The organism is Streptomyces sp. SCSIO ZS0520, from assembly GCF_025643355.1.
Classification (GTDB): Bacteria; Actinomycetota; Actinomycetes; order Streptomycetales; family Streptomycetaceae; genus Streptomyces; species Streptomyces physcomitrii.
The window spans coordinates 7838655-7896325 of sequence record NZ_CP092644.1 but is presented as its reverse complement, the minus strand read 5'-3'; the positions used below and the strand labels follow the sequence as shown (position 1 = coordinate 7896325).

Annotated in this window: 16 protein-coding genes and 1 pseudogene (2 of these 17 cut by a window edge); 8 read left to right on the top strand and 9 right to left on the bottom strand. The window is 73.1% G+C overall.

What is annotated here, in order from left to right; translation table 11 throughout:
- From MID12_RS32105 to MID12_RS32065, 9 genes are all read right to left on the bottom strand, one after another.
- A protein-coding gene (locus MID12_RS32105; protein ID WP_263163940.1) for a thioesterase II family protein crosses the window boundary here: on the bottom strand, positions 1-284 show its 5' portion. 604 nt of this gene lie to the left of the window's left edge; only the first 284 of its 888 coding nucleotides appear in the window; it begins with the start codon at positions 282-284; its stop codon lies off the left edge, out of view.
- Between the two features lie 115 nt (positions 285-399).
- Entirely contained in the window at positions 400-1989 is a 1590-nt protein-coding gene (locus tag MID12_RS32100; protein ID WP_263163943.1) for an MFS transporter, read from the bottom strand.
- 44 nt (positions 1990-2033) lie between these two features.
- Entirely contained in the window at positions 2034-7769 is a 5736-nt protein-coding gene (locus MID12_RS32095; protein WP_263163946.1) for an SDR family oxidoreductase, read from the bottom strand.
- 26 nt (positions 7770-7795) lie between these two features.
- The gene (locus MID12_RS32090) at positions 7796-9316 is read right to left on the bottom strand and encodes an acyltransferase domain-containing protein (protein WP_263163948.1); all 1521 of its coding nucleotides are present in this window, start codon (positions 9314-9316) and stop codon (positions 7796-7798) included.
- A gap of 43 nt (positions 9317-9359) precedes the next feature.
- Positions 9360-12284: a thioester reductase domain-containing protein gene (locus MID12_RS32085; protein WP_263163951.1), complete on the bottom strand. Its 2925-nt coding sequence runs from the start codon at positions 12282-12284 to the stop codon at positions 9360-9362.
- The gene (locus MID12_RS32080; protein WP_263172753.1) at positions 12281-20866 is read right to left on the bottom strand and encodes a non-ribosomal peptide synthetase; all 8586 of its coding nucleotides are present in this window, start codon (positions 20864-20866) and stop codon (positions 12281-12283) included. The genes MID12_RS32085 and MID12_RS32080 overlap by 4 nt, the downstream gene beginning before the upstream one ends.
- A 1296-nt stretch (positions 20867-22162) precedes the next feature.
- On the bottom strand, positions 22163-23722 hold the full coding sequence (locus MID12_RS32075; RefSeq protein WP_263163956.1) for a helix-turn-helix domain-containing protein: 1560 nt from the start codon (positions 23720-23722) through the stop codon (positions 22163-22165).
- Positions 23719-24294, bottom strand: a complete 576-nt coding sequence (locus tag MID12_RS32070) for a transcriptional regulator (protein WP_263163958.1) — start codon at positions 24292-24294, stop codon at positions 23719-23721. Before MID12_RS32070 ends, MID12_RS32075 begins: the two co-directional genes overlap by 4 nt.
- The gene (locus MID12_RS32065) at positions 24287-24862 is read right to left on the bottom strand and encodes a PadR family transcriptional regulator (RefSeq protein ID WP_040245980.1); all 576 of its coding nucleotides are present in this window, start codon (positions 24860-24862) and stop codon (positions 24287-24289) included. The genes MID12_RS32070 and MID12_RS32065 overlap by 8 nt, the downstream gene beginning before the upstream one ends.
- Before the next feature lie 1704 nt (positions 24863-26566).
- Between MID12_RS32065 and MID12_RS32060 the strand changes: the two genes are divergently transcribed.
- The 8 genes and pseudogenes from MID12_RS32060 to MID12_RS32025 all read left to right on the top strand — a co-directional run.
- The gene (locus MID12_RS32060; protein ID WP_263172750.1) at positions 26567-30145 is read left to right on the top strand and encodes an AAA family ATPase; all 3579 of its coding nucleotides are present in this window, start codon (positions 26567-26569) and stop codon (positions 30143-30145) included.
- Between the two features lie 280 nt (positions 30146-30425).
- Positions 30426-30617, top strand: a pseudogene (locus MID12_RS32055) (response regulator transcription factor); the annotation flags it as partial.
- 128 nt (positions 30618-30745) lie between these two features.
- Positions 30746-31618, top strand: a complete 873-nt coding sequence (rfbA, locus tag MID12_RS32050; protein WP_263172747.1) for a glucose-1-phosphate thymidylyltransferase RfbA — start codon at positions 30746-30748, stop codon at positions 31616-31618.
- Between the two features lie 30 nt (positions 31619-31648).
- Entirely contained in the window at positions 31649-32623 is a 975-nt protein-coding gene (gene rfbB / locus MID12_RS32045; protein WP_040255774.1) for a dTDP-glucose 4,6-dehydratase, read from the top strand.
- 201 nt (positions 32624-32824) lie between these two features.
- Positions 32825-46009, top strand: coding sequence for a type I polyketide synthase (locus MID12_RS32040; protein ID WP_263172743.1), 13185 nt, complete (start codon positions 32825-32827; stop codon positions 46007-46009).
- Positions 46009-50877 (top strand): type I polyketide synthase, encoded by a 4869-nt coding sequence (locus MID12_RS32035; RefSeq protein WP_263172740.1) that lies wholly within the window; start codon positions 46009-46011, stop codon positions 50875-50877. Before MID12_RS32040 ends, MID12_RS32035 begins: the two co-directional genes overlap by 1 nt.
- A gap of 36 nt (positions 50878-50913) precedes the next feature.
- Positions 50914-55839: a type I polyketide synthase gene (locus tag MID12_RS32030; protein WP_411577030.1), complete on the top strand. Its 4926-nt coding sequence runs from the start codon at positions 50914-50916 to the stop codon at positions 55837-55839.
- Positions 55836-57671 carry the start of a type I polyketide synthase gene (locus MID12_RS32025; protein ID WP_411577087.1) on the top strand. The gene runs 8430 nt beyond the window's last position, so the window shows 1836 of its 10266 coding nt (coding positions 1-1836); its start codon is at positions 55836-55838; its stop codon lies beyond the right edge, outside the window. The genes MID12_RS32030 and MID12_RS32025 overlap by 4 nt, the downstream gene beginning before the upstream one ends.

Here is a 57671-nt window from a genome sequence, read left to right as displayed (position 1 = left end):
CTGTCCAGGGGCGGCTCGCCCAGGAGGCTGCCGCGGCCGGGGGCGTCCAGGAGGCACAGTTCCCAGTCGGCGGGGAAGTGCGCCTCCCAGCCCCGGTACAGCAGGTGGGAGCCGCCGGCGTGGTGGAAGCAGAAGAGGCGGACGGCGGCGCCGGGGTTGGGGCGCGGGAGGGTGAGGGCGCCGTGGGTCAGGGGCCGCCGGACCACCCCCACCCCCGCGCCCGCGCCCGAGCCCGCCCCGGGTGCGGCGGCGGGGGCGGGTGTGGGGTGGTGGGGTGCGGTCATCGGGTGCCCCCGTGCGGCGGGTGCCCGGCCGGGGGGCGGCCGGGTGTGCCGGGGGTGGCCGCGTGCACGGGGTGCTGCACGGTCGGGCTCCCTCCTTCTCGGCGCGTACGAGGGGTCAGTTGGCGGGGTCGGGGGCCTGGGCGCTTTCGTGGAGGTCGCGGCGGCGGATCCCGACGAAGGCGATGGCGGCGCCGACGGCGGCGAACAGGGCGCACAGCACCATGACGTCGGACAGGGAGTCGACGAAGGCGGTGCGGGCGGCCTCGGTGACCGCTTCCAGGCGCCCGGGGGCGACCGTGTCGCCGAGGGCGGAGGTGCCGCCGGTGGCGACGGACCGGCCGACCTCGTGGGCGCCGGCGCCCAGCGCCCCGCCCGCGTCGGTGGCGGTGAAGGCGTCGACGGCCTTGTGGTGGAAGAGGGCGCCGAAGGCGGCGACCCCGACGGCGACACCGACCTGCTGAAAGGTCTCCCCCATGCCCGAGGCCATACCGGCCTTCTCCGGGCGGACCACACCGATGGTGACCGCGGCGCGCGGCGGGTTGAACAGGCCCATGCCGACACCGGTGACGATCATGCTCGGGAGCATCGCGGTCCAGGAGCTGTCCGCGTCGACCAGGACCATCAGGCCCATGCCGAGGGCGATCAGGCCGATGGACAGGCCGATGAGCAGGCCCGGTGAGACCTTGGCGAGGAGGCCGCCGGTGATCGCGGAGACGACGAAGAGAGTGATCATCATCGGCATGAAGCGCAGTCCGGTGTCCCAGGGCGAGTAGCCCAGGACGTTTTGCACGTAGGAGATCTGCAGGAACACCGCGGCCAGGCTGGTCGCGTTCGACAGCAGGGTGGCGCAGCAGACGGCGGTGAAGGTGGGGTTGCGCAGCAGCGTCAGGTCGAACATGGCCCGCTCCCCCAGGCGCTTTTCGACCAGGACGAACGCGGCCAGCAGGATGAGGCCCGCGGCGAAGGCGGCCAGGATCGGGGCGCTGGTCCAGCCGTCGGCCTCACCGCGCAGAAAGCCCAGGACGATCAGGGCGAGACCGAGGCCGAAGGCGGTCATGCCCGCCCAGTCGACGCGGTGCGCGGAGGGCTCGCGGGACTCCCGCAGGCGCAGCAGCCCGGCGACCAGGGCGAGGACACCGATGGGCACGTTGACCAGGAAGATCCAGCGCCAGCTGAGGCTGTCGGTGAGCAGACCGCCGACCAGGGGGCCCAGCGCCAGGGCCAGACCCGCGATGGCGCCGAAGAGGCCGAAGGCCTTGCCGCGGTCGGCGCCGCGGAACTCGTGGCCGATCAGCGCCGGCCCCACGGAGAACAGCAGCGCCGCGCCGGCGCCCTGGACACCGCGGGCGATGTTGAGGGTCAGGACGTCCTGGGCCAGGCCCGCGGCCAGCGAGGAGAGCGTGAACAGGACGAGACCGGCCAGGAAGACGCGCTTGCGGCCCAGCCGGTCCGCCAGCGAACCGCCGGTCAAAAGGAAGGCGGCCAGGGTGAGGGTGTAGGAGTCGATGACCCACTGGAGACCGGCGAAGCCGGCGTCCAGGGAGGTGCGCAGGTCCTGCAGGGCGACGTTGACGACGGTGACGTCCAGCATGAGCATGAACATCGCCACGCAGGCCAGGGCCAGGGTCCAGGGGCGGGCGGTGCCTGCCGCCTTGTCGGGGGCCAGGTCCGTCGGGGTCGACGCGACGGTGGCTTCGGCCGGCATCTTGCTCTCCTTAGGGGGTGTGGGTCGGGTGGGGACGGGGCGGCTCACGAGGTGGGCTGCCAGGTGCGGGTACGGGGCCGGTAGCGGCCGCGGACGGCGCCGGTGATGCCGGTGACGCGCAGCAGGGCGCGCCCCTCGGGGTCCAGGAGGGCGCAGTTCTCCTCGCCGGTGCCCTCCTCGTACCAGTGGCGCAGCGCCAGTCCGCCGGGCCAGCGCCGGGCGAGTTCGAGGTCGTTGGCGGGGGTGTGCAGGTCGATGGCGGCCAGCGCGGTGGGGACGATGACGGGCAGGTCGCCGCCGGGGCGGCGGCCGTCGAGTACGCAGGTGCGCAGCAGGCAGTCCAGGGCGGTGCTGGGCAGGACGAACTCCTCGAAGGGGCGCTCGTGTTGCGTGAAGGCGGGCAGGAAGTGGGCCGATCCGCCGTCGCTCTGGAGCCGCGGCGCGCGCAGGGAGGCGAAGACGCCGCTCAACGCGACCGGGCTGCCGGGCAGTTCGTAGGTGTTGGGGGCCTCGGTGCCGGGTCCGGCCGGCGGGCACCAGGGGCCCGGGGTGAGGGTGCGGGCCAGGTGGATCGTCATCCGGGTGTGCTCACGCTCCGGGACCGGCCCGGCGGCGGGGGTGAGGACGCGTACGTGGACGGTGTCGCCGTCGCGGGTGGCCCGGGCGGTCAGGGTGCGCGGCCAGCGGTGGTGGGCGGCGCGGATGAAGTGGGACAGGACCACGTCGGTGATGCGGGCGGGGCGCAGGCCAGGGGCGAGGGCGAGGGCGGCCTCGGCGGCTATTTCGAGGATGAAGGTGCCGGGGATCGTGGGGCGGCCGTCGACGAGGTGGTCCCGGAGGTAGGGGTGCGCGTCGAGGCGGACCTCGAAGGTCCAACTGCCGGAAGCGGCATCGGGCCGGTGGGGCGGTCCGCTGAGGAAGGCACCCGAGGGGAGGGCCGGTCGGCGGCGCGGTTCGGGGGCGCGGGCGGCGAGGGTGCGGCACAGGGTACGGAAGTGGGGGGCGCCGCGTTCGAGGGTGTTCCAGTCGGCCTCGCCGAGCCAGGTGGTGGCCAGCCCGTGGCTGCCGCGGCCGCGTAGTTCGGTGCGGAAGAAGGCGCGGCCCTGGGCGTCGGTCAGCTGGCCGATCTCGCCCTGGCGGGCGAGGAAGGCGCCGCCGGGGGTGGTGGCCGCGGCCATCCCGGACTCGGTCCACAGGCCGGAGGCGAGGGCGACCTCGTCGTCGCGGCGCCTGTGGCGGGCGTGGGCGGCGGCCAGCAGGAGGAATTCGTTGGCGGCGCCGTAGTCGGCCTCGCCGCGCAGCCCGGTGAACGCGGACACGGAGCTGATGCTGCACCACAGGGCGGGGCGGTGGCCGTCGAGGGCGGCCTTGAGGTGGGCGTAGCCGCGGACCTTGATGTCGCGCACGGTGCGCAGGTCGGCGAGTTTCTTGCGGGCAAGGCTCGCCGAGCGTGCCAAGCCCGCGCCGTGCACGACGATGTCGATACGGCCCTCGGCCTGAAGGATCTGCCCGACCGTCGTGTGCACGGCCGCCTCGTCCAGGACATCGCACTGGCGGTAGTGGACCCGGCCCACTCCGCACAGGCGCTCCAGCTCGGCGAGGGTACGGGCGCGTTCACGGCGCTGTTCGAGCTGGTCGTAGCGCCGGCTGAGCAGGGCGGGACTCTCACCGGGGTGACGGGCCATCAGTTCCCGCAGGACCTGCGGGCGCGGCGGCAGTTCGCCCTCGGCGTCCTGCGGATCGGGGTGCGGGCCGGTGCCCAGCAGCCACACGGCGTGGGGGGCGCGGTGGGTGAGCAGCTCGTGGACGAGATGGGCGGTCAGCCCGCGCGCTCCGCCGGTGGCCAGCAGGACCGGATCGTCGGGCAGGTCGAGCGACTCGCCGGGGGCGGGCTCCTCGACGGGCAGCAGGACGTACTCCAGGCGCACTCCCCCGCTGTGGTGGGCGACGGGCAGCTGGCGGCGGGCGGCGGACTCCTCGGCGAGCAGGGCGAGAGCGGCCGAGGTGTCGGTGGTGTCGGTGAGCAGGGCGTAGACGAGGCAGCCGGGAAGTTCCTGGGCGAGGCTGCGGACCAGGCCGCTGAACAGGCCCGCCCGCGGCGCGGGCAGATGCCCCGTCAGGGCGCCCAGGGCGAGGACGGCGTAGCTGCCGCCGTCCTCCAGCCGCCCGGCGCGGGCCTGGGCGGCGGTGAAGGCGAGGTCGTGCAGGTCCAGTACGTGCGCGGGAACCTGCTCGGGTGCACCGGCCGGGGGTGCGAGGACGACACGGATGTCCGCGGGCCCGGATACGGGGCGGGCGGCCAGCAGGCCGGTCAGTTCCTCGGGGGCCAGGCGGGCGACGGGCAGCGGCAGAACACGGTCGCCGCCGGCGGGCGCGGGGGTCGAGCGGGGGGTGGCGATCAGCCCCTCGGCGGGCAGCTCGACACCTTCGAGGACGCGGGGGTCGTCGGTGAGCAGCACCACACCCGGGGGCAGCGCGGGACGGGGCGGGCGTACGGGGGTGGCCGGCAGGGGGCGCAGGGTGAGGGTGTGGCGGGCGAGGTGCCCGTGCAGCGGGTTGTCCTCGTCGGGGGCCGCAGTCGCGGCCGGGGTCGGGGTTGCTTCCGGGCCCGTGCCCGTGCGGGTGTCCGGGTGGGTTTCTGTGCCCGTGGTCGCGGGCGCGTCCGTAGCCGGGCCCGGGTGGGTGGTCGCGTCCGGGCCCGTGAACGTGTCCGTACTCGTGAACGGGTCCGGGTCCGTGCTCGTGTGGGTGTTGGTGGTGGTGCGGGGGTCCGGGGCGGTGGACGTGGGGGCGCCGGTGGGGGTGGGGGTGAGCAGGAGGGTGGGGGTGTGGGGGTCTTCCTGGGGGTGCAGGACGGTGGGGGCGGGGGTGTGCAGGGCGTGCAGGAGGGCGAGGGCGCTCTCGGCGCCGCGGTGGTCACGGGCCGGAGCGGGTGCAGCGGCGGGCCGGGGGGTCGTCTCGGCGGGGGCGAGGGCGAGTTCGGCGAGGATGTCCATGCCGTGGGCGCGGGCGAGGCTGCGCCGGGTGAGGGTGAAGCCGACGGCCGCCTCGGCGACGGGTGCGCCGCCGTCCCCCGGTGCGGGGTCGGTGGTGGCGTTGACGCCGAGGACCAGGGCGAGGTCGAGTTCGCCGTCGCGCAGGTAGCGAAGAGCGGTGGCCAGCGCGGAGGTGGTGGAGTCGCGCCCGGCGTCCAGGGTCATGTTGGGGCCGTGCAGGTCCAGGCGCTGGACCACGCGGGCGGCGATGATGTTGGGCATCAGGCCGGGATAGACGTCCTCGTTGATGGGCCGGCTGGTGGCCTCGACCGCGCCGGTGAGGACCTCGGCGGGGATCCCGGCCGGTCCGGTGACCTTGCGGGTGAGCTCGTGCAGGCTGTAGCGCAGGGCGTGGTCGCGGGCCGAGCGGGTGGGCCCGCTGTGGCCGACCAGGACACCGGTGCGGGCGGCCAGGGCGGGGTCCTTGGTCCAGGGCGAGGCCAGGCGGTCGGCGCAGCGCAGGGCCATGAGCTGGCTGCGGTCCATCGCGGCGATCGCGGACGGCGCGAGGCGGGCTTCGAGGGGTTCGGGCAGCGGGTAGTCCTCGCCGAAGGACAGCGGCCAGGCGGGAGTGGTGCCGGGCCGCCAGTCGCCCAGCAGGGCGGGGCCGGGGTCGCCGGGCAGATGGGTGGCCCAGGCGGTCACCACCACAGGATCGGCAGCATCGACGGCACCGGCGGCACCGGCGGGATCGGCGAGGTCGGTGGGATCGGTGGGCGCGATGGGGTCGGCGGGGTCGGTGGGCGCGGGCGGGTGGTCGCTGAGCAGGAGGTGGCCGTTGGTGCCGCCGAAGCCCATGGCGGAGACGCCGACGGTGCGGCGGCGCTCTCCGGCCGGCCAGGGCAGATCGGTGGTGGGGACCTCGACGGCGCCGCCGAGGTCCTCGGGCAGGCGGCTGAACTGCCGCTGGGCGGGGATCCTCTCGTGGCGCAGGGCGAGCAGGGCATGGATCGCCGAGACCGCTCCGGCCGCCCAACCGCAGTGGCCGACCAGTGACTTGTTGGACGTCATGGTCCAGGTCTTGCCGGACCCCGCGCTGCGGGTGAGCGCGGTCATCTCGGTACGGTCGCCCGCCGGGGTTCCGGTGGAGTGGGCGACGATCCAGTCCACGTCCTCGGCGCTCAGGCGGGCGGCGGCCCGGGCGCGGTGCAGGGCCAGTTGCTGCCCGGCGGCGTTGGGGGCGTAGATGGCCTTGCCGCGGCCGTCGGAGGAACCGCCGAAACCGGCGATGTAGCCGTGCACGGTGTCGCCGTCGGCGCGGGCACGGGCACGGGTCTTCAGGACGAGGGTGGCGGCGCTGTCGCTGAACAGGACACCGTCCGCGTCACGGTCCAGGGCGCGCACCCGTCCGGAGCGGGACAGTCCGCGCAGCTTGGAGAAGAGCACCAGATTCTGCGCGCTCAACGCGAAGGCGCCGCCGCACAGGGCGATGTCCGCCTCGCCCGCGCGCAGGGCCCGTACGCCGAGGTCGATGGTGTAGAGGGAGGAGGAGCAGGCGGTGTCGACGACGACGATCTCGGTGGTGGGCGGCAGATCGTGGGCGGCGGCGCGGGCGATGCGGTGGGGCAGGACGTCGGCGGCGGGGCCCCGGCCCAGGGGGTAGTGGGTGTCCAGGGTGTCGGGGACGGGGTGTCCGGCGCCGGTGAGGTGGGCGCGGACACTGGAGGTGATCAGGCTCTGTTCGAGGTGCTGGCTGCCGTCGGGGGTCAGGCCCAGGGCGAGCAGGTGGCGGTCGCCGGGGCGGGTGGTGACGTGTTCGGTGGCGGCGAGCAGCGAGTGGCGCAGCCACAGGGCGGTGTACTCCTCGCTGTCGAAGGCACCGGAGGCGATCTCGGCCCTCAGGCGGGGGTGGGGGGTGAAGCCGGTCATGAAGCCGGAGACGCGGGAGTAGGTCTTGTCCGGCGCGGCGGCATCGGGCGAGAACAGGGCGTCGATGTCCAGGCGCTCGCCCGGTTCGCCGAAGACGGGCTCCCCCTCGGTCAGCAGGGTCCAGAACTCTTCGGGGGTGCTGGCTCCGGGGACGGCGAGTCCCATACCGACGACGACGATCGCCTCGTCGTCCAGGGCGGCTTGGGAGCCCTCGGCGTTCTCGCGGACCCCGCGGACCCCGCGGACCTCGCGGTCCGGGTGGTCCTCGCGGTCCTGGGAGTGCTGGGGGTGCTGGGAGACGGGGGCGGGCGTACGGGCCGGGGCCGGGGCCATAGCGGGTTCGCGGGCGGAGGCGGAGGCGGGGGCGGGTGTGGCGAGGGTGAGGAGGTGGCCGTCGAGGGCGGCGGCGGTGTCGCCGAGGAGGAAGGCGGTGAGCTGGGCGAGGGCGCGGGGCGTTGCGGCGGCTTCGGGCCCCGAACCGCCGCCGGTGGTGTCGGGGGCGGCGCCGGTGGTGTCGGGGGTGAGGACGGCGTGCAGGCGGGTGCCGGTGGCCCGGGCGGTGGGGGCCAGGCGGTGCAGTTCTGCCTCGGCCGGTGCCCGGGTGGCGGGGCCGCACCACAGGACGAGGACGGCGCCCCGGGGTGCCGTGGCCAAGAACCGGTCGTGGACGCCGCGCAGTTCGCTCGCCGCGGTTTCGGCGGTGAGGGTGGTGATCAGGGCGTGCGGGGCGGCCTGGGCCAGCAACCGGCGTACGGCGTCGGGGTGTTGGGGGCCGCTGGTCAGCAGGCGGGTGCTGGCGGCGAGGTGGCTGCCCGCGGCGGCGGCCGGGGGGTGGGCGGTGCCGGTGAGCAGGGTGGTGCGGCCGGTGAGGGTCATGCTGGTGGTGGCTCCCGTGTGGTGGGTCAGCGCGCGGTCTGGGCCGCGGTGACGAGGGCGGCGAGGTCGGCGAGGGTGGACTGGGCCACGAACCGGCCATCGCGCGCCGACTCCCCCAGACCGAAATGCGCCGCCACCTTCCCCAGCATCTCCGCCCGCTTCAGCGAATCCACCCCCAGGTCGGCCTCCAGGTCCGCCTCACCGGTGACGACTTCGACGGGGTAGCCGAGGGCTCCGGCGTACAGCTCCCGCAGCTCTTCGAGGACCGAACCGGTCACCGGGGCGGCGGGAGCGAGGGAGGCGGGCGCCGTGGTGGTGGGGGTGGTTTCGATGAGGGCGGCGAGGTCGGCGAGGGTGGACTGGGCCACGAACCGGCCATCGCGCGCCGACTCCCCCAGACCGAAATGCGCCGCCACCTTCCCCAGCATCTCCGCCCGCTTCAGCGAATCCACCCCCAGGTCGGCCTCCAGGTCCGCCTCACCGGTGACCACCTCCACCGGGTAGCCCAGGGCCCCGGCGTACAGCTCCCGCAGCTCTTCGAGGACGGAGCCGGTCGCGGCTGTCGGGGTGGCAACGGGTGCCGGTGCGGGGGTGGTTGAGGGAGCGGGTACCGAGGCGGGGGTGGATGTGGGTGCGGGTGTGGGGTGGGGGCCGGGGGTGGTCTGGGGGATGGTGCGGCGTACGAGGCCGGTGAGGCCGGCCTTGCCGCATTCGGTGAAGTGTTCGGCGCCGTCGGCGTGCAGGGTGCGCAGGGTGTCGAGGAAGTGGACGGGGGCGGTCAGCTGCCGGGCGAGGAGGGCTTTGAGGTCGTCGGTGTCGTTGAGGTAGGTGCCGGCGACCGGGGAGTGGACGCGCAGGCGCAGGGGGTGTTGGGGCAGGTCGGTGAGGGCGGCGGTGAAGTGCTGGGCCGCGCTGTGGAGCAGGGGGTTGTGGAAGGGGTAGGGGGCGTTGAGGCGGGTGGTGCGGATGTCGAGGGCGGCGGCGGCGCGGGCGAGGGTGTCCAGGGCGGGGGCGGGGCCGGAGACGACGCTTTGGCGGGGGGCGTTGACGACGGCCAGGGCGAGGGTGTGTTCGGCCAGGGCGCCCAGCAGGTGGGTGGTGCGGGTGGTGTTGAGTTCGAGGGCGAGCAGGCCGCCGTCGGTGGGGCAGTGGGCGGCCAGGGCCTGGGCGCGCAGGGCGGTGAGGCGGGCGCCGTCGGCGAGGGTGAAGGCGCCGGCGACGGTGAGGGCGGCGATCTCGCCCATGCTGTGGCCGACCACGACGTCGGGGGTGCCGTGCTGTTCCTGGGCGAGGTGGTAGCCGCCGACTCCGGCGGCGAAGACGGCCAGTTGCAGGGCGAAGGGGTCCTGGCGGGTGAGGTCGGCCGCGGTGGGGGCGTCGGCGCGGGTGAGCAGGGTGCTGACGGGGTGCCGGCCGAAGGCGGCGGCGGTGCGGTCGACGGTGTCCAGGATCTCCTTGATCCGGGGGTGGCGCGGGAAGGTGTCGGCGAACAGTGCGGGGGTGTATCCCCCTTGTCCCGGCAGGAGGAAGACGGAGTTGACCGGCATAGGGGTGTCCTTGGTGTGAGTACGGGCTCGGCGGGCGCGCGGGTTACCAGGTGACGGGCAGTGCGCGTACTCCGTAGAGCACCATGTCGTGGCGGAAGGGCAGCTCTTCGAGGGGGGCGGCCGGCTGGAGGGTGGGGAACTTCTCGAAGAGTCCGGCGAAGACGGTGCTCAACTCGACGCGGGCCAGGGTCAGTCCGATGCATTTGTGGAAGCCGTGGCCGAAGGCGACGTGGGACTGCGGGTCCGGGCGGTGGATGTCGAAGGTGTCGGGCTCGGTGAAGACGGCGGCGTCGCGGTTGGCGGCGTTGATCATCACCAGGAGGCCGTCGCCCTTGCTGATCCGTGTGCCGGCCAGGGTGAGGTCCTCGGTGGCGGCCCGGGGCAGGCCCGCGTGGTTGATGGACAGGTAGCGCAGCAGTTCCTCGACGGCCTGCGGATACAGGGCCGGGTCGGCGCGCAGGGCGGCGAGCTGTTCGGGGTGTTCGAGGAGGGTGGCGGTGCCCAGGCCGATCATCTGGGCCATGGTGTCGTAGCCGGAGAGCATCAACAGGGCCGCCAGGCCCACGAATTCGTCGTGGGAGAGCTTGCCGGCCTCTTCCTGGGCGACGAGGCGGCCGAGCATGTCGTCGGTGGGCTGCTGTTCGCGGGCGGTGACGACCTTGTCGAAGTAGGCCATGAGTTCGCGGGCGGCGCCCTCGGCCTGGGCGGGGGTGCTGCTGCGGTCCAGGATGGTGTCGGTGAGGGTGACGAAGATGTGGTGGTCCTCGTAGGGGACGTCCAGGAGTTCGCACATGACGGTGGCGGCCATCGGGAAGGCGAGGTCGCGGACCAGGTCGGCGGTGGTGCCGCGGGCGGCCATGGCCGCAAGGAGGTCGTCGAGGATGGCCTTCATGCGGGGCCGTTTGGCTTCCATCTGGGTGATCAGGAATTCGCGGGTGACCAGGCGCCGCAGGCGGGTGTGGTCGGGGGCGTCCTGGTTGAGGAAGAAGCCGGGCGGGATGGGGGTGTCGCCGGAGATGTAGGAGGGGTATCCGGGGGTCTTGGGGTCGGAGCTGAAGCGCAGGTCGGTCAGGACGGTGCGGGCGTCCTCGTGGCGGGTGACGAGCCAGACGTGTTCGCCGCGCGGGGTGCGGACCTGGAACACCGGTTGTTCGGCGGCCAGTTCGCGGTAGGCGGGGGGCGGGTCGAGGGGGTGGGTGCGCGGCAGCGGGAAAACCGGGGCCGGGGTGGTGGTCATGGTGGGTGTCTCCACGGTGGTGGGCCGCAGGTGGCGGGCGGCGGCCTCGTCGGGTGAGGGCAGGAAGCCGGTGGCGACGAAGTGGTCGAGGTAGAGGTCGAACAGTTCACGGTCGACGGGGTGGGGGCGGATGCCGGTGCCCTCGAGGGCGGCGTCGAGGTGGGTGGTGGTGAAGGCGGGCCTGCTGCCCTGGTAGCCGACTTCCTCGGCGGGCTGGTCGGTGCCGAACAGGGGGAGGTAGCGGGCCAGTTCGTTGTCCTCGCCGCGTTCGACGGCGGCGGCCAGTTCCCGGTACCAGCTGCGGTAGTCCAGGCGGCGCAGCCGGTAGCCGTAGGCGGTGATGAGTTCGAAGATGTCGTTCATGGCGGTGGGGCGGGCGCTGGGCAGGTTGAAGACGGCGTGTTCGCTTCGGGCGCTCAGCGCGATGTGGGATACGGCGGCGGCGCAGTGGTCGACGGGGACCAGGTCGAGGAGCAGGTCGAGGTCGAGGTAGGCGCCGAGCTGGATGCAGCCCTTGATGAGGTGGTTGATGAAGGTGTCGGGTGAGCAGGCGCCGCTCTTCTGGGAGCCGGTGACGGCGCCGAGGCGGTGGACGTGGGTGGGGATGCCGCGCTCGCGGGCCTGGAGCATGAGGGTGTCGGCGACCCATTTGGACTGGCGGTAGCCGCCGACGACGTGCGCGCTCTCGGTGAGCGCCTCCTCGTGCCAGGTCCGCTCACCGGGGTGGCCGGGGTAGACGCCGATGGTGGACACGAAGTGGACGGCCTTGATACGGGTGCGGCAGGCCAGGCGCAGGACTTCCAGGGCGCCGAAGACGTTGACGGGTTTGAGCTGGGGGTAGGGCACGATCCAGCTGGAGACGGCCGCGTTGTGGATGACGAGTTCGGTGTCGGCGGCCAGGCGCAGGTAGGTGTCCTTGGTCAGGCCGAGGTAGGGGCGGCCGGTGTCGCCGGGGACGGCGGCGACGCGGTCCATGTCGGTGTCGGTGAGCAGCCCGTATTCGGCGAGGTTGGCGCGGACGCGGTCGGTGGCCTGGCGGGGGGTCTGGGCGCGGACCAGGACGTGGACGGTGGCGGTGGCGGGGGTGCGGTCCAGGAGTTCACGCAGCAGGAACGCGCCGGTGTAGCCGGTGCCGCCGGTCAGCAGGATGTGGTGGAAGGGGCCTTGGGTGGCGGGCAGGGCCTCTGGGTGGGGGGTGATGTCGGGGGGCAGGACGGCGTCGGCGCGCATGGCCTCGGCGTCGATGCCGCGGGGGTTGCCGGCGCCGGTGACGGCGGGGTCGGCCTGGGAGCCGATCATGCGGGCGAGCCGGGCGACGGTGGGGTCTTCGAACATGCGCCGCAGGTCGAGGCGGATGTCGTAGCTCTCGCGGATCTGGGCGGCCATCTGCAGCACGGTCAGGGAGTCGCCGCCGAGGTCGAAGAAGCTGGTCTCGACGCCGACTTGGGGCAGGCCGAGCAGGTCCTGCCAGATCCGGGCGAGGTGTTTTTCCACGGGGGTGCGGGGGGCGAGGTAGGCGCGTTCGGGGCTGGTGTCGGCGCTCAGTGCCGGCAGGGCCGCGCGGTCGACTTTGCCGTTGGGCAGGTGGGGCAGGTCGGGCAGGACCATGAAGTGGGCGGGGACCATCGCCTCGGGCAGGTGGGTGCGGGCGAAGGCGCGCAGGGAGGAGCGCAGGCCCGCCGCCCAGGCGGAGGTGAGCGGGTCGTTGGCCAGGGGGCGGTGGGTGCTCATGCCTGGTCCTTTTCGTCTGCGGGGCCACGGTGATCCGCCCGGTCTGCCGGGGCTGTCCGATCCGCCGGGGCTGCCGGGGCTGCCGGGGCGGACTGCTCTGCCGGGGCTGCCGGGTGGGCGGGGTCTGCGGGGCGGGTGGACTGGTCTGCCGGGGCTGCCGGGTCTGCCGGGTGGGCGGGGGTGGCGGGGGTGAAGTGGGCGTCGAAGGTGTCGAGGTGGCCGTGGTCGGGCACCAGGGTGCGCACCGTCATCGCGTACTGGGCGGCGAGGGTGTGCAGGTCCTCGGGGTTCAGGCCGGCCTCGTGTTCGCGTTCCCACAGCAGGCGGTCCAGGTCCCAGGCGGTGGCGGCCTCGTCGAGTTCGGCCAGGGCGCCGGCGGCCGCCGTCAGCGGGGCCAGGCGGCTGTTGGGGATGCCGCGCACGAGCAGGGGGCCGGAGGCCGCGGCCAGGCGGGTGCGCAGGACCTCGAGGTCGCGCTCGCAGTCCTGCCAGGTCGTCTGCCGGGCCGGGGCGGCCGGGGGGCGGGGGCCGGTCAGGAGGGTGACGTCGTAGCGGAAGAGGGAGAGTTCGTTGTGGTAGGTGCCGCGTTTGAGTTCGATGCGGACCTCGGTGATCTCGCCGAGTTCTTCGGCGAGGTGGTGGAAGAAGGCCGGGGACAGGCACAGTTCCCGCTCCTCCCCCAGGTGCCAGGCGATCTGGGCGCGTAGTTCCCCGGCGCTCTGCAGCGGGGTGGCGCGGTGGAGCTGGACGGCGGTGTGGAAGGCGGGAAGCATCTCCACGGAGCGGACATCGCCGAGGAAGACGGCGCCGCCGGGGGCCAGGGCCCGCAGGGCGTCGGTGAGGACGGTGCGCAGGTAGTCGGTGGAGGGGAAGTACTGGGCGACCGAGTTGATGACGACGGTGTCCAGGCTGTGCGGGGCGAGCGTGGCCAGGTATTCGGGGCCCGAGCGGTGCAGGGTGACGTGCTCGGGCAGGGGGTGGCCCAGGCTCGCGGCGGCGGCGGTGAGCGCGGTGGGTGACAGGTCGACGCCGTGGTAGGCCGCGACCTCGCCGGCCAGGGAGCGCAGGACCAGTCCCTGGCCGACGCCGATGTCGGCCAGCGCGGTGGGCTTCAGGGCGCGGATCGCCTCGACGGTGTGGGCGAGCCACTGGCGCATCTCGGGCAGCGGGATGGCCTCGCCGGTGTAGCTGGAGAGCCAGCCCGCGAACGCCGCCCCCTCACCCCCCTCACCGTCGCCGCCGCCGTCGCTGTCGTTGTCGCTGTCGCTGTCGCTGTCGCCGTTGTGGTGGGGGGTGGTGTAGGCGCTTTCCCACACCTCGCCCCAGTGCTGGACGTGGGCGTCCTGGACGGCGGTGTCGGTGCGGGAGCCGGCGGGTGAGACGTAGGCGACGAGTTCGGTGCCGTGGGCGGCTTCGACGGCGGTGACGGCGACGGCGTCCAGGCCGGGGTGGCGGGACAGGACGCTTTCGACCTCGTCGGGCTCCACCCGGTGGCCGAGGATCTTGACCTGGCGGTCGACGCGGCCGAGGAATTCCAGGCTGCCGTCCGGGCGGCGGCTGACGCGGTCGCCGGTGCGGTAGAAGCGACGCCGTGTGCCGGGGGCGGTGACGAAGCGTTCGGCGGTCAGTTCGGGGCGGTGCAGGTAGCCGGCGGCCACGCCGTCGCCGCCGATCCACAGCTCGCCGCTGACGCCGACGGGCAGTTGGCGGCCGCGTTCGTCGACGACGCGGGCCTCGGTGTTGGCGAGGGGCCGGCCGATGGGGACGGTGGCGGTGTCACGGGCGGCGTCCAGGGCGTGGACGGTGGACCAGATGGTGGTCTCGGTGGGCCCGTACATGTTGAACAGGCGGGTGGCGGGCAGCGCGTCGGTCAGGCGCCGGGCCAGGCCGGGCGGGAAGGCTTCGCCGCCGACGAGGAGGGCGCGCAGGCCGGCCAGCGCGCTCAAGGCGGCGGGTTCGGCGGCGATGGCGGCCAGCAGGGAGGGGGTGCCCTGCAGGAGGGTGATGTCGTGGCGGGCGCACAGTTCGGTGAGGCTGTGGGCGCTGTCGGCGCTCTCCTCGGCGTGCTGGTCGCGCAGCACGTCGACCCAGGTGAGGCTCTCCAGGACGGCGTCGGTCTCCAGGCCGAAGTCGACGAGGCAGGCGATCTCGTCGACGCCCGCGGCGGACAGGTCGCGTACGAGGTCGGCGCAGGTGTCCGGGGAGCCGAAGAGGCCGGAGGTCTCGAAGTAGCGGTCGATGGCCAGGTCGATGACGGCGTCGATCTGCTCCTCGGCGCCCATCTCGGGCAGGTCCTTGCCGGTGGCGGTGAACAGGGTGCGCCACAGTTCGGTGGAGCTGCGCAGGTAGGCGCGGAAGGGGTCGCGGGCTCGGCGGCGGGCGTCTTCGGTGTCGTCGGACAGGAAGGTGTGGACCATGACGGTGACCTGGCCGGGCCCCTGGTGGCCGGCTTCGGCGCGGGCCGTGCGGTAGGTGTCGATCTTCTCGGCGAGTTCGGCGGTGGACTGCCCGAACAGGTGGGTGAGCAGGTTGGCCCCGGAGGCGCCGGCCTTGCGGAAGGTGGCCAGGGTGCCCACCGAGGTGAGCCAGATCGGCGGCTCGGCCTGGACGGGGGCGGGGAAGAGGGTGACCTCGACGTCCTGGCCGCTGCCGCCGGTGCGGGTGATGCTCTGGCCGCGCCACAGGCGGCGGAACTCCTCCAGCTGGGCGCTCATGATGTCTTTGCGGTCGGCGAAGTTGGCGGGGCGCAGGACGAAGTCGTTGGAGTTCCAGCCCGCGGCGAAGGCCAGTCCGGTGCGGCCGCCGGAGAGGTTGTCGACCAGGGACCATTCCTCGGCGATGCGGAGGGTGTCGTGCAGGGGGGCCACCACGCTGCCGCAGCGCAGGGCGATGCGTTCGGTGGCGGTGGCCAGGGCGGCGGAGAGCACCGAGGGGTTGGGGTAGAGGCCGCCGAAGGCGTGGAAGTGGCGTTCGGGCGTCCACACGGCCTCGAAGCCGTGCCGGTCGGCGAAGCGTGCCGCCTCCAGCACCAGCCGGTAGCCGTCCTGGGTGGAGGCGCCGGCGGAGGCGGCGAAGAAGAACAGGCTGAAGGCGGTCGGCCGCTGGGGGGTGTCGCTGCGGGGGGTGAGGTTGGCGGTGAGGCGTTCACCGGCGATGACGACTTTGGCGCCGTGGGTGAGCGGCCACAGCAGTTCGGTCACGGAGATGTCGAAGGAGACGCTGGTGACCGCGAGGACGGTGTCGTGCGGGGTGCAGCCGATGCGCTGGTCCATGCCGGCGAAGAAGTTGAGGGCGTTGCGGTGGCGCAGGGCGGTGCCCTTGGGGGTGCCGGTGGAGCCGGAGGTGTAGATGACGTAGGCGGTGTCCTCGCCGGTGACCGGGGTGTCGGGTGCGGTGGCGGGATGGGTGTGCAGGAGGTCGGCGTCGCGGGTGAGGTCGATGACGTGCGCGGCGGTGAGGGTGTCGGGGGTGCCGGGGCCTTTGAGGAGGCAGGCGATACGGGCGTCGGTGGCGATGTGCTCCAGGCGGCCGGTGGGGAAGGAGGGGTCCAGGGGGACGTAGGCGGCGCCGGTCTTGAGGACCGCGAGCAGGGCGGTGACCAGATCGGGGCCGCGGCGCAGGCTGACGCCGACCAGGTCGCCGGGGCCGATGCGGTGGGCGCGCAGGTGGTGGGCGAGGCGGTTGGCGCGCGCGTCGAGTTCGCCGTAGGTGAGCTGGGTGTGGCGGTGGACCAGCGCGATCGCCTCGGGGCGGGTGCGGGCCTGGTGGGCGAACTGCTCGTGGACGGTGGTGCGGTGGTCGTAGGCGAGGGCGGTGTCGTTGAAGCGGGCCAGCCGGGCGTGTTCGGCCTCGTCCATCAGGTCGGCTTCCACGAGCGGGAGTTCGCTGTGTTCGGCGACGGCGGTAAGGGCGCGCTGGTAGTAGCCGGGCAGGCGGGTGCACAGGTCTTCGGGCAGGGCGGCGAGGTCGCAGTCGAGCCAGAGGGTCAGGGTGCTGTCGTCGGGGTCGATGAGGAAGTTCGCGGCCAGGGGGTAGTTCGTCTCGGCGATCCCGGCCGTGACCGTCATGGGAACCCGCTCACCACGGTCGCCCGCGGCGTGGAAGTCCATGAAGTTGACGTAGCTGTCCAGGCGGAGGCTTTCGCCGGTGTCCTGCTGCATCTGGGCGAAGGGGTAGCGGCGGTGGGGGGCCGAGGCGCGTTCGTGGGCGAAGACCAGGCGGGCGGTCTCGGCGAGCGTGGCCCGGGAGAGGTCCAGGCGCAGCGGCAGGGTGTTGAGGAAGACACCGATGGTCTCGTCGCCGCCGGCCTCCTCCAGGCGGGCGTTGGCGACGACACCGGTCAGGACCTCGTCGTCGCCGCTCGCCAGACGCAGGACGGCCAGATGGGCGGCGGTCAGGAGGGCCTTGAGGGGCAGGCCCTCCCGGCGCGCCAGAACGGTCAGGGCGCGGGCGGTGTGCGGGGCCACGGGGATGTCGTAGCGGCGGTGGAGGGCCGACCCCGAACCGGCACCGGTGCCGGAACCGGTGCTGGTATCGGTGCTGGTATCGGTGCCGGTGCCGGTGCCGGTGCCGGTCTCGGTATCGGTGCCGGTGCTGGTGCTGGTGCCGGTATCGGTATCGGTATCGGTGCTGGTGCCGGTGGTGCTGGTGCCGGTTTCGGTGCCGGTGGCGGGGGTGGGGAGGTGGGTGGGTTCGGCGCCGTGCAGAAGGTCGGCCCAGTAGGCGCGGGAGGTGTCGTCGGCCAGGGCGCGGCGTTCGGCGGCGACGAAGTCCCGGTAGGTGGAGGGCACTTCGGGCAGGGCGAGAGGGGTGCCGGTCAGGCGGGCGGCGTAGTGGGCGGTGATCTCCTCGAGCATGCGCATGTCGCTCCAGCCGTCGAGGACGACGTGGTGCTCGATCACGGACAGCTCGAAGGAGGTGGGGGTGCAGGGGTGGGCGGTGAACTTCAGCAGGGGGGCGTGCGCGGTGTCGAAGCGGGTGAACTTGGCGCGTTCGACCCAGGCGCGCAGGGCGCCGCGGCGGTCGCTCTCGCTCAGGTCGGTGAGGTCTTCGCCCCGTTCGACGGGGACGCGGACCTGGTGGTGGACCAGCTGCAAGGGCTCGCTGTAGCGGGCGAGGTCGAAGGAGCAGCGCAGTGAGGGGTGGCGGCGCACGGTGTCGGCGACGGCGGCGGTCAGGGCGTCGAGGTCCAGGGGGCGGCTGATACGGACGCTGGTGACCACGCGGTAGACGGAGGAGTCCTCGGCCAGGGCGGCGTGGTAGAGCATGCCGGTCTGCATGGCGCTGAGGGGGTAGGCGTCGTCGAGGCCGTCGGGCAGCAGGGCCCGGTCGGCGTCGGTGAGCAGCGCGAACGGCGCACCGGGACCCGCGGTGGCGGGGGGTTCCAGGGGGCGCAGGTGTGTGGCGAGTTCGCGGATGGAGGGGCCCTGCAGGAGGTCGGCGACGGTGAAGGTGTGGCCGCCTCGTTCGGTTTCGGCGCGGACGCGGATGGCGTGCATGGAGTCGCCGCCGAGGGCGAAGAAGGAGGCGTCGACGTCGGCCTGTGCGATGCCCAGGACGGTGCACCAGGCCCGGTGCAGGAGGTGTTCGGCCTCGGTGGCGGGCGCCGTCACCACGCCGGAGTCGGTGGCGGTGGCGGCGGTGGTGGGGGTGGGGAGGGCGGCGCGGTCGAGTTTGCCGTTGGGCAGCAGCGGCAGGGCGTCCAGGGTGACGAAGTGCGCCGGTGTCATGTGGGCGGGCAGGGTGCGCCGCAGCAGGGCCAGGAGTTCGCCGGTATCGGGGGCGGGCCCGTCGGGGACCAGGTGGGCGATCAACTGGCGCCGGCCGTCTGCTTCTTGGGGTGCGCTGACCACGGCCTGGGTGATGCGGGGGTGCTCGAGGAGGGCGGATTCGATCTCGCCGGGTTCGATGCGCAGGCCGTTGACCTTGACCTGGTCGTCCAGGCGGCCGCGGTAGAGGAGGACGCCGTCCGTGCGGCGCAGAACCGCATCGCCGGTCTTGTAGAGGGTGCCGGGGCCGAACGGGTCGGGCAGGAAACTCGCCGCGGTCAGGTCGGGGCGGTGCAGGTAGCCGGAGGCGACCTGGACGCCGCCGATGTGGAGTTCGCCGACCGTGCCGGGGGGCAGGGGCCGCCCCTCGGGGTCCAGGACGTACAGGCTGGTGTTGGCCACCGGGCGGCCGATGGGCACCGGGCCCGCGGCGTCGGCGGGGCTCACGTGCCAGTGGGTGACGTCGATGGACGCCTCGGTGGGCCCGTAGAGGTTGTACAGGTCGGGGCCGCGGGTGCCGGGGCTGTGGTGGCGTTCGAAGAAGCGGTGGACGGTCTCGGGGCGCAGCGCCTCGCCGCTGCACACCACGCGGCGCAGGGTGGGCAGGGGGGCGGCGGCGGGTTCGGTGAGGAAGAGGTCGAGCATGGACGGCACGAAGTGGACGGTGGTGACGCCGTGGTCGTCGATGGTGCGGGCCAGGGCGCGCGGGTCGCGGTGGGCGCCGGGCGCGGCCAGGTGCAGGACGGCGCCGTTCAGCAGCGGCCAGAAGAACTCCCATACCGACACATCGAAGGTGAAGGGGGTTTTCTGCAGGACCTTGTCGTCGGGGGTGAGCCGGTAGGCGTCCTGCATCCACAGCAGCCGGTTGACGACGCCGCGGTGCGGGACGGCGACGGCCTTGGGGCGGCCGGTGGAGCCGGAGGTGTACAGGACGTAGGCGGTGTCCTCTGGTCCCACCACAGCGGCTGCGGCTGCGGTGGTGTCGGGGGTGGTGGTGTCGGGTGCGGGGCCGGTGGGTGGGAGGTCGGTGGGTGGGGGGTCGGTGGGTGGGGTGAGGGTGGGCGGCAGGGTGTCCACGTTCAGGGTGGGGAGGGTGGTGGCAGGGAGGCGGTCGGTGAGGGTGGTGCGGGTCACAAGGTGCCGGGCGCCGGAGTCGGTGAGCTGGAACTCCAGGCGGGCGCGGGGCAGTTCGGGATCCAGCGGCAGGTAGGCGGCACCGGTTTCGAGGACCGCGAGGAGGCTGACGACCAGTTCCGGGGAGCGTTCGTCGCAGACGGCGACGATGTCGCCCCGCCGCACGCCGCGGGCGCGCAGTTCGGCGGCGAGTGCCTGGGTGCGTTGGGTCAGTTCGCGGTAGGTCAGGCGGGTGCCGGCGCTCTCGACGGCGAGGGCGTCGGGGGTGCGGGCGGCCTGGGCGCGGACCAGGTCGTGCACAGGCCGCTCGAGGTCCCAGTCGCGCCGGTGGGCGCGGGCCTCGGCGGCGAGGGCGGTGCGTTCGGCTCCGGTCAGGAGGTCGAGGTCGCCGAGGGGGCACTGGAGGTCGGTGTCGGTGTCGGCGAGGCGGTCGAGGAAGGCGGTCAGGCGTGCCCGGTGGGCGTCCAGGACGCCCGCGTCGTGCAGGGCCGGGTGGGCGTCGAGGGTGAGGCGCAGGTGGGAGCCGTCGCTGCCGCCGAAGAAGGTGAGGGCCAGATCGCGTACCGGGCCGACGGACAGCTGGTGGACGGTGCCGGTGAGGGTGTCGAAGGTGAGGGCGTTGTCGAAGCCGATGACGTTGACGACGACGCCGGGGGCGGACTCCACCGCGTGGGTGCGGCGCAGTTCGCGGGCCAGTTCCTCACCGCGCAGACGCTGATGGGCCAGAAGTTCACCGACGCGTTCGGCGACCTGCTCCACGAGGGAGGCGAAGCTCTGCCCGGTGCTCACGCTCAGCCGCAGCGGCAGCACGTTGGCGAGCATGGCGGGGGTGGTCAGGGCGGCGCGGGTGGTGCGCGCCCGTACCGGCATACCCAGGACGAGGTCGTCGTGGGGGCTGAGGCGGCGCAGGTAGGCGGCAGTCGCGGCGAGGGCGATGACGGACCAGTGGGTGCCGAAGGCGGCGGCCCGGTCGCCGAGGCCCCGCAGCGCGGCCGGTGCGCCGTAGCGGGCGGCGGGGCCGGTGGTGCCGGCGTGGGGATCGCCCAGGCTCAGGCGGTCGGGCCAGTCCTTGCTCTGCCGGCGCCAGTAGGCCAGGTCGCTGTCGTAGGCGTCGGAGCGGCGGTAGGTGTCCTCCTCGTCGAGGAGGTCGGCCAGACTCGCGGCGATCGCCTCGGTGGCCTCGGTGCCCTGGCAGCGTGCGGTGTACAGGTGGGCGATACGGCGCCAGTACAGCATCTGGCCGTAGCCGTCGAGGACGATGTGGTGGTAGCGCAGGTGGAACAGGGCGTGGTCGGGGGCGAGCCGCAGCAGGGTGTGGGTGAGCAGCGGGCCCTTCAGCAGGTCGACGGGGGTGGCCAGGTCGGCGCGGACCCAGTCCTCGGCGGCGGCGCGCGGGTCGTCCTCACCGCTGAAGTCCCGTGTCTCCAGGGGGGCTTGGGCGTCGTCGGCGACCTGCTGCCAGGGGGTGTCCTCGGCGTCGGTGGAAAACCGTACGCGCAACGCCTGGCTCTCGGTGTGGGCCTGGCGGACGGCCGCGGCGAGGTGGTGCTCGTCGAGCGGGCCGCGCAGTTCGATGTAGCCGCCGCAGTTGTGCTGGTTCTGCTCGGGGTCGAGGTGGTGCGCGATCCATACGTCTTTCTGCGCCGCCGACAGTGGGAAAAGCCCGACAGGGTGGTCCACGAGATTTCTCCGTCTCATGCATGGCAGGAAGCGCACACCGGATTACGGCAGCGGAATATGCGGCACGTCAAAGGACGGGACGGCACGGGCGGTCGAACCCGTGCACACCCGGCTGAATCAAAAGGAAACCGGCGGCCGCGACATACGCGTTCCCTGCCGGAAAAGGTCTCTCCCCCGCTCCCCCGTCTTCGTGCAGACAGTGCACCACTACCGCCGCCCCGTCCCGAGGCGGACACCGGCAGGGCATTACCCGGCCGAGGCAATTACCCTGCCCTGTCTCCTACTTCACCGCGTCTGTCACTTCACGGCATCTCTTACTTCACCGCGTCTGTCACTTCGCGGTGTCTCTTACTTCAGCAACCCGCGCCGGTGACGTCAAACCCCATCGGGAGAACCGTGCGGGCGGGTGCGGGATTTCCCTGCCGCGGGAAGGCCCCGCGGGAAGGTGTTGCGGGAATCCCCGCGGGAATCCCGCCGCCCGGTCAGGGGTGGGACACCGCGGCCCGAGGGATGGTGTCCGTGCACGTCAGCGCCGTGCGGCGGCCTCCGGGCGGCTTCCGGGCGGCTTCCGGGTGACTGTGGCGGCTCCTGCTGCGGGTGGGCGGTCGCACGGTGTGCGGAACACCGTAGAGGAATTGCCCATTCCGAAAGTGTGGTTGATGAGTGGCATGCTGGGCCGCTCACCGAAACCGTTGCCCGCCAGGCGGATTTGTCCGGTCCGCGCCGAAGCCGCGGCCACTACCGGCTACCCGTGCGCAAGCGGCCCGGTATCGAGAGGGAGTTCCCCGTGATGACGGTGCGTGTACCGCTCTCGTGCGGGATCCACGCGCCTGCGGTGCGGCTTCGTGCCGCACAGGCCGAGATCGATGTGCATAGCGCCCCCGTTTCGCATCTGCATCAAGGCGGTCAGCTTATGACCACCGGCCTTTCTCCGGCAACCAGTTCGCGTACGGGCTTTCCCTATTCGGGCCGCGAGGGTACGGGGATCGCACCGAGCCGACAGGAAGTGACTTTGGGTAATCGAATGGGAGGGGGTGGGGTGGGGAGTTGAGCGGGAATGCCGGGGCGCGCCGGGGAGGTGACCGGAGAGCGCCGGGGAGGTGACCGGGGCGCTGGGTAGTTGTCCGGGGGCGCCGGGGTGTTGCCGGGCCGGGGTGGCGGGAGTCGACCGGGGCCCGGGTGCCCGGAGGCCCGGGGGTGTCCCGGGGTGTGCTGGGGGCCCGGGGGTGCCGGGGGCCCGGGAGGCTGGAGCCCGGACGTGCCGGGGATGGCCCCGAGGGGTGCTGGGGGTCTGGCTTATGGGTCGGTTGTGGGGGTGGGGGGGTGGTCGTCGCCGAGGGGGTAGGTGTCTTTGACCTTCACCTCGCTCAGGGCGCGGCCCTCGGTGAAGACGCGGCGCCAGTCGCCGGCGACGTGGAGTTCGTCGGTGCCCATCGCGCGGATCACGAGCAGTCCCGACTCGTGGGCTCTGAAGGCCTTGAGCCACAGGTTGGCGAAGGCCTGGGAGCGGATCAGGTGCATCCAGTCCGGCCGGTACAGCTCGCGGTTGTAGTGCGAGGTGCCCATGGTGGCGACGAACTTGGCGTACATGGCCTTGACGTATTCCAGGGTCACCGTGTCGTCGGCGGCCAGGGCGCGGTCGCGGGCGTCTTTGAGGGTGAGGCGGAACTTCTCCAGGAGGCCCTCGCTGGCGCCGGAGGTGAAGGACTCGTGGATCACGGGTGCCTCGCACAGTGAGTGGCGGGGGCCGGACAGGCGCAGCAGCAGGCGCAGGGTGGGTTCGGTGACCCACAGGGGGCCGGGTTCGTCGCGTTGTCCCAGGGGGTGGGGCAGGACGTCGTCGTGGTGCCAGTCGGGCGGGGTGATCAGGTGGACGCCGGCGCGGCGCCGGTCGTGGGCGGGGCCGGTGTGGTGTTCGAGGCGGCCGAGGGGGAGGTGGGTCTTCAGGGCGGACAGGTAGGCGCCGTTGAGGTCGAGGGCGGACACCTCGTGGCGGCCCGGCGGGAGCCAGGGGCGGGTCCATTTGGGGCGGGCCTCCCAGATCAGGTCGGCGCCGCGGGCCTTTTGCGGGCGCAGGATCTCGGGCAGCGGGGGGTGGGCGATCACGTCGTAGCGGCCGCCGATACGGCAGTGGTCGAGCAGGGCCATCGCGTCCGGGATCGCCTTCTTGACCAGAGCCGCGGTGGCGGCCTCCGGATCACCGCCGTGCTGCAGCAGCGCCGTACGGACCGCGTCGGCGACCAGATCCGGCACCTGCCCCGGCCCCTCGGCACGCCGCCCACGCGCCACCAGCGGCTGCGCACCACGAACGGGACGCGGCGAACGACCGGGGGCGGGGGCGGGCGCGGGCGATTCGGGCGCGGGTGGTGCGGGGGTGGCGGAGGGTGCGGGGGTGGTGCATTCCTCGGGGGTGAGGTGCTGGGGGAAGCCCTCGACCTGGTGGCGGGCCGGTCCCCCGCACAGCACGCAGGGCCGCGCCGTACCCAACTCGCCCTCGCCACCGCCGGGTTGGGCGGGGCCGGGGTGGGCGAGTTCGGATTCGGGTTGGGCGGGGTCGGGTTGGGTGGGGGTGTCGTGGAGGGGGGTGGTGGGGGTGAGTGCGGCGAGTCTGTCGCGGGCGGCGTCGAGGAAGTAGGCGTACTTCTCGCGGGTGCTGCCTTCGGGGTCGCGGCCCTGTTCCCAGGCGCGGACGGTGGCCGCGCTCACGCCCAGGGTGCGGGCGAGTTCGGTCTTGGACAGGTTCAGGGCCTCGCGCAGGGCCGCGCGCCTAGCGGGGGGCGGCAGCGGCGCCTTGGGTCCGGAGCGGGCCAGGAGCGCGTCGATCGCGCCGAACTCGCCGTCGGGGCGGGCGTTCACGCGGCGAAGCCGATGTTCGTCACGTACTCGTAGCTGCCCCACTGGGAGCCGAGGTCGCTGAGGTACTCGCCGACCCAGTGCTCGTCGAGGGCGGCCGTGTCGCCGTCCGCCCAGGCGCCGACGAGGTTCTCCCAGCGGCGCACGTTCATCGTCCGGTATTCGAGGACGCGCTGGTGGGGGCGTACGACCTGGGACTGGTCGAGGGGGTGGATCTCCACCCGGGTGCCGCGCCCGCCCCGGTTGAGGCGGGCCAGCAGATGCCGGGCCACGTTGCGGCGGCGGACCTGCCGGTAGGCGTCCTCGACACGCCGCAGGTTCCGCGGGGAGGGGCTGCGTGTGCCGTCCTGCCAGGCCTTGAGGGTGCGGTCGGTGACGGTGAGCCCGGCCGCGCGGGCCGCGCGGCGGGCACGGGGGCTCCTGGTGAGGTAGTTCAGGCGGGCGAGCAGACCGCGGCGGGTGGTCACCGGGGAGGTGATCCCCCCGGCGAGCCGGTCGAGCTGGCGGGCGATCGCCTCGCCGCCCTTGATACCGCGGGCACCGAACTTCCCGAACTCCAGGCTGCGTTCAGGCATCGGCCGCCCCCCGGACACGGTGCCGGTCGGCGAGCGCGCGCAGAGCGAACCCGTACCAGCGGATGTTCTCCCGCTCGAAGGCCAGCCCCCGCGCCAGCGTCAGATACGGGCCGAGCCGGCGTTCACCCGCGAGGTACTCCTCCTCCGTACGCCCGTCCAGGAGACGGGCACGCGAGCGCTCGTAGTCCTGCAGCTTGCCCCTCGCCGCCGCGAGCCTGGCCTGGAGATGGCTGCGGACACCCGCCGTGTCACCGAGGTCCACCGCCTCGACCTGGACCAGCAGCTCATCACGGATCGCAGTGGGCCTGGGCGCGCGGGCGGTGAACTCCCGCAGCGCCGCGCGACCGGCGTCGGTGAGGGAGAACAGGCGCTTGTTGGGACGCCGCTGCTGCTCGACGAGACGGGCCCGGACCAGCCCCTGGGCATCCAGCCGCTCGAGTTCACGGTAGAGCTGCTGAGGCGTGGCACTCCAGAAGTTCGCCACCGCGGCGTCAAAGGACTTGGCCAGGTCGTAACCGGAGAACTCGCCGTCGGCGAGCGCGGCGAGGATCGCGTTGCGCAGGGCCATACACCCGACCCTACCCCCGCACCCCACACCCCCCGGCGCCCCACCACAACCACACCCCCGGACAGGACGACCACACCCCCGAGCAGGGACGACCCCACCCCCGGGCAGAGCCCCGACCACACCCCGGATGGGGCGCTCACACGCCCGGGGCGGACGGCCACCTCCCCAGGCGGGGGACGAGCGCACCGCCGGGCAGGACGGCCTCCGGCAGGGCGGCCGCGCACCCGGCGGGGCCGACTGCGCCGCCGGGCAAGGCGGCCTCCGGGGGGCGGCCGCACACCCGGGCGGGGCAACCGCGTCCTCCGGCGGGGCCAACCGCCCCGGGGCGGGATGACCGCGTGCCCCGGCAGGGCCGACCGCACCTCCGGGCAGGACGACCGCACCCCCGGGCAGGACGACCGCGTCCTCGGGCGGACAGCCCCGGCAGGGACGACCGCGCACCCCGAGGCACGCCGACCTCCGGCAGGACGACCACACCTCCAGGCAGGCCAACCGCACACCCGGTGAGGCAACCGAGCCGTTGGGCAGGGCGATCACCCCCTCGGGCAGCCCCCCCCCGGCAGAACAACCGCACTGCCGAGCAGACGGCCACGCCAATTGCACCGTCAGGCAGGGCTCCCGGCAGGACGACCGCGCCTCGGTGGGGCAACCGCCCCCTCGGCGGGGCAACTGCGTCCCGAGCGGGACGACCGCACCCCGGGCAGGACACCCTCCGGCAGGACAGCCGCATACCAGGGCAGGGCAGCCACACCTCCGGGCAGGGCACCCCCGGGCGGGGCGACCGCACCCCGGGCAGGACGACCGCACTTCCCGACAGGCCAACCACACCCCGGGCGGGCCAACCGCACCGCCGACCGCACCGCCGGGCAGAACGCCCCCCGGTGGGACGACCGCACCCCCGGGCGGGCCAACCGCACCGCCGACCGCACCGCCGACCGCACCGCCGGGCAGAACGCCCCCCGGTGGGACGACCGCACCCCCGGGCGGGCCAACCGCACCGCCGACCGCACCGCCGACCGCACCGCCGGGCAGAACGCCCCCCGGTGGGACGACCGCACCCCCGGGCGGGCCAACCGCACCGCCAACCGGACCGCCGACCGCACCGCCGGGCAGGACGACCCCGGTGGGACGACCGCACCCTCGGGCGGGCCTCGCGTCCCCCGGCGGGGCGACCGCTCCTCCGGTCCGGGCCGGACGACCCCCCGCCGGCGGGGGGGAATCGCATTGCCGGGGTGGGGCAACCAGGCCGGGGGTGCGTGCGTCTTGGAAAGGGAAGGGGCACCGGCATCGGGGCCCGCGAGGCGACGTGCCCGAAAGGTGAGCGGCGCTCAATTCCGGCCACCACCCCGGTCAACGCCTCCCACATACACCGACAGTGTTATGCCGAGGAATTCCCGGCAAATCTCCGCTGTTATCGCCGATAACGCATGCAAGAAACGCATCGATAAACAAAACGGGCAAACAAGTGCCCGGAATGCGGGAGTCCGGAAATCTCTGGCGATAGTCGTGCGGCATCGGCCCCGCGCGAGAACGCGCATTGCACACGGTTTCCCTCTTGGGGGTTTCGTGTATGCTGGCCCTCATTGGCGAGAGGCCTGGTGAGCGGGGGTGACGTGGCCTCGGCAGCACTTTTGTGACTTTCGATACGGGTGCACAGGCGCAGCCCGGCCGCAACTCCTCCGGGGCGACGGCCGGGCGCTTTTTATGCAAAATTATCGGCCAGTTAATTATGTTTTTACCGGCGGCTCTGGTGGCACCGGCCGGGGGGCGTATAGCTTACCCGGGAAGCATGAGCCTTCGCGGACATTTTCCCGCGTCGTATTTCGGGGGGTGCGGACAGCAGTGTTTTCATTTGCCGGGGCCAAACAATTCGATGCGCACTTCGAAAAACTGAGGAGGGTGTTCTCCCGCACGCTGCAGGGCGAGGTGGGCGTCGTCCTCGTCGAAGGGGCCGTCGGCTGCGGCAAGACCCACGCCCTGGACGCCGTCACCGCGCACACCGCCAAAGCGGGCGCGCTGGTCCTCAAGGCCTACGGCTCCTGCGCCGACCGCACCGCACTGGGCACACTGCGCCAGCTGATCGACTCACCCCGCCTGCCCAAAGCCAGCGCCGAACGACTGCGCCGCGCCCTGGGCCCCGACCCCGCCGACACCCTGCCTCCCGCACCGGGACACGGCGAGAACAACCCCCCGGCCGCCTGCGCCCACCTGCCCGGCGCCCGCGAGTTCCGCGCGGCACTGATCGAACTCGCCGCCCGCGAACCAGTCGTCATCTGCATCGACGAACTCCACTCCGTGGACGCGGTCTCCCTGCAATACCTGCTCTACCTCGCCGGCAGCGCCCCCACCGCCAAACTCCTGCTGGTCTTCGCCCAGGCCACCGACACCGACCACAAAGACGCCGTCTTCACCACCGAACTCCTACGCCGGCCCAACTTCCAACGCCTGCGCGTCGAACGCCTGACAGCCGAGGAAACCGCCCGCGGCCTGACCACCCGCCTCGGCCTGCCCTCCCCCTTACACCTGTCATGCACCTGGCACGACATCAGCGGCGGCAACCCCCTCCTGCTCCGCGCACTCATCGACGACTACCGCACCACCCCCACCCCAAGCACCGCCACAAGCCGTGCCACAGACACCACCACCAGCACCACCACGGACACCACCACCAGCAGCACTGCGGGAAGCACTGCGGGCAGCACCACCACCGGCGGCACCGCGGGCAGTGGTGCGGGCGGCGCTGCGGGCAGTGGTGCTCGCGGCCGGAGCAGCGCCGCGGCAGGCAGAAGCGGCGCCGCGGGAAGCCGGGGCAGCGGCGCGGGAGGCCGGGTCGAGCCGGTGGTCGGCGACATGTTCCTGCAAGCCGTCCTCACCTGCATCTACCGCAGCGGCCGCACCGTCTCCCAGATCGCCGCCGGCATCTCCGTCCTGGGCACCGGCACCTCCCCCGAACTCCTGGCCCGCCTCCTCAAAACCGGACCCGCCGCCACCACCCGCGCCCTCACCGCACTCGAAACCGCCGGACTCCTGAAAAACCTCGCCTTCCGCCACCCCGCCGTCCAAGCAACCGTCCTGGAGAACATGGACGACGACCAACGCCTGGACCTCAACCGACGCGCCGCCACCCTGCTCCACCAAAACGGCGCCTCCACCCTCAGCGTCGCCCGCCACCTCCTGGCCGCCCAAGACGCCGAACAACCCTGGGCCATCCCCCTCCTACGAGACGCCGCCCAACAAGCCCTCGCCGAAGACGAAGCCAAACTCGCCGTCGCCTGCCTCGAACTCGCCTGCACCGCCAGCAACGACCCCGAAGAACAAGCCGGACTACGCCTGGGCATCGCCGGAATCATGTGGCGCCTCAACCCCTCCGCCTCCGAACGCCTCCTCGAAGAACCCCTCGCCGCCCTCCGCTCCGGAACCCTCCCCCCCACCCACATCGCCAGACTCGGCGAACTCCTCCTCGCCCACGGCCGCATCGAAGAAGCCCGCAGCGCACTGGGCCACATCCACCCCACCACCCCCCACACCAACACCTCAGTCCTCTCCCAATTCCGCATGACCACCCGCTGGGCCCAACACACACCCCACCCACAACCACCCACACCCCACACCACCCCACCCAGCACCCACAGCAGCACACCCGATGCGCACGAAGCCTGGCCGGAGGCAAACACCTCACCCGGCATGCACGAGACCTCACCGGGCACCCCCACCGCCGCACCGGGCATGAGCAGCACCCCACCGGGCATGCACGAAACCTGGCCGGACACGAACACCTCGCCGGGTGTGCACGGAGCCCCGCCGGGCAACTCCACTCCCCCACCCGGCACGAACAGCAGCACACCAGGAACGCACGACGCCCCGCAGAACACGAACAGCGGCACACCGGGTACACACGAGACCCCTCACGGCGAGCGCACCACCTCGCACGGCGGGCGCACGACCTCGCCGGGCATGCACGGGACCTCGCACGGCGGGCACGGGAACTCGCCGGACACGAACACCTCACCGAACGGGCGCAAAGCCCCATCGCCAGGCACGCACGGAACCCCGCAGAGCGGGCACGGGACCGCGCGGAGCACGAACACCTCGCCCGGCACGAGCAGCACACCGGGCCGACACGGGACCCCGCGGGGCACAAACACCCCTCAGGGCATGCACGGGACCCCACCCGGCACGAGCAGCACACCGGGCATGCACGGGACCTCACCCGGCACGAGCGGCACACCGGGCGGGCGCGGGACCTCGCCGGGCGCGAACACCTCACCGGGCGGGCGCGGAGCCCCGTCGCCGGGTGGGCGGACGCGGGCAAAGAAGGGCTCCCTGTCCTCGATCACCGCGGTCTTCAGCGGCTTCTTCGGCACCGGACAACAAGAGGAATCCCCCCTCGCCGCCGCGGAGAAAGTCCTCGAGGTCTCCCCCCTGACCGACGCGACCTTCGAACCCCTCGTCACAGCCGTCAACACCCTCCTGTTCGCCGGCCGCCCCGACAAAGCCGCCCCCTGGTGCGACGCCCTCATCGACGAATCCCGCCGCCGCCGCGCCCCCGGCTGGCGCGCCGTCTTCGCCTCCCTCCGCGCGGAGACCGCCCTGCGCCTGGGCAACCTCACCGAATCCGCCTCCTACGCCCGCACCGCACTGGAAGCCGTACCCGGCCGCGACGGCAGCGTCTTCATCGGCGGCCCCCTCGCCCACCAGATCCTCGCCTACACCGCCATGGGCAAATACGACACCGCCGCCCGCCACCTCAGCCACCCCGTCCCCGACGCCCTCTTCCGCAGCGTCTACGCCCTCGCCTACACCCGCGCCCGCGGCCGCTACTACCTCGCCACCGGCCGCACCAACGCCGCCCTCGGCGAACTCCTCATGACCGGCAAACTCGCCCAACGCTGGGACATGGACGAACCCGCCCTCCTCCCCTGGCGCACCGACGCCGCCGAAGCCTGGCTCCACCTCGGCGAACACGACAAAGCCACCACCCTCCTCACCGAACAACTCACCAAAAACAACACCGACGCCCGCGTCAAAGGCACCACCCTCCGCCTCCTCGCCCACACCAACACCCCCGACAAAAAAACCCGCCTCCTCACCCAAGCCATCGAAGAACTCCAACGCTCAGGCGACCGCCTCGAACTCGCCCGCGCCCTCAACGACCTCGCCCACACCCCCCACACCGACCCCACCCGCGCCACCACCCTCACCCTCCGCGCCTGGCCACATCGCCAAGAATGCGGCGGCCGAAGAACTTCGCCACCAACATCCACGCACCCCCACACCAGCTAAATATCCAGTGTTCAGCAAACAACAAGTCAACCACGATGCGAGTCAGAAGAAATGGAACAGAAACAAATGGGACCGAAAACCACCGAACCATTTCTGCAAAAACCAATGAACCGCCCACCACCCACCACCCGGCGGACCCACCACACCGCGTCACCCACCCAACCAGGACTACAAAACCCACCCCACCCCCCCACCGGCATGCCCTGCTGCGGCACCCGACCCACCATCACCCCCCCCAACACCCCACCCACCCCACCAACCCCCCACCCCCACCACCAAACTCAGCGAATCCGAAACCCGCGTCGCCACCCTCGCCACCCACGGCCACACCAACCGCGAAATAGCCGCCACCCTCTACATCACCATCAGCACCGTCGAACAACACCTCACCCGCATCTACCGCAAACTCCACATCCAAAACCGCCACCAACTCCCCACCGCACTCCACCCCCACACCAACAAAACCGCATAAACGGCACAAACAAACATCACAGGGGTAAGCAATAGGGGCCACCCCTGCACCGCAAACCCCCTGCGATCCCCCCTATCGCGGTGGCGGATCCGGGATTCGGGCCGGATACGTTGCTAGCTTCTCGCCGCATGAAGGGCATAGTCCTCGCGGGAGGCAGTGGCACACGCCTGCATCCTTTGACGCATGCGGTCTCCAAGCAGATACTCCCCGTCTACAACAAACCCATGATCTACTATCCGCTGTCGGCGCTCATGCTCGGCGGCATCCGGGAAATCCTGATCATCTCCTCCCCGGACCATGTGGGACTCTTCCGTTCCCTCCTCGGTGACGGCAGCCATCTCGGCCTGTCGATCGAGTACGCCGAGCAGGCGGAGGCGAACGGTATCGCCGAGGCATTCCTCATCGGCGCCGAATTCACCGGGAACGACCCGGTGGCGCTCGTGCTGGGCGACAACATCTTCCACGGTCCCGGCTTCTCCAAGATGCTGCACGACGAGGCGAGCCGGGTCGACGGCTGCGTGCTCTTCGGCTATCCGGTCAAGGATCCCGAGCGGTACGGCGTCGGCGAGATGGACGCCGACGGCAGACTCGTCTCCCTGGAGGAGAAACCGAGCGCCCCCAAATCTAATCTGGCGATCACCGGCCTCTACCTGTACGACAACGAGGTCATCGACATCGCCAAGAACGTGCGGCCCTCGGCCCGCGGTGAACTGGAGATCACCGACGTCAACCGGGTCTATCTGGAACGCAAGAAGGCCAAACTCATCAGCCTCGGCCGGGGTTTCGCCTGGCTCGACACCGGCACCCACGATTCCCTGCTCCAGGCGGGCCAGTACGTACAGGTCCTCGAACAGCGCCAGGGAGTGCGGATCGCCTGCCTGGAGGAGATCGCCTTCCGTATGGGCTATATCGACGCGGAAGCCTGCCTCCGACTCGGCGAGCAACTCGGCAAGACCGACTACGGGCAGTACCTGATGGACATCGCGATCAAGAGCCACTAGCAGGCACGAATTCACCAGAAGGATGGTCCAGTGCGCATAGTTGTGACCGGCGGCGCGGGCTTCATCGGCTCCCACTTCGTCCGGCAGACACTGACAGGTGCCTACCCGGCCTGGGCGGATGCCGAGGTCATCGTGGTCGACAAGCTCACCTACGCGGGCCACTTGGACAATCTCGCCGAGGTCGCCGACAGCGGGCGGCTGACGTTCGTGCACGGCGACATCTGCGACCGCCCCCTGATGGAAGACCTGCTGCGTGGCACCGCGCTCGTGGTCCATTTCGCCGCGGAATCACATGTGGACCGGTCCATCTCGGGGTCCGAGGAATTCGTCACGACCAATGTGCTCGGCACCCACACCCTCCTGAGCGCGGCCACGGGCGCCGGGGTGGAAAAATTCGTGCATGTCTCCACGGACGAGGTCTACGGATCCATCGACAGCGGATCGTGGACCGAGGACTGCCCGCTGGAGCCCAACTCCCCCTATTCCGCGTCCAAAGCCTCCTCCGACCTGCTCGCCCGCGCCTTCCACCGCACCCACGGCCTGCCGGTCTGCATCACCCGCTGCTCCAACAACTACGGGCCCTACCAGCACCCCGAGAAAGTCATTCCGCTTTTCCTCACGCATCTCATGGACGGCCGCCGCGTCCCCCTCTACGGAGACGGCGGGAACATGCGCGACTGGCTGCATGTGGACGACCACTGCCGCGGTATCGCGCTGGTCGCCGAGAAAGGCATGCCCGGCGAGGTGTACAACATCGGCGGCGGCACCGAGCTGACCAACCGGGAACTCACCCGGCAGCTGCTCGGCATCTCCGGAGCGGACTGGTCGATGGTCGAGCAGGTCACCGACCGGAAAGGGCACGACCGCCGCTACTCGGTGGACATCACGAAAATCTCCGGCGAACTCGGCTACCGGCCCGCCGTCCCCTTCGCCCAAGGCCTGGCCGAGACCGCGAAGTGGTATCGCGAGCACCGCGGTTGGTGGGAGCCGCTCAAGAAGGGCTGACGCTCTTCCCTACCCTGCCTGAACACCCCCGGACACCACCCCTAACCAGCGGATAGGGGTGCCTCCGGTTAGGGGTGGTTCACGCCGCCGGGCGCTGGTTACCGTCGGCCTCTCAATCATCAATCATGGTCAGCCCCTTTCGCTTCGTTCTCGCCACCTTTTCGAGAAGAGTCTGAGGTCGTGATGTCGGATAAATCCGTGATGCGTGATGAGCACATCGCCGTCATCGGGATGGCTTGCCGCGTCCCGGGCGCGTCGACTCCGGACGAGTTCTGGCAGTTGTTGCGCGAAGGCGTCAGCGCTATTACGGAGATACCCGCCGACCGGCACGCGGCAGAACTCGAAGACGCCGGTATTCGATTCGGCGGATTCCTCGACGCGGTCGACGAGTTCGACCCCGAGTTCTTCGGGATTTCCCCGCGCGAGGCGCTCGCCATGGACCCCCAGCAGCGCCTGGCCCTGGAACTGTGCTGGGAGGCGCTGGAGAGCACGGGCACCGACCCCGCCGCCCTGCGCGAGAGCCGCACCGGTGTGTTCATCGGCGCGATCGCGGACGACTACGCGGCACTCGCCCGCCGGGAGCGCACCAGCGTCACCCAGCACACCCTGACCGGCCTCAACCGCGGCATCATCGCCAACCGCCTCTCCTACGCGCTCGGTCTGCGCGGCCCCAGCGTCGCGGTGGACACCGGGCAGTCCTCCTCCCTCACCGCGGTCCACCTGGCCTGCGAGAGCCTGCGGCGCGGCGAGAGCGAGACCGCGGTGGCCGGCGGCGTCCAGCTCAACCTGGCCCCCGACAGCTTCCTGGCCGCCTCCGCCTTCGGCGCCCTGTCCCCCGACGGCCGCTGCTTCACCTTCGACGCCCGCGCCAACGGCTACGTCCGCGGCGAGGGCGGCGGCCTCGTCGTCCTCAAGCGCCTGGCGGACGCCGAACGCGACGGGGACCCGGTGCTGTGCGTCATCCGCGGCTCGCAGACCAACAACGACGGAGGCGGCGACAGCCTCACCACCCCCGCCCGCCAGGGCCAGGAGTCCATGCTCCGCGCCGCCTGCGCCCAGGCCGGCATCGCCCCCGGCGCCGTCCAGTACGTGGAACTGCACGGCACCGGCACCCGGGCCGGCGACCCCGTGGAGGCCCGCGCGCTCGGCGAGGTCCTGGGCGCGGGCCGCCCGGCCGAGACCCCGCTGCGGGTGGGCTCGGTCAAGACCAACGTGGGCCATCTGGAAGGCGCCGCCGGAATCACCGGCCTCATCAAGACGGTGCTCAGCCTGGTGCACCGCGCGCTGCCCCCGAGCCTCAACCACGAGAGCCCGCACCCCGCCATCCCGCTCGACGAGCTCGGTCTGCGCGTCCAGACCGCCCACGAGGACTGGACCCCGCCCACCGGACTGCCGCGCCTCGCGGGCGTCAGCTCCTTCGGCATGGGCGGCACCAATGTGCACGTCGTCCTGGAGGAAGCCCCCCGCGGCGAAACCGCCGAGGCCGCCCCCGAGCGCCCCGTACCGCCCCGGCAGGTGGCCTGGCCGCTGGCCGGCCGCAGCGAAGCTGCCCTGCGCGCCCAGGCCGCCCGGTTGCACACCCACCTCCTGAGCCGCCCAGAGCTGCACCCCCTGGACGTCGGCTACTCGCTGGCCACCAGCCGTACCGCCTTCGCCCACCGCGCCGTCCTCACCGGCAGCGACCGGGACACCCTCCTCGCGGACCTGCACCACCTCGCCTCCGGCACCGCACCAGGCGCCACCGCCCTGGACGGCCGCACCGCCTTCCTCTTCACCGGGCAGGGCGCCCAACGCCTGGGCATGGGACGGGAGTTGTACGAGACGTTCCCGGCGTTCGCCGCGGCGTTCGACGCGGTGTGCGCGGAACTCGACCAGCACCTGGACATCCCCGTACGCGACGTCGTCTTCGGACAGGACGCCGACGCGCTCGACCGCACCGTGTCGACGCAGAGCGCGCTGTTCGCGCTCGAAGTGGCCCTCTTCCGGCTGATCGACTGCTTCGGTGTGGCACCGGACTTCGTCATGGGCCACTCCATCGGGGAGATCTCCGCCGCGCACATCGCCGGAGTGCTCTCCCTCGAAGACGCCGCCGCCCTGACCGCCGCTCGCGGTCGCCTGATGCAGGCACTGCCCGAGGGCGGCGCCATGGTGTCCCTGCAACTGCCCGAGGCCGACCTCCTACCCCATCTGGACGGCTACGAAGACCGCGTGAGCATCGCCGCGATCAACGGCCCCATGGCGACGGTGATTTCGGGCGACGAGGCGAGCGTCCTCGAGATCGCCGAGGCAACCGGCGCCAAGACCAAGCGACTTCGCGTCTCCCACGCCTTCCACTCACCCCTCATGGAGCCCATGCTCGCCGAATTCGGCGCCGTGGCCTCCTCGCTCACCTACCGCACACCCCGTATCCCGGTCGTCTCCAACGTCACCGGGGGCCTCGCCGACGACGAGATCGCCACCCCCGACTACTGGGTACGCCACGTCCGCCAGGCCGTCCGATTCGCCGACGGCGTCGCGGAGTTGGCCGCCCGCGAGGTGACCCGCTTCGTGGAAGTGGGCCCCGGCGGCGTCCTGACCGCGATGGCCCGCGAAGGCCTCCCCCGCACCGCGACCGACACCGGCGCCGACACGGGTGCGGGTGCGGGTGCGGCGTTCGTACCGCTGCTGCGCAAGGACCGGCCGGAGGCCGAGGCCCTGTTCGCCGCGCTCGGGCAACTCCACGCCCACGGCGGCGACTTGGACTGGCACAAGCTCTACCAGGGGCGCGGTGCACAGCGCGTCGAGCTGCCCACGTACGCCTTCCAGCGCAAGCGGTACTGGCTGGACAGCCCGCTGCCCGGCGCGGCGGAGGAAGCGGCGCCGGTGTCCTGGCGGGACCGCTACCTCGCGCTGGGCGAGGAAGCGGAGCGGGAGCGGGCGGCGCTGGAGCTGGTGCGGGCGCAGACCGCGAGGGTGCTGGGCCACGGCGGACCGGAGGCGGTGCCCACCGAGCAGGTCTTCAAGGACCTCGGTTTCGACTCGCTGATGTCGGTGGAGCTGTGCGATCTGCTCAGCACCGCGACCGGCAGCAGGCTGGCCGGGGCGGTCCTCTTCGACCACCCCACGCCCGCCGCGCTGGCCCGGCATGTGCAGCAGGTCGTCACCGGCACCCGCGGCGCGAGGACCGCGCGCCCGGTGGTGCGGCGGTCCGCCTCCGCCAAGGAGCCGATCGCGATCGTCGCGATGAGCTGCCGCCTGCCCGGCGGGGTGCGCAGCCCGGAGGAGCTGTGGCGGCTGGTCAGCGAGGGCGAGGACGCCATCGCCGCCTTCCCCACCGGCCGCGGCTGGGACCTGGAGGGCCTCTACGACCCGGATCCGGGCCGCCACGGCACCAGTTACGTCCGCGAGGGCGGCTTCCTGTACGAGGCGGACCGCTTCGACGCGGCCTTCTTCGGGATCAGCCCCCGCGAGGCGCAGGCGATGGACCCGCAGCAGCGGCTGCTCCTGGAGACGGCGTGGGAGGCCTTCGAGCGGGCCGGGATCGACCCGGCGGTGCTCAAGGGCAGCGAGGCCGGGGTGTTCGTCGGCGCGATGCCGCAGGACTACGGCCCGCGGATGGACGAGGCGGCGGAGGGCCAGGAGGGCTATCTGCTCACCGGCGGGACGACGAGTGTCGCCTCGGGCCGTATCGCGTACACCTTCGGTCTTCAGGGTCCGGCCGTCACGGTGGACACGGCGTGCTCCTCCTCGCTGGTGGCCCTGCACCTGGCCTGCCAGTCGCTGCGGCAGGGCGAGTGCTCGATGGCGCTGGCCGGCGGTGCGACGGTGATGTCGTCCCCGGGCATCTTCGTGGAGCTGAGCCGGCAGAAGGCGCTCTCGCCCGACGGGCGGTGCAAGGCGTTCTCCTCCGACGCCGACGGCACCGGCTGGGGCGAGGGCGTGGGCATGGTGCTCCTGGAGCGGCTCTCGGACGCCCGGCGCAACGGGCACCAGGTCCTCGCGCTGGTACGGGGCAGCGCCACCAACCAGGACGGCGCGAGCAACGGCCTGACCGCGCCGAGCGGACCGGCCCAGCAGCGGGTCATCCGGCAGGCGCTCGCCGACGCGGGCCTGTCGGGCGAGGAGGTCGACGCCGTCGAGGCGCACGGCACCGGCACCTCGCTGGGCGACCCGATCGAGGCGGGGGCGCTGCTCGCCACCTACGGGCAGGACCACTCGCCGCAGCGTCCGCTGTGGCTGGGTTCGCTGAAGTCGAACGTCGGCCACCCGCAGGCGGCCGCGGGCGTGGCCGGGGTCATCAAGATGGTGATGGCGCTGCGGCACGGGGTGCTGCCGAGAACCCTGCACGTACGGGAGCCCTCGCCGCATGTGGACTGGTCCTCGGGCGCCGTGGCACTGCTGACCGAGGCCCAGGCGTGGCCGGAGGCGGGCAGGCCGCGGCGCGCGGGTGTCTCCTCCTTCGGCATCAGCGGCACCAACGCGCACGCCATCCTGGAGCAGGCGCCCCTGGAGCCGCAGGAGTCACCGGAGCCGAAGCCCGAACCGCAGGCACCGGAGCAGGAGCAGGCGGAGGCCGCGGAGGCGGGCGCGTTCGTGCTGCCGTGGGTGCTGTCCGGCCGTACCGAACAGGCGCTGCGCGAGCGTGCCGAGCAGCTTCTGACTCACCTCTCGGCCTCGCCCGGAACGGACCCGGCGGATTCGGACCCGGCCGACGCGGAGTCGGCCGACGCGGAGTCGGCCCACGCAGACCTGGCGGATGTGGCCTTCTCGCTGGCCACCGGGCGGGCGGCGTTCGACCACCGGGCCGCGCTCGTCGGCCGGGACCGCGAGGAGATGCTGGCCGGTCTTGCGGCGCTGGCGCAGGGCGGCAGTGCGCCGCAGCTGGCCCAGGGCGCGGGCGGCGGCGGCCGGGGAGCGGTGTTCGTCTTCCCCGGTCAGGGCTCGCAGTGGATCGGCATGGCCTCGGCGCTGTGGGATTCCTCGCCGGTGTTCGCGGCGCAGCTGGAGGCGTGCCTGGAGGCCCTGGAGCCGTTCCTGGACTGGTCGTTGCGGGATGTGCTGCGCGGGGAGGAGGGCGCGCCCTCGCTGTCGCGGATCGATGTGGTGCAGCCCGCGCTGTTCACGGTGATGGTGTCGCTGGCGGCGCTGTGGCGGGCGCACGGCGTCGAACCGGTCGCGGTGGTGGGCCATTCGCAGGGCGAGATCGCCGCCGCGTACGTGGCCGGGGGTCTGTCACTTCAGGATGCCGCGCGGGTGGTGGCCCGGCGCAGCCAGGCCTGGTACGAGCTGAGCGGCAAGGGCGGCATGCTGTCGGTCCTCGACTCCGCGGAGGCGGTCGCCGAGCGGCTGGAGCCGTGGAGCGAGCGGCTGGGCATCGCGGCGGTGAACAGTCCCGGTGCCGTGACGGTGTCCGGGGACCCCGAGGCGCTGGACGCCTTCATGGCCGAACTGTCGGCCGACGGGGTCAAGTCGCGGCGGATCCCGGGGGTGGACACCGCCGGGCACTCCCCGCAGGTGGACGCGCTGCGGGAGCGGCTGCTGCGCGAGGTGGCGGGGGTGGCGCCGGTCGCCTCCCGGATCGCGTACTACTCGACGGTGACCGGCGGGGCGCTGGAGACGACGGCGCTGACGGCGGAGTACTGGTACCGCAATATGCGGGAGCCGGTGGACTTCGAGCGGACCTGCCGGGCTCTGCTGGCCGACGGGCACACCGCCTTCGTCGAGTGCAGTCCGCATCCGATGCTGGCGCTGCCGCTGCAGCAGACCATCGAGGCGGTGGGTGCGGACGCGGTGGTGGTGGGCACCCTGCGCCGCGAGGAGGGCGGCCGGGAGCGTTTCGCGGGTGCCTTCGCCGAGGCCTACGCGCAGGGTGTGCCGCCCGAGTGGGGTGCGGTGTTCGCCGGGCGCGGCGCGCGGCGGATCGCGCTGCCGACGTACCCCTTCCAGCGGCAGCGCTACTGGCTGGACAAGCCGGTGGCCGCGGGTGAGGTGGCGGCGGCCGGTCTCGACGCGGCGGGGCATCCGCTGCTCGGCGCGGTGGTGGCGCTGGCGGGCGGGCAGGAGTATCTGCTCACCGGGCGGCTGCTCGCGCAGGGGCAGCCCTGGCTGGCCGAGGGCGCCGAGTCCGGGACGGCCGTGGTGCCCGGCAGCGTGTTCGCCGAGCTGGCCGTGCAGGCGGGTGACCGCTGCGGCTGCCCGCGTATCGACGAACTCTCCTTGTCCGCACCGCTGTTGCTGCCCGCGCGGGGAGCCGTGCTGCTCCAGGTGCGGGTGGGTGCGCCCGACGAGCAGGGGCGGCGGGACGTGAGCGTGCACGCCCGGGCGCAGGGCGCGGACGCCGACGAGCCGTGGACGGCGCACGCCACCGCGGTGCTCACCACCGACGGCGGCGCCCACGTCGACGCCGCTGGTGGGGAGTTCGGCGACGGATCTGCCGTGTGGCCTCCGGCGGGTGCGGTGCCGGTGGCCGGTGCGGTCGGCGCCTGGCGGCTTGGCCAGGAGGTGTTCGCCGAAGTCGCCCTGAACGAGGCGGAGTCGGCCGAGGCGGCGGCCTACGCGCTGCACCCGGTTCTGCTGGAATCGGTGCTGGCCGGGCTGGAACTCCCGGATGTGCCGGGCGGGTTGCGGCTGGCCTCCCAGTGGCGGGGGCTGGTGCTGCACGCGGGCGGGGCTTCGGCGCTGCGGGTGCGGCTGAGCCCGGTGGGCGCGGGCGCCTTCGCGCTCGCCGCCCAGGACGCCGAGGGCCGTGCGGTGGTCACCGCCGAGTCGGTGACCCTGCGGGCGCTCGACGAGGGCGAGTTGGCGGGCAACTCGGGGCGGCATCCCTCACTGTTCCGGCTCGGATGGCCCGTACTGCGCGCCGAGGGCGGCCAAGAGGCGCGCCTTGCCGTTCTCGGTGAGGACACGCTCGCCCTGGGCGCGGCAACCGGGGCGCAGGTCTTCGAGGAGTCGGAGCAGGCGCCGCAGGCGGTGCTGGTTCCGCTCACCGCCGGCGGGGACCAGGTGGCCGAGGCGGCGCACGAGGCCGCCCACCGGGCGCTCGCGCTGATCCAGCGGTGGATCGCCGAGGAGCAACTCGCCGACACCCGGCTGGTGTTCGTCACCCGCGGCGCGCTCGCGGCGGTCGAGGGCGAAGAGGTTCCGGACGTGGCGCACGCCGCGGTCTGGGGTCTGGTGCGCTCCGCCCAGTCCGAGCATCCGGGCCGCTTCGTCCTGGTCGACCTCGACGGGCATCCGGGCTCCGCGCCTGCCCTGCGAGCCGCCCTGACCTCGGGCGAGGAGCAGTGCGCGATACGCGCGGGCGAGATCCGGGTCCCCCGGCTGGCCCGCACCGCAGCGAACGCCGAGGCCGCCGAGGCGGCGGGTCGTGCGCTGGACCCGGAGGGCACCGTACTGATCACCGGTGCCACCGGCACGCTGGGCGGCCTGCTGGCCCGGCATCTGGTCACCGTGCACGGTGTACGGCGGCTGCTGCTGATCAGCAGGCGCGGCCCGGCCGCCGAGGGCATGGACGAACTGCGCACGGAACTCGGCGCCTCGGGCGCCACGGTCACGGTCGCCGCCTGCGACGCGGCCGACCGGGAGGCACTCGCCCGGCTGCTTGCGGAGATCCCCGCCGCGCACCCGCTGACCGGTGTCTTCCACGCGGCCGGTGTCCTCGACGACGGCGTCGTCGACGCGCTCACCCCCGAACGCCTCGACGCGGTGCTGCGGCCCAAGGCCGACGCCGCGCAGAACCTGCACGAGCTGACGGCGGAGGCGGACCTCGCCGCGTTCGTGCTGTACTCCTCCGTCGTCGCGACGATCGGCAACGCCGGACAGGCCAACTACGCGGCCGCCAACGCCTTCCTGGACGCGCTGGCCCAGCACCGCCGGGCGCGCGGACTGAGCGGGCAGTCGCTGGCCTGGGGCCTGTGGGAGCAGGCCAGCGGCATGAGCGGGCATCTGGCCGAGGCCGATGTGCAGCGCATGGCACGCTCGGGTGTCCGCCCGCTGCCCAGCACACTGGGCATGGAACTCTTCGACGCCGCACGCACCGCCGGGGACGCCACCCTGGTACCGGTCCTCCTCGACCTCACGGAGCTGCGCAGGCGCGCCGCGGGGGGCGAGACACCTCCGGCCTGGCTGCGCGGCCTGGTGCACACACCGCCGCGCCGCCTGGTGCGGGCCCGGACGGGCCAGGAGCAGGACACCTCCTTCGGCGCGACCCTGGCGGCACTGGCACCGGCCATGCGGGAGTCGTTCCTGCTGGATCTGGTACGGGAACACGCCGCGGCCGTCCTGGGACTGGCCTCGCCGGAGGACATCGCGGCCGGGCGCGCCTTCCGCGAGGTGGGCTTCGACTCGCTGACCGCGGTCGAGCTGCGCAACCGGCTCAACGCGGCCACCGGGCTGCGGCTGCCGGCCACCCTGCTCTTCGACTACCCGACGCCCGCCGTCCTCGTCGGCCATCTGCGCACCGAGGCGCTGGGCGAGGAGGCGGCCGCCGTCGAGGTGAGCGCTCCGGTGCGGGGCGCCGACGCGGACGATCCGATCGCCATCGTGGCGATGAGCTGCCGCCTGCCCGGCGGCGCCCGCAGCCCCGAGGAGCTGTGGGAGCTGGTGGCGGAGGGCCGCGATGTCATCTCCGGCTTCCCGGGCGACCGCGGCTGGGACGTCGAGGAGCTGTACGACCCCAACCCCGGTACGCCGGGCCGCAGTTACGCCAAGGAGGGGGGCTTCCTCTACGACGCCTACGACTTCGACGCGGACTTCTTCGGCATATCGCCCCGCGAGGCCCTGGCGATGGACCCCCAGCAGCGGCTGCTCCTGGAGACGAGCTGGGAGGCGCTGGAGCGCGCGGGCATCGACCCGCACTCCACCCGGGGCACCGCGGCCGGGGTGTTCATCGGCAGCACCGGGCAGGACTACGCCTCCCAACTGCGGGAGATCCCCGAGGAGATGGAGGGCTACCTGCTGACCGGCAAGGCGGCCAGCGTGGTCTCCGGACGCATCGCCTACTCACTCGGCTGGGAGGGCCCGGCGCTCACCCTCGACACCGCCTGCTCCTCCTCCCTGGTGGCCATCCACCAGGCCGCACAGGCGCTGCGGCAGGGCGAGTGCACCCTCGCGCTCGCGGGCGGCACGACGATGATGTCCACGCCCAGCCTGTTCGTGGAGTTCAGCCGCCAGCGCGGACTGGCCCCGGACGGCCGCTCCAAGGCCTTCTCCTCCGACACCGACGGCACCAGCTGGGGCGAGGGCGTCAGCATGGTCCTCCTGGAGCGCCTGTCGGACGCGCGGCGCAACGGTCACGAAGTCCTCGCCCTGGTACGGGGATCGGCCGTCAACCAGGACGGTGCCAGCAACGGCCTCACCGCGCCCAACGGACCGTCCCAGCAGCGCGTCATCCGCCAGGCCCTCGCCCACGCCGGGCTGAGCGCCGACGAGGTGGACGCGGTGGAGGCGCACGGCACCGGCACCCGCCTCGGCGACCCCATCGAGGCCCAGGCGATCCTGGCGACCTACGGGCAGGGCCGGGAGAGCGAACGGCCGCTGTGGCTCGGCGCGTTGAAATCCAACATCGGGCACACCCAGGGCGCGGCGGGCGGTGCCGGCATCATCAAGATGGTCATGGCGATGCGGCACGGTCTGCTGCCGCGCACCCTGCACGTCAAGGCGCCCACCCCGCACGTGGACTGGTCGGCGGGCGAGGTCGAGCTGCTGACCGAGGCCCGTCCGTGGCCGCGCTCGGAACGCGTACGCCGCGCCGGGGTCTCCGCCTTCGGCATCAGCGGCACCAACGCCCACCTGATCCTCGAAGAGGCGCCCCCCGCCGAACCGGTCGAGGAGATCACCCCGGAGGAAGCCACCACCGAGGGCAGTTCCCTCAACCACGCTTCGTGGCCGCTCACTTGGCCGCTCTCCGGTCACACCGCCGCGGCCCTGCGCGCCCAGGCGGCCCGCCTGCACACCCACCTCCAGAACCGTCCCGAACTGCACCCCCTGGACATCGGCTACTCGCTGGCCACCAGCCGCGCCGCCCTCGACCACCGCGCCGTCCTCGTCGGCACCGACCGCGAGCAACTCCTCGCGGAACTGGGGCAACTCGCCACCGGAATGACCCCCGGCACCACCACTCAGGAGGGCCGCACCGCTTTCCTGTTCACCGGGCAGGGCGCTCAACGACTGGGCATGGGCAGCGAGTTGTACGAGACGTTCCCCGTCTTCGCCGCGGCGTTCGACGCGGTGTGCGCGGAACTCGACCGCCACCTGGACACCCCCGTACGCGACGTCGTCTTCGGACAGGACGCCGACGCGCTGGATCGCACGGTGTCCACGCAGAGCGGCCTCTTCGCCCTCGAAGTAGCCCTGTACCGGCTCCTCGAATCGTGGGGCGTGGCACCGGACTTCGTCATGGGCCACTCCATCGGAGAGATCGCCGCCGCACACATCGCCGGAGTGCTCTCCCTCGAAGACGCCGCCACACTCACCGCCGCTCGCGGCCGCCTGATGCAGGCACTGCCCGAAGGCGGCGCCATGGTGTCCCTCCAACTACCCGAAGCCGACCTCCTGCCCCATCTGGACGGCTACGAAGACCGGGTGAGCATCGCCGCCATCAACGGCCCGGCCTCGACAGTGATTTCAGGCGACGAAGCGAGCGTCCTTCAGATCGCCGAAGCAACAGGCGCCAAGACCAAGCGACTTCGCGTCTCCCACGCCTTCCACTCACCGCTGATGGAGCCCATGCTCGCGGAGTTCGGCAAGCTCGCGGCCACCCTCACCTACCACACCCCCCACCTCCCCGTCGTCTCCAACGTCACCGGCACCCTCGCCGACGACGACATCGCCACCCCCGACTACTGGGTACGCCACGTCCGCCAAGCCGTCCGATTCGCCGACGGGGTCCGCTATCTGCACGGTCAGGACGTCGCACGCTTCGTGGAGGTCGGCCCCGCGGGCGTCCTGGCCGCGATGGCCCGCGAAAGCCTCCCCGACACCGGGACCGGCAACGGCACGGGCGCGGGCGCAGGTACGGGCACGGGTGCGGGTGCGGGTGCGGCGTTCGTACCGCTGCTGCGCAAGGACCGGCCCGAGGCCGAGGCCCTGTTCGCCGCGCTCGGGCAACTCCACGCCCACGGCGGCGACTTGGACTGGCACAAGCTCTACCAAGGGCGCGGTGCACAGCGCGTCGAGCTGCCCACGTACGCCTTCCAGCGCAAGCGGTACTGGTTCGCCGCGCCCGAGGAGACCGGCTCCGAGGCGGCTGCCGGGGCCGGGTCCGTGGAGGCGCGGTTCTGGGACGCGGTGGAGCGGGAGGATCTGGCCGAGCTGACGGCCGCCCTGCGAGTCGATGAGCGCACCCGGCTGGGTGAGCTGGTGCCCGCGCTGTCCTCCTGGCGCCGCGGCCAGAGCGACCGGGCGGTGCTGGACTCCTGGCGCTACCGGGTGAGTTGGTACCCGGTGGCCGACAGCGGGCAGCCCTCACTCTCGGGCGGTTGGCTGGTGGCCGTACCCGCCGCGCAGGCCGCGAGCGGGCCGGTGGAGTGGGTACTGAGCGGGCTCCGGGAGCGGGGCGCGCGGGTGGTGCCCTTCCCGGTGGCAGGGCAGGAACCGGTGGAGCTGGCCGGGCGGCTGCGGGAGGCCGCCGCCGAGGGCAGGTTCGCGGGAGTGCTCTCGCTGCTTGCCCTGGACGAGACCCCGTACCCGGAGCATCCGAGTCTGTCGGCCGGTCTGGTGGGCAATCTCGCGCTGGTGCAGGCGCTCGGTGAGGCGGGGATCGCCGCGCCGCTGTGGCTGGCCACCCGGGGAGCGGTGTCGGTGGGCCCCTCGGATCCGCTGAACGGCTGGACGCAGGCGGCCACTTGGGGCATGGGCCGGGTCGTGGCGCTGGAGCATCCGCAGCGCTGGGGCGGCCTGGTTGACCTGGGCGCGCATCTGGACGCGCGGGCCGCCGACCGCTTGTGCGCGATCCTGTCAGGACTTGAGGGGCCGAGCGGGGTGGAGGACCAACTCGCCCTGCGCGACGGCGGGGTGCTGGTGCGGCGGCTGGTGAAGGCGCCGGTGCGGGATACGGGCGAGAAGGGCTTCACGCCGCACGGCACGGTGCTGATCACCGGCGGTACCGGCGGTCTGGGTGCGCAGGTGGCGCGCCGTCTGGCCCGCGGCGGTGCCGGGCACCTGGTGCTGACCAGCCGCCGCGGCGAGGCGGCGCCCGGTGCCGCGGAACTGCGCGAGGAGCTGCTCGCGCTGGGTGCGGACCGGGTGACGGTCGCGGCCTGCGACATGGCCGAGCGGTCCGAGGTCGCGGCGCTGATCGAGCAGGTCACGGCCGACGGCGAGGCGGTGCGGGCGGTCTTCCACGCCGCCGGGGTAGTGGAGTTCGCGCAGCTCGCGCAGAGCGCACCGGCCGACTTCGCGCGGATGGCCGACGGCAAGGTGCGCGGCGCCGGGTATCTGGACGAACTCCTCGACCCGGAGCGCCTCGAGGCCTTCGTGCTGTTCTCCTCGATCGCCGCGACCTGGGGCAGCGGCGGGCAGAGCGCCTATGCCGCCGCCAACGCGCAGCTGGACGCCCTTGCCGAGCACCGCCGCGCCCGCGGGCTTCCGGCCACCTCGGTGGCCTGGGGGCCCTGGGCGGACGAGGGGATGATCGAGCAGGGCGAGGTGGCCGAGCATCTGAGCCGCCGCGGGCTGCCCGCGATGGAACCCCGCCTGGCGGTGGCCGCGCTGACCGAGGCCCTGGAGGGCCAGGAGACCTCGCTGGTGGTGGCGGATGTGCGCTGGGAGCGGTTCGTGCCCGGCTTCACCTCGGCGCGGTCCCGGCCGCTGCTCGGGGAGCTGGCGGAGGTGCGCGCCGTGCTGGCCGCGCCGGCCGCCGGGGAGAGCGAGTGGGCCGAGGAGGAGGCGCACGGCTTCCTCGAGGGCCTGGCCGGGCTGCCCGCCCAGGAGGTGGAGCGGGCGCTGCGGGATCTGGTGCACGCCCAGACCGCGGCGGTGCTCGGGCACAGTTCGCCGGAGGTGGTCGCCACCGGGCGCGCCTTCAAGGAGCTGGGCATCGACTCGCTGACCTCCGTGGAGCTGCGCAACCGGCTCGGCGCGCTGACCGGCCTGGAGCTGCCGGCCACGCTCGTCTTCGACTATCCCGCGCCCGCGCCGCTGGCGGGATATCTGCGCGAGGAACTGCTGCGCGGCCGCCCGGACGAGGCGCTCAGCGTCTTCGAGGACCTGGACAAGTGGGAGTCGGCGCTGCCGGAGCTGCTGGCCGACGAGGCGGTACGCGACCGGCTGGCCGGGCGGCTGCACGCGCTGGTGGCCAAGCTGGGCGCGCCGCCGGAGCAGGGTGCCGGCTCCGTGGACTCCTCTCTCATATCCGCAACCGCCGACGAGGTCTTCGACTTCATCGACAACGAATTCGGGGCTTCCTGATGGCCAGTGAGAACGAGGAGAAACTCCTCACCTACCTCAAGCGCGTCTCCTCCGACCTCAAGGAGGCCCGGGGCCGCCTGGAGGAGGCGGAGGCCAAGGAGCGCGAGCCCATCGCGATCGTGTCGATGGCCTGCCGCTTCCCCGGCCAGGTGCGCTCCCCCGAGGACCTGTGGGAGCTGGTGGCGGGCGGCCGCGACGCCGTCTCCGCCTTCCCCGCGGGCCGCGGCTGGGACCTGGAGTCCCTCTACGATCCCGACCCCGGCCGCTCGGGCACCTGCAACACCCGCGAGGGCGGCTTCGTCCACGACGCGGACCGCTTCGACCCGGCGTTCTTCGGGATCTCCCCGCGCGAGGCGGCGGGCATGGACCCCCAGCAGCGGCTGCTCCTGGAGGTGTCCTGGGAGGCCGTGGAGCGGGCGGGCATCGACCCGCTGAGCCTCAAGGGCAGCAGGTCCGGGGTGTTCGTGGGGCTCGCCTCCTTCCAGTACGGCGGCGATCCGCAGTACGCGGACAAGAGCGTCGAAGGCCATCTGCTCATCGGCAATGTCACGAGCGTGGCCTCCGGCCGGATCTCGTACACCCTGGGTCTCGAGGGACCGGCGATCACCCTGGACACGGCGTGCTCGTCCTCGCTGGTGACGATGCATCTGGCGGCGCAGTCGCTGCGCCGGGGCGAGTGCTCGCTCGCGCTGGCGGGCGGGGCGGCCATCATGTCCACGCCGGGTGTCTTCGTGGAGTTCAGCCATCAGCGCGGGCTGTCCGCGGACGGCCGCTGCAAGTCCTTCGGCGCGGGCGCGGACGGCACCGGCTGGGGCGAGGGCGCCGGCATGGTGCTCCTGGAGCGCCTCTCGGACGCCCGCCGCAACGGGCACCGGGTCCTCGCGGTGCTGCGCGGCAGCGCGATCAACCAGGACGGTGCGAGCAACGGCCTCTCGGCGCCCAACGGGCCCGCCCAGCGCCGCGTCATCGAGGCCGCGCTGTCGGAGGCCGGGCTCACGGTGGCCGAGGTCGACGCGGTCGAGGCACACGGCACCGGCACCTCCCTCGGCGACCCGATCGAGGCGAACGCCCTGCTCGCCACCTACGGCAAGGACCGCGGCGACGGCGACCCGCTGTGGCTGGGCTCGCTCAAGTCGAACATCGGGCACACCCAGGCCGCCGCCGGAGTCGGCGGCGTCATCAAGACCGTCATGGCCCTCCAGCACGGGATCCTGCCCAGGACATTGCACTCCGAGGAGCCTTCCCCGGCGGTGAACTGGGCTTCCGGCGCAGTGGAGTTGCTGACCGAGGCCCGCCCCTGGCCGCAGCACGAGCGGCCGCGCCGGGCCGGGGTCTCGGCCTTCGGGGTGAGCGGCACCAACGCCCACATCATCCTCGAACAGGCCCCGCCGCACGAGGAGTTGCCCGAGAGCGGGCAGCAGGACGCGCCGGAGACCGGGCAGCCGGGTGTGCTGGGCGGTGCGGTCGTCCCGGTGATGTTCTCCGGACGCAGCGAGGCGGCACTGCGCGCTCAGGCGCGGCAGTTGCTCACCCGGGTGGACGAGGACCCGGAGCTGTCCCCGGCCGCCCTGGGCCGGGCGCTGGCCACCGGGCGTTCGGCCTTCGAGTACCGGGCCGTGGTGGTGGGCGAGGACCGCTCCCGCCTGCTCAGCGGCCTCAAGGCCCTCGCCGCGGGCGGCTTGGCGCCGCACACGGAACGGGGCACGGGCGTGACGGTGCCCGAGGTCCGCCCGGTGTTCGTCTTCCCGGGGCAGGGCTCGCAGTGGGCGGGCATGGCCGTCGAACTCCTCGACTCCTCCCCCGTGTTCGCCACCCGCCTCGCCGAATGCGAGTCCGCACTCGCGGAGTTCGTGGACTGGTCCCTGACCGACGTCCTGCGCGAAACCGAAGGCGCACCCTCACTGGAACGGGTGGACGTCGTCCAACCCGCCCTGTGGGCCATCATGATCTCGCTTGCCGAGGTATGGCGGGCCTGCGGTGTCACCCCCGCCGCCGTCGTCGGACACTCCCAGGGCGAGATCGCCGCAGCCGTCGTCGCCGGAGCCCTCTCCCTCCAGGACGGCGCACGCGTCGTCGCCCTGCGCTCCCAGGCCATCGGCCGCCAACTCGCCGGACGCGGCGGCATGATGTCCGTCTCCCAACCCGCAGACCAAGTACGCGAACGCCTCACCGCCTGGGACGGAACCCTATCCCTCGCCGCCGTCAACGGACCCGCCTCCACAGTCGTCTCCGGCGAACCCGACGCCCTACGAGAACTCCAAGAAGCCTGCGAAGCCGACGGCATCCGCGCCAAAATCATCCCCGTCGACTACGCCTCCCACTCCGCCCACGTCGAAGAACTGCGCGAGGAACTGCTGACCGTTCTCGCGCCGATCAGGCCGCGCAGTGCCCGGGTCGCCTTCCACTCGACCGTGACCGGGCGGCTGTTGGACACCGCGGGGCTGGACGCCGCGTACTGGACGCGCAATCTGCGCGAGACGGTGCGCCTGGAGGAGGCCACCCGGGGGCTGCTCGCGGGCGGGCACCGGCTGTTCGTGGAGGTGAGTCCGCATCCGGTGCTGACGGCGGCGATCGAGGCGACGGTCGAGTCGGCCGAGAGCCAGGCCGGTGTCCTCGGCACGCTGCGGCGTACGGAGGGCGGACCGCAGCGGATGCTGCTGGCGCTGGCGCAGGCCTATGTGCAGGGCGCGGAGGTCGACTGGCCGGCGCTGTTCGCCGGGCCGCGGGGTCCGCAGGTGGACCTGCCCACCTACCCGTTCCAGCGGGAGCGCTATTGGGTGCAGCCGCAGCACACCCCCTCCGGCAGTGCGCCGGAGGCGGACTTCTGGGCGGCCGTCGAGAACGCGGACCTCGAGGCGCTGACCTCGGCTCTGGGCACCGATCCCGAGGCGCCGCTCAGCGCGGTCGTTCCGCTGCTGTCCGCGTGGCGGGCGCGCCGCAACGACCAGGCGGCGCAGGACTCCTGGCGCTACCGGATCGGCTGGCAGCCCGTGGCGGGCGCCGACTCCCCCGCGCTGAGCGGCACTTGGCTGCTCGCGGTTCCCGACGCACCGGCCGGAGATCTCGTCGAGGAGGTCGCCGGGTGGCTGAGCGGGGCCGGGGCCACGGTGGTGACCGTACCGGTGGGTGACGAGGAGCGCGGTGCGCTGGCCGCCCGGCTGACCGAGGCCCTGGGCGGCGGCGCGCCGGGCGGGGTGCTGTCGCTGCTGGCCCTGGACGAGGCCCCGCACCCCGCGCACCCCGAGGTGTCGGCCGCGGTGGCCGCCACGCTGGCCCTGGTGCAGGCGCTCACCGCCGCGGGGATCGAGGCGCCGCTGTGGTGCCTGACCCGGGGCGCGGTCTCCACCGGCGGCGCCGACCATCTGGCCGCACCCGGTCAGGCCCTGCTGTGGGGTCTGGGCGCGGTGGTGGCCCTCGAACACCCGCAGCGCTGGGGCGGGTTGGTGGACCTGCCCGCACAACGGGACGCGTACGCGGGCGAGTTGCTGGTGGCCGCGCTGGGGCAGGACGGTGAGGACCAGCTCGCCGTACGTCCCTCGGGGCTGCTGGCCCGGCGGCTGCGGCGGGCGGGTGCGGACGCGGCGACCGAGGGCTGGCGCCCGCGGGGCACCGTCCTGGTCACCGGCGGTACCGGCGGCGTCGGCGCGCAGATCGCCCGCTGGCTCGCCCGCAACGGCGCCGCCCACCTGGTGCTGGCCGGGCGCCGCGGGCCGGAAGCCCCCGGCGCGGAAGCCCTCGAAGCCGAACTGGCCGAGCTGGGCGCGAAGGTGACGATCGCCGCCTGCGACGTCGCCGACCGCGAAGCCCTGGAGGCGCTGTTCGACTCCCTCGCCGAGGACGACGGCTCGTCCGCCGAGGGCGGGTCGGCGCTGACCGCGGTGGTGCACGCGGCGGGCGCGCTGGAGGACGCCACCGTGGACGCGCTCACCGTGGAGCAGACGGCCAGGGTGCTGCGGCCCAAGGTGGCCGGTGCGCGGAACCTGGACGACCTCACCCGCGAGCGGGGCCTTCAGCTCGACGCCTTCGTCGTGCTGTCCTCGATCGCCGGGACCCTGGGCGCGGCCGGGCAGGCCAACTACGCGGCCGCCAACGCCTTTGTGGACGCCCTGGCCCGCCGCCGGCGCGGCGACGGGCTGCCCGGTGTCTCGATCGCCTGGAGTGCCTGGGCGGACGGCGGCATGCTCGGCGCGGACGTGGCCGAGCAGTTGCGGCGCCGCGGAGTGCGCCTGCTCGACGGCGAGCAGGCCACCGGGATCCTGGGCCGCTCGGTCTCCGCGGGCGACGGCTTCCTGGTCGTCGCGGACCTGGACTGGGAACGCTTCGCGCCCTCCCTTTCGGCCACCCGGCCGCTGCCGCTGCTCGCCGAGATCGCCCCCGGCGATCCGGCCCAGGCATCGGGTGCGGAGGCGGAGGAGGCGGGCGGCGGTGCGCTGCGGGCCCGGCTCGCCGCGCTGGACCCGGCCGACCAGGACAGCGCGATGGCCCAGCTGGTCGCCGAGCAGGCCGCCGCCGCGCTCGGCTACGCGGACGCCGGTGCCATCGAAGCGGGCCGCGCCTTCAAGGAGTTGGGCTTCGACTCGCTGACCGCCGTCGATCTGCGCAACCGGCTCGGCGCGGCCACCGGGCTGCGGCTGCCGGTGACCCTCGTCTTCGACTACCCCACCGCGGACGATCTCGCCCAGCTGCTGCGCGAGGAACTGCTGCCCCGTACCGGCTCCTTGCCGACCGGTGCCGCGGACCTGCCCGGCATCCGCTCCGTCCTTCCCCAGCTGGAGCGGGCCGACCTCGAAGAGGCCACCGACGAGGAGATGTTCGCGCTGCTCGACGACGTGTTCACGCTGCTGGACGAGGACTTGGCCGCCTCGTGACCCCGTACGTCTCCCGCTTCGGCCGCCGTCCCCGCGTTGTGGCCCTCCCCAGGAGCTGACACCCCCATGGACAACGAGAAGAAACTGCGTGACTACCTCAAGCAGGCCACCGCTCACCTGCGCGCCGCCCACCGGCGGATCGAGGAGCTGAAGAGCCCCGAGCCCATCGCCGTGGTGGCGATGAACTGCCGCTACGCGGGCGGTATCCGCTCGCCCGAGGACCTGTGGGATGCGGTCACCGAAGGCCGGGACGGCATGTCCGACTTCCCGACCGACCGCGGCTGGGACCTGGCGAACCTCTTCGACCCGGACCCCGACCGCGAGGGCCGCACCTATGCCCGCCAGGGCGGATTCCTCGACGAGGTGGACCAGTTCGACCCCGCGTTCTTCGGGATCTCGCCGCGCGAGGCGCTCAGCATGGACCCGCAGCAGCGGCTGCTGCTCGAAGTGGTCTGGGAGACCCTGGAGCGGGCCGGTATCGACCCGGGCACCCTGCGCGGCAGCGACACCGGTGTCTTCATGGGCGCCACCGACTTCGACTACGCCCGCGGCCTGACCGAACTGCCCGAGGGCCTCGAAGGGCAGATGTCGCTGGGCGCCTCCGGTGCCATCCTCTCCGGCCGCGTCTCCTACACCCTGGGCCTGGAAGGGCCCGCGGTCACCGTCGACACCATGTGCTCCTCCTCGCTGGTGGCCCTGCACCAGGCCTGCCAGTCGCTGCGCCAGGGCGACTGCTCGCTGGCGCTGACCGGCGGCACCACGGTGATGTCCACCCCCAGCGGCTTCATCGAGTTCAGCCGCCAGCGTGCCCTGTCCGTCTCCTCCCGCTGCCAGGCCTTCGCCGCGGGCGCCGACGGCACCGCCTGGGGCGAGGGCATCGGCGTCCTGCTCCTGGAACGCCTCTCCGACGCCCACCGCAACGGCCACCAGGTCCTGGCGGTGATCCGGGGCTCGGCCATCAACCAGGACGGCGCCTCCAACGGGCTCACCGCACCCAACGGCCGCGCCCAGCAGCGCGTGATCCGCCAGGCCCTCGCCCACGCCCGCCTGACCCCCGCCGACGTGGACGCGGTCGAGGCGCACGGCACCGGCACCTCGCTCGGCGACCCGATCGAGGCGAACGCCCTGCTCGCCACCTACGGCAAGGACCGCGGCGACGGCGACCCGCTGTGGCTCGGTTCGCTGAAGTCGAACATCGGGCACACCGCGGCCGCCGCCGGGGTCGGCGGGGTGATCAAGATGGTGCAGGCGATCCGGCACGGCGTACTGCCCCGGACCCTGCACGTCGAGGAGCCGTCGCCCCGGATCGACTGGGACGCGGGCGCGGTGCGACTGCTCACCGAGGCCCGGCCCTGGCCCGAGACCGGCCGGGTGCGCCGGGCCGCCGTCTCCGCCTTCGGCGCCAGCGGCACCAACGCCCATGCCCTGATCGAACAGGCCCCGCCCGCGCCCGACCAGGCGCCCGCCCCTGCCCAGGGGCCCGCCCCGCTGGGCGAGCGGACGCTGCCGTGGGTGCTCTCCGCGAAGAGCGAGCCGGCCCTGCGCGCCCAGGCCGAACGCCTCCTGGCCCACCTCGGCGCCCAACCGGGCCTCTCCCCCGCCGAGATCGGCCACTCCCTGATCCACACCCGGGCCCGCTTCCCGCACCGCGCCGTGGTCGTCGGCACCGGTACCGAGGACTTCCGCCGGACCCTGGCCGGGTTCGTACGCGGCGAGCCGGTCGGCGCCCTCGCCCAGGGCAGCGCCCGGCCCGCCGGGAAGCCCGTGTTCGTCTTCCCCGGGCAGGGCTCCCAGTGGGCGGGCATGGCCGTCGAACTCCTCGACTCCTCCCCCGTGTTCGCCACCCGCCTCGCCGAATGCGAGTCCGCACTCGCGGAGTTCGTGGACTGGTCACTGACCGACGTCCTGCGCGAAACCGAAGGCGCACCCTCACTGGAACGGGTGGACGTCGTCCAACCCGCCCTGTGGGCCATCATGATCTCCCTCGCCGAAGTATGGCGGGCCTGCGGTGTCACCCCCGCCGCCGTCGTGGGGCACTCCCAGGGCGAGATCGCCGCAGCCGTCGTCGCCGGAGCCCTCTCCCTCCAGGACGGCGCACGCGTGGTGGCCCTGCGCTCCCAGGCCATCGGCCGCCAACTCGCCGGACGCGGCGGCATGATGTCCGTCTCCCAACCCGCAGACCAAGTACGCGAACGCCTCACCGCCTGGGACGGACGCCTCTCCCTCGCGGCGGTGAACGGACCCGCCTCCACGGTCGTCTCCGGCGATCCCGACGCGCTGAAGGAACTCCTCGCCCAGTGCGAGAGCGACGGTGTCCGGGCGAAGATCATCCCGGTCGACTACGCCTCCCACTCCGCCCACGTCGAAGAGCTACGCGCGGAGCTCCTCGACGTCCTCGCCCCGATCAAGCCGCGGGCCTCCGAGGTCCCGTTCTGCTCGACCCTCACCGGTGAGCTGCTGGACACCACCGCGCTGGACGCGGGCTACTGGTACCGCAATCTGCGCGAGACCGTCGAACTCCAGGCCGCCGTCGCCACCTTGGCCGGTTCCGGGTTCGGCACCTTCATCGAGGCGAGCCCCCACCCGGTGCTCACCCTGCCGGTGCAGGAGACCGCCCCGGATGCCGTGGTCGTCGGCTCCCTGCGGCGCGGAGAGGGCGGACCGGCCCGCTTCGTGACGTCGCTCGGCGAGGCCTTCACGCAGGGCGCCGCCGTCGACTGGGCCGCGCTCTTCGCCCAGACGGGCGCCCGGCCGGTCGACCTCCCCACCTACGCCTTCCAGCGCCAGCGCTACTGGCTGGAGAGCCCCGCCCGCGGTGCGGAGACGGTCGCGGCCGATCCCGAGGACGCCGCGTTCTGGGAGGCCGTCGAACGCGAGGACACCACCCACCTGGCAGGCCAACTCGACCTCGACAGCGAGGCGTTGACCCACGTCCTGCCCTCCCTCGCCGCCTGGCGGCGGGGCCGCCGCGAACGCGCCGTACTGGACTCCTGGCGCTACCACGTCACCTGGGACCGTACGGCGGACCCGGCCTCCGCCACGCTGGACGGGACCTGGCTGCTCGCCGTCCCCGAGGGCGAGGCCGCACGCGAGACGGCCGCCGCGATACGGGAGGCGCTGGAGGCGAACGGGGCCGCCACCGTGCTCGTCGAGGTCCCCGACGGACTCGCCGAGCGGGGTGAGCTCGCCGCGCGGCTCGCCGAGGCGGCCGGGCAGACACCCGCCGGGGTGCTGTCGCTGCTCGGCCTCGCGGACGCACCGCACCCCGTGCACGCGGGCCTCTCCCAGGGCCTGGCCGCCACGCTCGCGCTGGTGCAGGCGCTCGGGGACCGCGGCATCGACGCGCCGCTGTGGCTGCTCACCCAGGGCGCGATCGCCACCCAGGCGGCCGAGCCCCTGCTCAGCCCCGCGCAGGCGGCGGTCTGGGGTCTCGGCCGGGTCGCCGCGCTGGAACACCCGCAGCGCTGGGGCGGCATGATCGACCTGCCCGGCGGCACCGTCGACGGGCGCGTCACCACCCGGCTGTGCGGGGTGCTCGCCGGATACGGCGAGGAGGACCAACTCGCCCTCCGTTCCTCGGGAGTCTTCGCCCGCCGCCTGGTGCGCGCCACCGCGCCCGCCCCGACGGGCGCCTCCTGGACACCGCGCGGCACGGTCCTGCTGACCGGCGGCACCGGCGGCGTCGGCGCGCAGATCGCCCGCTGGCTCGCCCGCAACGGCGCCACCCACCTGGTGCTCACCAGCCGCCGCGGCCCGCAGGCGCCCGGCGCCGACACGCTCCGTGCCGAACTGGCCGAGCTGGGCGCGAAGGTGACGATCGCCGCCTGCGACGTCGCCGACCGCGAAGCCCTCGCCGCGCTGGTGGCCGAGGTCGAGGCCGAGGGCCCGCCGATCCGTACCGTCATGCACATCGCGGGCGCGGGCGTGCTGGTGCCGCTGGCCGACACCGACCTGGCCGAGTTCGCGGACACCGCCGAGGCGAAGGTCGCGGGCGCCGCCCACCTGGACGCCCTCTTCGACAAGGACACCCTCGACTCCTTCGTGCTGTTCTCCTCGATCTCCGCGGTCTGGGGAAGCGGCGAGCACGGCGCCTACGCGGCGGCCAACGCCTACCTCGACGCGCTCGCCGAGCAGCGGCGCTCCCGCGGGCTGGCCGGCACCTCGGTGGTGTGGGGCATCTGGAGCCCGGAGGAGGGCGGTATGGCCGCCAACCTCGCCGAGGAGCAACTGCGCGGGCGGGGCATCCCGTTCATGGCGCCGAAGACGGCCATCGACGCCTTCCAGGAGGTCCTGGACCGCGACGAGCGCGTGGTCGTGGTCGCGGACGTGGACTGGGAGCGCTTCGTGCCCGTGTTCACCTCGGCCCGCCCCAGCCCGCTGCTCGGCCGCGTCCCCGAGGTCGCCCGGATCCTGGCCGCCGCCGAGACGCCCGACGACGGCGGCGCGGAGTCCTCCTCGCTGCGCACGCGCCTTGCCGGTATGAGCGCCGGGGACCGGCAGGCGGCCCTGCTGTCGCTGGTGCGCGCCCAGATCGCCGCCGTGCTCGGCTACACCGGGCCCGAGGCCGTCGAAGTGACCCGCGCCTTCAGGGAGTTGGGCTTCGACTCGCTCAGCGCGGTCGATCTGCGCAACCGGCTCGGCACGGCCACCGGGCTGCGGCTGCCGGTCACCGTCGTCTTCGACTACCCCAGCGCCGCCGAGCTGGCCGGCCACCTCGGCGGCGAACTCTTCCCCGAGGACGAGGCCTTCACCGACGCCGACCCCGAGGAGGCCGAGGTCAGGAAGGCGCTGACGGTCATCCCGCTGCCCCGGCTGCGGGAGTCCGGGCTCTTGGACGACCTCCTGCGCCTGGCCCGCGCCGACATCGGGGCGGGCGAGGACGGCACGCAGGACACCGAGTCGATCGACGAGCTCGACGTCGACGACCTGGTGCGCATGGCCTACGACAAGAACGACCTCTGACGGACGCGAGTGCGGAGCTGACCACCATGGCAAACCCCACCGACAAGATCGTTGGCGCGCTGCGCGAGTCCCTCAAGGAGACCGAGCGGCTGCGCCGCGCGAACCAGCAGCTGACCGCCGCGGCCCGGGAGCCCATCGCCATTGTCGCGATGAGCTGCCGCTACCCGGGCGGCGTACGCGACGCCGAGGGCCTGTGGGACCTGCTCGTCGAGGGCCGCGACGCGATCTCCGGCTTCCCCCACAACCGCGACTGGGACCTGGAGGGCCTCTACGACCCGGACCCGGACCGGCAGGGCACCGTCTACGCCACCGAGGGCGGATTCCTGCACGACGCCGACCAGTTCGACCCCGCGTTCTTCGGGATCTCCCCGCGCGAGGCCACCGTCATGGACCCCCAGCAGCGCCTGCTCCTGGAGACCAGCTGGGAGGCCTTCGAGCGCGGCGGCATCGACCCGGCCGCGCTGCGCGGCACCAAGACGGGCGTCTTCGTCGGCGCCGCCTACCAGGGCTACGTACCCGACTGGCCGCACATGCCCGAGGGCCTGGAAGGCCATCTGGTCACCGGGATCTCCGCGAGCATCATGTCCGGCCGCATCTCCTACACCCTGGGCCTGGAGGGCCCCGCGGTCACGATCGACACCGCCTGCTCCTCCTCGCTCGTGGCCCTGCACCTGGCCTGCCAGTCGCTGCGCCAGGGCGACTGCTCGCTGGCGCTGGCCGGTGGCGCCGCGGTGATGGGCGCGCCGATGGGCCTGATCGGCTTCGCCCGGCAGCGCGGTCTGGCCTGGGACGGGCGCTGCAAGGCCTTCGCGGAGGGCGCCGACGGCATGGGCCTGGGCGAGGGCGTGGGCATGCTGCTCCTGGAGCGCCTCTCGGACGCCCGGCGCAACGGCCACCAGGTCCTGGCGGTGGTACGCGGCTCGGCCGTCAACCAGGACGGTGCGTCCAACGGGCTGACCGCCCCCAACGGCCGCTCCCAGCAGCGGGTCATCCGCCAGGCCCTGGCCAACGCCGGGCTCACCGCCGACCAGGTCGACGCCGTCGAGGCGCACGGCACCGGCACCCCGCTGGGCGACCCGATCGAGGCGGGGGCGCTGCTCGCCACCTACGGCAAGGACCGGCCCGAGGAGCGGCCCGTCCTGGTCGGCTCGCTGAAGTCGAACATCGGGCACCCCCAGGCCGCCGGCGGCATCGGCGGGGTCATCAAGATGGTCCAGGCGCTGCGGCACGACCTGCTGCCCAAGACCCTGCACGCGGACCGGCGTTCCTCGCGGATCGACTGGGGCTCGGGCGCGGTGGAACTGCTGACCGAGGCCCGCGCGTGGCCGCGCGGTGAGCAGCCCCGGCGGGCGGGCATCTCGGCCTTCGGCGCGAGCGGCACCAATGTGCACACCCTCATCGAAGAGGCCCCCGAAACGGCCGCGCCCGCGCCGGACGGCGCCGAGGGCGGGGAGGCCGCGTCCGCTCCGCTGGGCGGGGGCCTGCTGCCGTGGGTGCTCTCCGCGAAGAGCGAGGCGGCGCTGCGCGCCCAGGCCCGGCAGCTGCTCACCCACGCCGGTACCCACCCCGAGCTGTCCCCGGCCGAGATCGGCTACTCCCTGGCCGCCACCCGCAGCCGCTTCTCGCACCGGGCCGTCGTCGCCGGAGCGGACCGCGAGGAACTGCTCACCGCCTTGCGGGAGTTGGCCTCGCACGACTCCCCCTCCGCGGCGGTGGTACGCGGGAACGGCACCCTCGCGGCCGACCCGCGCCCGGTGTTCGTCTTCCCCGGGCAGGGCTCGCAGTGGGCGGGCATGGCCGTCGAACTCCTCGACTCCTCCCCCGTGTTCGCC

What these genes read in the sequence shown, in the direction of transcription:
- MID12_RS32100 (WP_263163943.1), bottom strand. Translation starts at nt 1,989, where the DNA reads ATGCCGGCCGAAGCCACCGTCGCGTCGACCCCGACGGACCTGGCCCCC.
- MID12_RS32095 (WP_263163946.1), bottom strand. Translation starts at nt 7,769, where the DNA reads ATGACCCTCACCGGCCGCACCACCCTGCTCACCGGCACCGCCCACCCC.
- MID12_RS32090 (WP_263163948.1), bottom strand. Translation starts at nt 9,316, where the DNA reads ATGCCGGTCAACTCCGTCTTCCTCCTGCCGGGACAAGGGGGATACACC.
- MID12_RS32085 (WP_263163951.1), bottom strand. Translation starts at nt 12,284, where the DNA reads ATGAGCACCCACCGCCCCCTGGCCAACGACCCGCTCACCTCCGCCTGG.
- MID12_RS32070 (WP_263163958.1), bottom strand. Translation starts at nt 24,294, where the DNA reads ATGCCTGAACGCAGCCTGGAGTTCGGGAAGTTCGGTGCCCGCGGTATC.
- MID12_RS32065 (WP_040245980.1), bottom strand. Translation starts at nt 24,862, where the DNA reads ATGGCCCTGCGCAACGCGATCCTCGCCGCGCTCGCCGACGGCGAGTTC.
- MID12_RS32060 (WP_263172750.1), top strand. Translation starts at nt 26,567, where the DNA reads ATGCAAAATTATCGGCCAGTTAATTATGTTTTTACCGGCGGCTCTGGT.
- rfbA (WP_263172747.1), top strand. Translation starts at nt 30,746, where the DNA reads ATGAAGGGCATAGTCCTCGCGGGAGGCAGTGGCACACGCCTGCATCCT.
- MID12_RS32040 (WP_263172743.1), top strand. Translation starts at nt 32,825, where the DNA reads ATGCGTGATGAGCACATCGCCGTCATCGGGATGGCTTGCCGCGTCCCG.
- MID12_RS32035 (WP_263172740.1), top strand. Translation starts at nt 46,009, where the DNA reads ATGGCCAGTGAGAACGAGGAGAAACTCCTCACCTACCTCAAGCGCGTC.